Here is a 55,394-nt window from a genome sequence, read left to right as displayed (position 1 = left end):
GTTGGCATTGCCGGTGGTGGTGACGAGCAGGTCGATCTTGCCCAGCAGCGCGGCGTCGATGCTGGCGTCGGTGCCGTCGTTGAGGCCGTCCTTGTACGGCGAGACCAGCTCGAAGCCGTCCATGCAGGCCTGCATGGCGCAGATCGGGTCGACTTCCGAGATTTTGACGATCATGCCTTCCTGACGCAGCGACTGGGCCGAGCCCTTGCCGACGTCGCCATAGCCGATCACCAGCGCCTGCTTGCCCGACAGCAGGTGGTCGGTGGCGCGCTTGATGGCGTCGTTGAGGCTGTGACGGCACCCGTACTTGTTGTCGTTCTTGCTCTTGGTGACCGAGTCGTTGACGTTGATCGCCGGGATCTTCAGGGTGCCTTTGCGCAGCATGTCCTGCAGGCGGTGCACGCCGGTGGTGGTCTCCTCGGTCACACCGTGGACGCGCTCGAGCACCTGCGGGTACTTGTCGTGCAGGATCTGGGTCAGGTCACCGCCGTCGTCGAGCACCATGTTGGCGTCCCACGGCTGGCCGTCCTTGAGGATGGTCTGCTCGATGCACCACGCGTACTCTTCCTCGGTTTCGCCTTTCCAGGCGAATACCGGGATGCCGGCGGCGGCGATGGCGGCCGCGGCCTGATCCTGGGTGGAGAAGATGTTGCAGCTGGACCAGCGTACTTCGGCGCCGAGGGCGATCAGCGTTTCGATCAGCACGGCAGTCTGGATGGTCATGTGGATGCAGCCGAGGATCCTTGCGCCCTTGAGTGGTTGCTCGGCGGCGTATTTCTTGCGCAGGCCCATCAGGGCGGGCATTTCCGATTCGGCGATGATGATTTCGCGGCGGCCCCAGGCAGCCAGGGAAATGTCGGCGACCTTGAAATCGTTGGAGCCGGCAGGCGTCATGACAGCACTCATTGAAGAGTTCTCCATTCGTGTTGTGCGAATGGGCGCCGTTGATGCGTATGGTTAACGCCCTATCCGAGCCTGACAGGTGAAACCTGAGTTGGATCTGCTGCGGCGCGACAGATGGGCCGCGTGGCTTGGCAGATCCAAAACAGGCTTTCGCCCTGCTGCAGCGCCCCTCGGACAGGTGGCGGGCACGGCCGAGCAGTGTCGGCGGTGTGAAGCCCGGCGATTATAGCCGTGACCGCGAGCAATCCCAAGCCCGGCGCAGTGCTCTCGGTCAGTGACCGCCGCCGCCGTCGCGCGGGCAGATCCGGCGGACCAGCCGGCCGATGCTCAATCCCTGGACCAAAATCGAGAACAGCACGATCAAATAGGTGATGTTCAGCAGCAGGTTGCGTTCGGCGCTTGTCGGCAACGCCAGCGCCAGCGCGACGGAAATTCCCCCTCGCAGCCCGCCCCAGGTCAGGATGCGTACCGTGCCATCGGGCAGGGCGCGCCCCATCTTGCGCAGCAGCAGCGCGGGCGGCCCGACGGCCACCAGGCGCGTGCCCAGAATCAGCAGCGTGATGCACAGTGCGATCAGCAGGTATTGCGCGCTGAAGGGCAGCAGCACCAGTTCCATGCCGATCAGCATGAACAGCACCGCGTTGAGGATTTCATCGAGCAGCTCCCAGAAATTGTCGAGGTTCTCCCGGGTATGGTCCGACATCGCGTGGCGCCGCCCCTGGTTACCGATGATCAGGCCGGCCACCACCATGGCGATCGGGCCGGAAAGGTGCAGATGGGTTGCCAGGGTGTAACCCCCCAGGACCAGCGCCAGTGTCAGCAGGACTTCCACCTGGTATTGGTCGATGCTCTTGAGCAGGGTAAACGTCAATGCGCCGAGCAGCGCACCGAGTAGCATGCCGCCGCCGGCTTCCTCGACGAATAGCCATATGGCTTCGCCAGCGCCCGGAGCCGCCCCCCGCGCCAGCACACCCAGGAGCACCGTGAACACCACTACCGCGACCCCGTCATTGAACAGCGACTCGCCGACGATGGTGGTTTCCAGCGCTTTTGGCGCACCCGCCGAACGCATGATGCCGAGCACGGCGATCGGGTCGGTTGGGGAGATCAGTGCGCCGAACAGCAGGCAATAGATCAGCGGCGGCTGCAACCCGAACAGATCGAGGATCCACCAGCTACCGAAGCCGATCACGGCAGTGGCGAACAGGACGCCTACGGTGGCCAGCAGGCCGATCGCCCAACGGTGGGCGCGCAAATCGGCCAGGTTGATGTGCAGGGCGCCGGCAAACAGCAGAAACGACAACATCCCATCCATCAGCAGATGGTTGAAGTCGATCCGGCCGACCAGGGTTTCGATCTGCGCTTCCAGCAACGGCAGGCCCAGCAGGGTCAACCCATGCAGCAGCAGCGAAAACACCAGTGCCGTGGCCATTACGCCGATGGTGGGCGGCAAGCCGATGAAACGGTAGTTGAGGTAGGCGAGCAGTGCGGTGAGGCTGATGAAAACGGCCGAAAGTTCGAGCATGGGGTCCTCAGGTCAGCATCGATAGCGTATGCATAGTGGACTGGGTTTCGACGCAAATGGTGCCAGGCGAATCGCGAACTCAGCCAAGGACTGACGGGTCGGAGGATAAGGTTCGGTGAACCTCGCCGGGCGAGTGACCCTTCAGGAGCTGCCAACATGAACCTCTTGTTTCGTTCTGTTCTGCTAGCCGTTGCGGCCGGGTTGAGCCTGCCGGCTGCCGCCAATTCCTGCTACGTCAGCGCCGAAACCTCCGGCGCAGTGCCCTCGCCGGTAGTGACCGAGCAGTGTTTTCGCTACGAGGGCATGCAGGACAACAACATCGACTGGGTCTGTCAAAACAACGAGGCGGTGGAGAATTCTCGCCGGGAAATCCTCGACCGGTGCCCGTCCGGCCATTTCGGCGTCTGTACCGCCGCACTGACCCCGGAAACGCTGGCCAACGAGCGCGCAACCGGCAGCCAGGCGACCGACTCGCGTGGGCCGTCAACCGTGCCGGAGCAGGCGCGCATCGTCACCTACCACTACGAGGCTAGCGACCGCGCCCAGGCCAAGATCGACTGCGAGCGCGCAGGTGGTGAATGGTCGCAGTAGCCGCGAGGCGGTTGGTGAATCGGTCGCGTGGGTAGATAATCGCCGGCCATCGTTGTCCCGAGTGGTTGTGCCATGAAACTGATGCCGTTGTGCTTGTCGCTGATCGCCGCCCTTGTACTGGCCGGCTGCGACCGCATCGATCCCGATTCTCCGCTGGGCAAACGCAAGGCTATCTATCAGCAGATGCTCGATGTCAAGGAGGACCTGGGCGGCATGCTGCGCGGTCGCCTGGCGTTCGATCCGGAAGGCTTCACCAGCGGAGCGGCGAAGCTCGATCAGCTGTCCCGTCAGCCCTGGCAGCATTACCCAGAAGTGAAGGAAGCGCAGAGCGAGGCCCGTGACGAAGTCTGGCAACAGCAGGCGCGCTTCAACCAGATGGCCCGAGCATTAGAAGCCCGAACTGCCGCGCTGGTGGCGGCGACCACTCAGGTGCCGGTGACCTCCGAAAGCGTCGCGCCGGCGTTTCAGCAGGTAGAAGACGCCTGCGAAGCGTGCCACAAGGAATTCCGCGCTTATTGATCGAGGCGGCGCACCATCAGCGTTTGGCCGCTTCCAGCTCCTTGCGGGCCTGATCCAGGCGCCGTTGGCTCTCTTCGATGACCTGCGGATCGCCTGTTCCCAAGGCCTCGCGCAGCTGCGCTTCACGCGTCGCAGCCAGACGCTTTGCGCGTTCGATCTCGGCGCGGTTGGGTTGCAACGGGACCACGCCGCCGCAGCGTTCGGTCAGGTGCTGCAGTTGAGCCTCAAGTATCACGCGCCGACTGCTATCGCCCTTCAGGCGAGCGTCCTTGATTTGCTGGCTGATGCGCTCGCGTGGTTCGCTGCAGGTCGCGTCCGTCTCTGCCATGGCCATCGTTGGCACACTGCAACAGAGGTAGATCAGCAGATACGCGAGGAGATTGTGCCGGCCGGTCATGCACAGATCCTTTTTGTTGTTGATGTCATAAGACTGGAGTCGGGCTGTGAAGTGCCCTCAGAATCCGGCGATCCCGGCCTCGCGCAGTTGCTGACGCAGCCGGAGGATTTCCGGCGCCGTGAAGAAGGTCCGAAGCTGCTTGGCGCGTGTCGCCCCGATGCCGGGCTCGGCCTGCCATCGCGCCAGCGAGAGTGCCTCCAGGTCGTCCCAGCTGTCGGCCGGTATTGCGTCGGCACCGGGTGGTGCGCCGAGCGCCCGTAGCCAACTGGCGAGAGGGCGGCCGCGCGCCAGCTGGAAACTGGCGACCAGACTGCCGGCGCTGGCTTCGCCGATACCTGGCACTTGTTGCAAACGGCCCTGATCGAGGTACAGCCAGTCAAGCAGGTCATCGACCAACCTGGCATCCACCAATGCCTGCCAAGTCCCCGCGCCCAGGTGCGGCAGGTCGAGTCCGTTGTTACCGCTGAGCCAGACGAGGCGGGCGACGAATTGCTGATCGCAGCCGGGGCTGGCGTGCCAGCAACTCATCAAGTGGTAGGCGTCCGGCGTGGGCGCTTCGACTCGCCGCCGCCGCTGCTGCATGCGCCAGACGACACGCTCGAAGCGCGGAATGGTCAGGCCGGCCAGGACGATCGCGACCTGATCGTCGGGTTGTACGTCAGCCTGCTGCCAACGCCTCACGGAACCGAGGCTGACGCGGCTGACGAGGCGGTCATCGAGCTGTACCGGCTCCAGCTGCAGTACCGGTGTGATTTTACCGCTGCGACCAATGCTGAACGTCACCTCGCGCACCCGGGTGACGGCTGTGCGCAGCGGATATTTCCAGGCAATTGCCCAGTGCGGCGGCTGGGCCTGCCAGCGGGAGGCGTCCGGGCGTTCGCCCTGGCGCAGCACGACCCCATCGCTGGCGAATGGAAGACGATGGCGGAACCAGTGGTCACGCCAATGGCCAGCTTGTTCCGCAGTTTCCAGCGGCACGGTCAGCGCAGCGCTTTCACCGAAGCCCATCGCCACCAGGCCGGCGAGGCGAGACCGCATGCCGGCCGGGCCGTTCGGCCAGTCCCAGACGAACAGGCCGATCTGTGCGGCAGTCGTCTGATCCAGCACCAGCCTCGCCATCGCTGCGCTGACCTTGCCACGCGCGCCGACACTGCCGGCTTGCGCTTGCACGTGGTCCTGCAAACGCCAGTACAGTTCGCCCTGCAGGATCAGTTCTTCTTTGCTCGGCAGCTGCAGCGGTACGGCCGGCAGTTGCCGGGCGCGGTCGGTCCAGTCCTGGCCATGACTGCCGTTGCCGCGGCTCACCACCCGCACCAGGGAGCCCTGTTGGTAATGCAGCGTTACCGCGACGCCATCGACTTTGGGCTGGACCCACACATCCGAGCGGGCCGTGAGCCAGTCCTTGACCGCCTCGCTATCGGCAAGTTTGGCCAGGCCGGTCTGGGCGACGGGATGGGCAACGGCCCCGGCGCTGCCGTCGAGCGGGTCTGCGGCGGTTGCTGCGCTGTCAGTCGCAAAGCAGTCTTGCCATTGCTCCAGACGCCGCCGGGTCTGGTCGTAGATTTCGTCGTCGACCAGTGAGAGACCGCGCCGATGATAGGCGGCGTCCCATTGCGCCACCTGGGCAGCCAAGGCTGCGATCTCCGTTTCAGCGCGGCGGTTCGGCCAGTCAGGGCAATCGGCCATTGCCAGGCAGGAGAGGGTACAGAGTGCTGTCGCGATCAGGCGCTGCATAGAGAGCATCCGTGCTCGTTGAGGTCGCCCATTCTGCTCCGCAGGATCAGCCGGGACCGTGCGCCAGCGCATGTTGCACAATTCCTGATGGAAATCGCTGGCCGGCAGGCCGTGCTCGGTCAGATCGTGGCGCAGCTTGCTGCCGAAGCGGGCCGGTCCGCAAAACCTGGCGTCACGCTGCAGCCAGTCTGGATCCTCTTGGCGGAGCATGGTCAGGCGAGAGCCGATCATGCTCCCTGGCCACCTGATCGTTGAACGGGGATGGCATCTCATCGCAACGGCTAGAGACAGGTCAAGAGTCGCGGACCTGGCCGAAAAGGCCGGTGATCGAGTTCTTGCGCTCGATCTGAACGTTGGCCTTCCTCACCGAATCGAGGCTGTCTTCGCAGCCGCCAAGGAGCGCTTCGGCCGTATTGACGTACGCGCCAACAATGCCGGCTACGGTTACCGAAGTACCGCGGAAGAAGGCATCGAGTCTGAGATCCGCGCCCAGTTTGATGCCAATGTGTTCGGCCTGTTTGCAATGACCCGCGCCGTATTGCCTGTGATGCGGGACCAGCGCAGCGGCCACATCATCAACATCACCTCGGTAGACTTTTGGCTTGGCGCTTTGGCGGAAACAACAGCGTGTTGGCAGTGTCCCTGTACAGTGGTCTTGGTAACGCAAGTCAGCTGAGGAACGAGACTGTCGGAAGCCCTAGGTCCCATTAACTTGGCAACCCTTTTGGTGCTGGAGGAAATATGCAACTGGAAAATCTGCAAGGCAAAGTCGCTGTCATTACAGGCGCATCTAGTGGCATAGGCGAAGCCGCCGCGCGCCTTTTGGTCGATGAGGGGGTGAATGTCGTGATGTCAGCACGCCGCCTCGAAAAGATCTCGGTTTTGGCCGAAGAGTTGGGCCCGTTGGCTTCGGCGGTACAGCTAGACGTAACCGATGCGCTTCAAGTGAATGACCTGTTCGAATCGGTACGAGCCAAGCATGGCGGCCTTGACCTACTGTTCAATAATGCAGGTCTCGGAATCTATGCCAGTTTCGTAGAAAGCAGATCCGAAGACTGGCTGACCCAGATAAACACGAATATCGTGGGATTGCTGCATTGCACACACGCGGCTATTCCGCTTATGAAAAATCGTCCAGGCGCGATGATTTCTTCAGTGTCTAGTGTAGGGGGCCGGCACGGCGTGGCTGGATGGTCGGTCTACTCTGCAACCAAGTTCGCGGTGATCGGCTTTCACGATGCGTTGCGTAAGGAATTAGGGCCCGACGGCATCCGCGTGTCTGTTATTGAGCCAGGCGCCGTCTGGACAGAGTTCGGCCACAATATTGACCTGAGCGAGCGCCGCCAGAGCCTTGATGCTCTCGAATCTGTTGATGTGGCCCAGGCACTGGTGTATGCGTTTGCGCAACCACCCCGGGTGTTGGTACAAGAAATTCTCATACGTCCGGTAAGGCAGATCGCACCCTGACTGGCACAGCTCTCGTTCAAACATTGCCATGATCACTGCATCGAACCCCGCAAAGCGATCGCAGCCGCCACTCTGTTCCTTCGCCGCTTACGCGCTCGGAGTGGCGTAACCTTCGCCGCCGACAAGCCCACCGTGATCCTGGTACACGGTGCTTTTGCCGAATCCTCGAGCTGGAACGGCGTTGTCGCTCGATTGATCGATCAAGGCTTCACCCTGTCGTGGCCGCCGCTAATCCGCTGCGCGGCGTGGTGAAGGATGCCAAGTAGGTATCCGCCCTGCTAGAGCGCACCTCTGGGCCTATCGTGCTGGTCAGTCACTCCGAAGAGCGAAACCCGCGTGCGCCGGCGAAGCCTTGTTCAAAGCACCGGCATGCCTCGACCGTAGGAGCCAGCTTGCTGGCGATCGGCAAACGCTCGGTACCCATGATCGCGAGCAAACTCGCTCTGGCGGTAGCGCCATCACCATCGCGGTAAACGGCAGCGACAAGGTCAAAGCGCTGATCTACGTCGCCGCGTTCGCACCGACAGCCGGAGGAAGCGCTGCTACGCTGGCGGGCCGGTTCCCCGGCGGACTCCAGTCATGGTTCAGTCCGTTGGCAGACGAGCCCGCACTGAACTGCGGTTCGTCCCCCGCCACAAATCCTTCACGCCCGGGTAACGCCCACGTCACTGAATGCACCTAGCGTGATTGCAAAGCGTGATCCGAAAGCCGCTTTCATTACGAAGGACAATCGCATGAGTGAGCACGACCCGCATGAAACGATCCTGCAGGTTAGGAACCTGGGCGTGACCTACCCAAGGGGCGTCGTGGCGCTGAAGTCGACTTCGATCGACTTTCGGCGCGGGCAATTCACCGTTCTGCTCGGCCTCTCCGGGGCGGGAAAATCGACGCTCTTGCGCACCTTGAACCATCTGGTACGCCCGACCTCTGGTCAGGTCGTTTCCAAGCAGTTCGGCACTCTCAGCTCCCCGCGGGCACTTCAGAGCCACCGACGCCAGACGGCGATGGTCTTTCAGCAGCACCACCTCATCGAACGGCACAGCGCGCTGGCGAACGTGCTCACCGGCCGGCTGGCCCACCACGGCGCCTGGCGCACGCTGTTGCCGCTGCCCCGACGCGAGGTGGAACTGGCACTCCATTGCCTGGAGCGTGTCGGCCTGGCTGACAAGGCGTTGAGCCGGATCGATCAGCTCTCCGGCGGACAGCAGCAGCGTGTCGGCATAGCCCGTGCGCTGGCACAGGAGCCATCCGTGATCCTTGCCGATGAGCCGGTGGCGAGTCTCGATCCGGCGACCTCGGAGACGGTCCTGCAGCTGCTTCGAAACATCTGTCGGGAGGATGGCATCACCGCCGTGGTCTCGCTTCACCAACTCGGCTATGCACAGCGCTTCGCAGACCGAATCGTCGGCCTGGCGGACGCACAGGTGGTCTTCGACGGGCCGCCAGGCAGCCTGACCGACGATGACTATTCCCGCATCTATCGCACCCAGCCAGGCACCCGCCACAAGCAGGTCCTTGCCCCGATCGCCCAACAATCCCGCCGAGCAACTAACTTGGAGTTGACCCGATGAACCTGTTCAAACGTGCCCTGTTCACCCTATGCGTGGCGGTAGGTCTCAGCTCGCCCACCATGGCCGCCGATGCTGATGCCGATCCCGATACCCTCAAGGTCGCCTTGCTGCCGGATGAGAACGCGTCGGAACTGATCAAGCGAAACCAACCGCTCAAGGACTATCTGGAGCGGACGCTGGATCGCAAGGTCCAGCTGATCGTCACAACCGATTACTCGTCGATGATCGAGGCGATGCGCTTCGGCCGGATCGATTTGGCCTATTTCGGGCCGCTGTCCTACGTCCTGGCCAAGACCAAGAGCGACATCGAACCCTTTGCGGCGATGGTCACCGACGGCAAGCCCACCTACCGGTCGGTCGTCATTGCCAATGCCGAGTCCGGCATCGATACCTATGGCGATGTGCGTGGCAAGAAGGTCGCTTACGGTGACCGGGCCTCTACATCCAGTCACCTGATACCAAAGACGCTTCTGTTGAAGGCTGGCATGACCGCAGGCAGCGATTACGAGCAGCACTTCGTGGGAACCCATGATGCGGTAGCGGTGAACGTGGCCAATGGCAACGCCGACGCGGGTGGATTGTCGGAAGTCATCTTCAATCACGTGGTGAGCAAAGGCCTGATCGACCCGAAGAAGGTCAAGGTGCTCGGCTTTAGCAAGGAGTACCCACAGTACCCATGGGCGATGCGCTCTAACCTGGCGCCCGATCTGAAAGAGCGCGTGCGGGACGCTTTCGTTGAGCTCAAGGACCCAGAGGTGCTCAAGAACTTCAAGGCCGAAGGGTTCGTCGCCATCTCCGATGCGGACTATGACGTGATCCGCGAGATGGGCAAGCTGCTCGACCTCGACCTCGCGAAGATGTGAGCGGACGATCATGAGTACGCTCTCCGGAACATCGACCTCGCTGCAGCCTGTGCTCGACGCATACCGCCGGGCGTGGAGACGCACCCTCGTTCAACTCCTGTTCATCCTGACAGTCGTTGGGGTGGCCAGCTGGCACGTGGGCCTGCTCGACCTGACGACACTGCTCGAAGGCGTGCCTGCGATAGCTACCTTGCTGGGTGAATCGATGCCGCCGGATTTCGCCAATGCCGGCAACTGGATCAACCCGCTGGTGGATACCCTGGCGATGAGCATTGCCGGCACCGCGAGTGCAGTTGTGTTTTCCGTGCCGCTGGCTTTCCTGGCCGCGCGTAACACATCGCCCCACCCGTTCGTTTTCCACATCACGAGGGTGTTGCTCAATGGGTTGCGCTCGGTCCCCGAGCTGATCATGGGGATCATTTTCGTCGCGGCGGTGGGCTTCGGTGCGCTGCCAGGCGTGCTCGCGCTGGGCCTGCATTCGATCGGGATGGTGGGCAAGTTCTTCGCCGAAGCGATCGAACACGTCGATGAAGCGCCGGTGGAGGCCGCGCGTGCGAGTGGCGCCAGTCCCATGCAGGTGCTCGTCCACGCCGTGCTCCCTCAGGTCCTGCCGCAGTTCGCGGACACGGCGGTGTATCGCTGGGAGTACAACTTCCGGGCCTCGACCGTGATGGGCATGGTGGGTGCCGGCGGCATCGGCTTTGAACTCATGGGCTCGCTGCGAATCATGCAGTACCAGGAAGTGAGCGCGATCCTGCTGGTGATCCTGGTGATGGTAACGATCGTGGACGGCCTCAGCGGTCGCCTGCGCAAGTCTTTCAAGTAGGCATTTTGATGAAACCGACCGTCGTTCTGACCCACCGCGTGTATCCCGAAACGCTGGACCTGTTGCGGCCTCACTGCCATCTGGTTACCAACCAGGGCGATACCACCCTATCCCGCGAAACGGTGCTGGCACGGGCACGCGAGGCCGATGCCGTGATGGCATTCATGCCGGACAAGGTGGACGAGGCGTTCCTCCAGGCTTGCCCGCGGGTCAAGGTGATCGGAGGTGCGCTGAAGGGGTTCGACAACTTCGATGTGCAAGCCTGCACCAGGCATGGTGTCTGGCTAACCATCGTCCCAGATCTGCTGACCGTTCCGACCGCAGAGCTGGCAATCGGTCTGATGATCAGCCTGATCCGGAATGTCCCCGCTGCCTATGACCGCATGCGCCAAAGCGGCTATCAGGGATGGCGTCCGACGTTCTTTGGGCTGGGCATCGAGGGTGCGCGCATCGGTATTCTCGGCATGGGCGCGATCGGCCAGGCGATTGCGCAGCGGTTGGGTGGCTGGGGCGCAAGCCTGCTGTACACCGACCGGGTTGCCGTTGACCCGAGCGTGGAGCAGCGCCTGCGGTTGCAGTGGCGTTCGCTTGACGACCTTCTGGCCGAGTCCGACATCCTGCTGCTGGCCATCGCCCTGACCCCCGAAACACTTCACCTGATAGATGCGACACGCCTTGCTCAGCTCAAGCGTGGCGCCTATCTGGTCAACCCCTGCCGCGGTTCCGTCGTCTGTGAAGCGGACATACTCGCCTCCCTTCAATCAGGCCACCTGGGCGGATACGCAGCGGACGTGTTCGAGATGGAGGATTGGGCACGGACAGACCGTCCCAGACAGATCGACCCTGCCCTGTTGGCCTGCCCCAACACTTTGTTCACACCTCATCTGGGCTCAGCCGTCCATCAGGTGCGCAAGGCCATCGAATGCTGCGCGGCGCAGAACATCCTGCAAGCGTTGGCCGGGCAGCGGCCGTCTGATGCGGTAAACCAGATCCTCGGGCGGGGGCAGACGGTTTGCTGAATCTCGTTTGGGTCAAGACGTTTCTGATATTGGCGCAGGTGCGCAGCTTTCAACAGGCCGCCGACCAATTGGGCATTGCACAGCCGACCGTGACACAGCACATCCAAAAGCTCGAAGAAAAACTGCGTGTGCCGTTGTTCCACCGTGCCCGCCACGGCTGCAAAACCACGCGGGAGGCTCTGGTGTTCTTGCCCTATGCGCGCAGCCTGGTACGTATCAACGACCAAGCGCTTGCGGATCTCAGTGGCGAACACCTGCGTGTCGGCGCCAGCTCGAATATCGGAATCTATGTGCTGCCGCCCTTCATCAGGCAGTACCTGGGCGATCGCGCGCAGTCAGCGTTGGAGTTAACGATCGAGCCCAATCCGACGATTGCCGACAAACTGGACAACGGCGAACTGGATGTCGCGCTCATGGAATGGTGGGACGATCGGCCCGGGTTCGACGCCCGATGCTGGAGGCAGGAGCCCGTTGTGCTTATCGTCCACCCGGAGCATCCATGGGCTTCGCGCACGACGGTTACCCGCCAGGAACTCGAGGCGCTCGAGCTTCTGGGAGGTGAGCCAGGCACCGGAACCGGCCGCTTGCTCCGGGATTATTTCGGCGCCACCGGGACGATGCCGAAGGTGTCGTATCAGCTCGGTAGCACCGAAGCGGTGAAACAGAACGTCAAGGCGGGCCTCGGTATGTCGCTCGTCATGTGGTCGGCCGTCGAAGAAGAGGTCGCCTTCGGCAGTCTGCGAGCCATTCACCTGACCGAACCGGCATTGTGCAAACCGATATACATTGTCGCGCGGGCGGACCAGCCCCTGGATTCGAGCTCCTGGCGCTTCACCGACCACCTTCGAAACAGCGTGCTTGCGACCGGTGCCTAACCGTCGCCCGAGCCGTCAGTTATCCCGCTGACGGTACGTGCGACCGGATCGTCAGCGCCAACGGCATTACCGCTAAGGGCGCGCTCGATGGTTCCCAGCACCCGCGTGGAAGTCAGCCGCTGTCACCCCGGAAGCCGTAACGGTCGGGAAACAAGCGCAGGGGTAGTGATGGCTACCGCTTGAGCGCTTCGACAACCCCAGCGAAGAAATCATCGTCCTTGATCGGTGCCATGCCTTTGGGCTTGGGCAGCGCGCCCCAAACCACAATCACCGCGTTCGCTCGGGGGTTGACGTAGACATGCTGACCAAAGATGCCGCGTGTCTCGAAGGCGCTCTCGTTCGGCGTGCCTTTCGAGTCTGGAACGGGCCACAACATGTAGCCGTAGTCGACCTGCTCACCGTCGACAGTTTTTCGACGAACTCGCCTTCTCGACCCAGCCCTTGGGCAGGATTCGCTCGTCGCCCGCGACTCCATCGTTGAGTAAGAACAGGCCGAAGCGACCACAGTCACGTAGCATCGCAGAAAGACCGCTGCCGCCGACTTCGAGGCCATCTGGCGACTCCAGCCACCAGATCGCACCCGATTCCATGCCGACCTTGCGCCGGATCCGCTCCGACAGATAGTCAGCGTTGGGCATGATCGTTATCAATGGCTTGATTAGCGAGCTAATCAACTGCGTCGTACAATCGCCAGCCAATATTTTGCGGAGTGATTCATCAGTGCAACCCGTGATCACCATCGAGCACCTCACCAAGACCTACGCGTCGGGGCATCCAGCGCTCAAGCAGATCGATCTGGAGATCCACAAGGGCGAGATCTTTGCTCTGCTCGGGCCCAACGGTGCGGGCAAAACCACGCTGATCAGCATCATCTGCGGGATCGTCAATCCCGGCAGCGGTCGAGTGCGGGTCGATGGCTTCGATATCATCGACGACTACCGCGCCGCGCGCTCGAAGATCGGCCTGGTGCCGCAGGAGCTGTACAACGAGGGTTTCGAGAGTGTCTGGGCGACGGTGCGCTTTTCCCGCGGGCTGTTCGGCAAGGCGCCGGACGATGCCTACCTGGAGCAATTGCTGCGCGATCTGTCGCTTTGGGAGAAGAAGAGCGCGCGCATCATCGAATTGTCCGGCGGCATGAAACGCCGGGTGATGATTGCCAAGGCGCTGTCCCATGAGCCGAGCATCCTGTTTCTCGACGAGCCCACGGCAGGCGTTGACGTCGAACTGCGCCGCGACATGTGGGAAATGGTCCGCCGTCTGCGTGAGCGCGGGGTGACCATCATCCTCACCACCCATTACATCGAGGAAGCCGAGGAAATGGCCGATCGCATCGGCGTGATCAGCAAGGGCGAGATCATCCTGGTCGAGGACAAGAAAGCGCTGATGCAGAAGCTTGGCACCAAGCAGCTGACCCTGCATCTGCAACGGCCGCTGGCGGCGATCCCGGGCGAGCTGGCCGGCTATCCGCTGGAGCTGGCTGATGCCGGCAACCAGCTGGTGTTCACCTTCGATGCCCAGCACGAGGACACCGGCATCGCCGAGCTGCTCAGGCGCCTGGCCGAGCACGGCATCGACTTCAAGGACCTGCAGTCGAGCCAGAGCTCGCTGGAAGAAATCTTCGTCAACCTCGTTCACGGTCGCTGAAGGAAAGAACCATGAATTTCTACGCGATCCGCGCGATCTATCTGTTCGAACTGGCACGCACCTGGCGCACCCTGCTGCAGAGCATCGCCACCCCGGTTATCTCGACCTCGCTGTATTTCGTGGTGTTCGGCTCGGCCATCGGCGCGCGCATGGAGGCCATGCACGGCATTCCCTACGGCGCCTTCATCATCCCCGGCCTGATCATGATGGCGCTGCTCACCGAGAGCATCTCCAACGCCTCGTTCGGCATCTACATGCCGCGCTATTCCGGGACCATCTACGAGGTGCTGTCGGCACCGGTGTCCTATGTCGAGATCGTCATCGGCTATGTCGGTGCGGCGGCGACCAAGTCGCTGGTGCTCGGCGTGATCATTCTTGTCACCGCGCGGCTGTTCGTCGATTACCAGGTCCAGCACCCGCTGATGATGACGCTGTTCCTGGTACTGACGGCGATTACCTTCTGCCTGTTCGGCTTCATCATCGGCATCTGGGCCGATGGTTGGGAAAAGCTGCAGATCGTGCCGTCACTGATCGTCATGCCGCTGGCCTTTCTTGGTGGCAGCTTCTATTCCATCGAAATGCTGCCGCCGCTGTGGCAGAAGGTCACGCTGTTCAATCCCGTGGTGTACCTGATCAGCGGCTTCCGCTGGAGCTTCTATGGCGTCTCCGACGTCAATGTCGCGGTCAGCCTGGGCATGACGATGGGCTTTCTGGCGCTGTGTCTGGTACTGATCTGGTGGATATTCCGCACGGGTTACCGGCTCAAGAACTGATGACAGGCACCCCGCCATTGGCGGGGTGCCGTTTACAGACAGATATCGACGCTGACAGGTTGTGGGCCGTGCTGGGCTTCGACGAAGGCCACCACGCGCCGATCCAGGCGCTGAAAGGTCAGGTCGATCAGTTGCTTCCCCACCGCCAAGCGCCGCAACTGCAAGCGGTCGATGCCGGCTGGCAGGCGCGGCTGGCGGATCTGGATGCGCTGCCGGCGACCATCCGCTTCCAGGCCGAGGCAGGCCTGCAACAGCATGAACACCGAGCCGGCCGCCCAGGCCTGCGGCAGACAGGCCACCGGATAGGCGGTCGGCGCTTCGCCCGGACTGCGGCTGAAACCGCAGAACAGCTCCGGTAGGCGCATGCCGAAATGCGTGGCGGCCTCGAACAGTCCGCTCAACAGGCGCACCACGCCGTCCCGTTCGCCATACTGCGCGAGCCCAGCGGCGCACAGTGCGACATCGTGCGGCCAGATCGAGCCGTTGTGGTAGGACATCGGATTGAAGCGTGCGGCTTCCGGGGCCAGGGTCCGGATACCCCAGCCGGAGTTGAACGCGCCTGCCAGCAGCTGCTGCGCCAGAGCTCGGCCGCGTACCGCTTCCGGCAGGCCGCAATACAGCAGATGCCCGGCGTTTGAGGTGCGAATCCGGCACGGCTCTCCGGCGCCGTCGATGGCCAACGCGTAGAACTGCTGGTCGTCCAGCCAGAATTGCCGCTCCACCGCCGCGCGTAGCCGCTCGGCCTGCTGGCGCCAATGAGCGGCGCTGTCGGCGTCGCCGTGCCAGCCGGCCAGCTCTGCCATGGCCAGGTAGGCACGGAAGGCATAGCCCTGCACCTCGACCAGCGCAATGGGACCGTCCGGCGTCCGCCCGTCGGCGTGGAACACCGAATCGTGACTGTCTTTCCAGCCCTGATTGAGCAGGCCGCTGGCCTCGCCGCGGGCATAGGCGAGAAAGCCCTCGGCATGATTGGCGGCGTTCTGTTCCACCCAGCCGACTGCCGAGCGCAGTGCCGGCCAAATCGACTCGATGAACGGACGGTCGCCGCTGCGTCGGGCGTAGGCGCCCGCCAGCACCACGAACAGCGGCGTGGTGTCGACGCCGCCGTAGTAGCGCCCGAACGGCAGCTCATTGACCGCCGACATCTCGCCCTTGCGCGTCTCGTGCATGATCTTGCCGGGCTCGGCATCCCGGAAGCTGGAGGTCTCGCTGGCCTGATGCGAGGCCAGGTACGCAAGCACGCCGCGCGCCAGGCCCGGGTCGAGCCAGAGCGTCTGCAGCGCGGTGAAGATCGCGTCTCGTCCGAAGGGAGTGGAGAACCAGGGGATCCCGGCATAGGGATAAGGCCCGGTGGGCAGCTCGGTGGTGAGCAAGGCAACGTCGGCGCGTGACTTGTCCAACCAAGCCTGGAACAAACGCCCGGAACTCTGTAGCCGTGCGCCTCGCTGCTGGCGCCGACGCATGCCGCGGCGGGCCTGTGCCGCGGCCTGGCGAAAGCGCGCCTGCCCCGGCTCGGCTGGCTCGCTGCCGAATTCCAGATACAGCGTCCAGCGCTCGCCGGCTTCCAGATCGACACGGAAATCGGCCTGGCAGTCGGTGAGACGAATCGGCGTCAGCGAAAAGCTTAGCGCGCTGCAGCGCAGTTGGTCATCGAGACCGGCATAACGCAGCGTGACGTGGCGTTCGCCGAGTTCGGACGGATGATGCTCGCCCCGCTGAGCGCGGGTCTGTCCGCGCACCTCGAACATATCGTGAAAGTCCGCCGCAAACGCCAGCGAAAGCGGGATCGGGGTCGGCTGGTCGCTGTAGTTGACCAGGCTTAGCCGCTCATACAGGCGTCCCTGCCAGAGGAAACGCTTGCGCTCGATATGAATCACCCCTTGCGGGGTGCTGGTGTCGCCGAGCGGTGGCAAGGGATGGTTGCTCAGGTGCGCGGTGAAATAGACGTTGTCCTGGCTGACGGTTGCCGATAGCAGCGAAGCGGGTTGACCGGCCAGGCGCAACTGCAAGCGCGAAAGCACCCTGGTGTCGTTGCGGAACAAGCCGTCATCGGTGCCCTGAACGTCGCCAAAGGCATCGGCCACCAGGAAAGTGTCGCCATCCTTGAGCACGTAAAGCGTACGCGGGAGGTGCGCTTGGTGAGTGTCGTAGGGACTGTTCATCGTCATGCCAGCTTCTGTAACGGTTGATGAGGACCGGTGTCACCCAGCAGCTTCCAGTACAGCTCCAGATAGCGGCGCGCCATGGCGAGAGCGGAGAAGCGCTGTTCGAAAACCTCACGCACGCGGCGTCTGTCCAGCTGTTGCAGCTGATCAACGGCGGCAACCGCAGCGTCCTCGCTGGTGACAATGAAGCCGTTCACCCCATGCTCGACGATTTCCGGCACCGAACCGCAGCGCCAGGCGATCACTGGTGTGCCACAGGCCATTGCCTCGATCATCACCAGTCCGAAGGGCTCGGGCCAGTCGATCGGGAACAGCAGAGCGCGGGCGTTGCCGAGAAAATCGGATTTATCGGCGTCACCAATTTCACCGATGAACTCCACCAAGGGATGGTCCAGCAGGGGGCGGATGTCCTGTTCGAAATACTTGCGGTCGGCGCTGTCCACCTTGGCAGCGATCTTCAGCGGCAGGCCGACCCGGCGGGCGATCGCGATGGCGCGGTCGGGACGCTTTTCCGGAGATATACGCCCTAGGAAGGCCAGATAGCCGCCGTCGCCCTCGGCATGGAAGCGGTAAGCCGAGCTGTTCAGGCCGTGGTGAATGGTGTCGCACCAGTTGGCGAAAGCCAGCGGGCCACGTTGATCATGGGAGATCGACACCAGCGGGTAACGATGCCAGCGGCGGTACACCTCGCCAAGGTCGTTGAGGTCGAGGCGGCCATGCAGCGTGGTCAGAGTGCGCTCGGCGATGTCCTCGAAAAACGGGAAGTGCAACAGGTCGACGTGAAAATGGAGGATGTCGAATTCGTCGGCACGGGCGCGAACCTCATCCATCAATCGCAGGTGGCTGGCCAGGTCTGATTTCAGCGTTGCCGGATCCAGCCGTAGGGCGCGTTCGCGTACAGCAACCAGGTTGGCCGAGGTTTGGGCGTCGGCTGCCGCAAACAGCGTGACCTGATGACCCAGTTCCACCAGCGCTTCGGCCAGGTGCGCCACGACCCGTTCGGTACCACCGTAGAGTCGGGGCGGAACCGCTTCGTAAAGCGGTGCGATCTGCGCAATCTTCATCAATGGCCTCCTTGAACCGGATGAACAGAGCGAGAACGTTGTAGGCAAACGTCTCCAGGCTTAAGACGAACTATGGGATAGGGTCGGGTCTGGCATTTTCAAGCCTGCAGCTTGCTGCCGTTTGTCGGCAGGCGGGCTGGTGCCATGCCCCGTTTCGACGCGCTGGCTGCCAGGCTTTCGTCATGGCGTGACGAGTTCAGGCGGCTGCACAACGAAAAACCCGCGCAGCGGATGCTGGCGGGTTTCGTGAAGCTTGAGCGCGCCGCTGCTTTACAGTCCGGCAGCCGCGCGCAGGGCGTCGGCCTTGTCGGTCTTTTCCCAGGTGAAGGCGGTGAAGGTGTCGCCACCGACCGTCATCTCGTGGGGATCGCGACCGAAGTGGCCGTAGGCCGCGGTGGCCTTGTACATCGGGTGCAGCAGATCGAGCAGGGTGGTGATCGCGTAGGGGCGCAGATCGAAATGTTCGCGGACCAGGGCGACGATCTTCTCGTCGCCGAGCTTGCCGGTGCCGAAGGTATTGATGGCGATCGAGGTCGGCTGGGCCACGCCGATGGCGTAGGAGACCTGGATTTCGCAGCGCTCGGCCAGGCCGGCGGCGACGATGTTCTTCGCCACGTAGCGGCCGGCGTAGGCCGCCGAACGGTCGACCTTGGACGGGTCCTTGCCGGAGAACGCGCCGCCGCCGTGACGGGCCATGCCGCCGTAGGTGTCGACGATGATCTTGCGCCCGGTCAGGCCGCAGTCGCCCACCGGGCCGCCGATGATGAACTGGCCGGTCGGGTTGATATGGAACTGGGTGTCCTTGTGCAGCAGCTCGGCCGGGATCACGTGCTTGACGATCAGCTCCATCACCGCTTCCTTGAGGTCCGAATGCTTGACCTCAGGGTTGTGCTGGGTGGAGAGCACGATGGCGTCGATGCCGACCACCTTGCCGCCTTCGTAGCGGCAGGTGACCTGACTCTTGGCGTCCGGACGCAGCCACGGCAGCAGGCCGTTCTTGCGCGCTTCGGCCTGGCGCTGGACCAGCGCGTGGGAAAAACGGATCGGCGCCGGCATCAGCACGTCGGTTTCGTTGCTGGCGTAGCCGAACATCAGGCCCTGATCGCCGGCGCCCTGGTCTTCCGGCTTGCTGCGGTCGACGCCCTGGGCGATGTCCACCGACTGCTTGCCGATGATGTTGATGATGCCGCAGGTGGCGCCATCGAAGCCGACCTCCGAGCTGTTGTAACCGATGTCGATGATGACGTCGCGCACCAGCTGCTCGAGGTCGACCCAGGCGCTGGTGGTGACTTCGCCGGCGACGATCGCCACACCGGTCTTGACCAGCGTCTCGCAGGCCACGCGGGCGTGTTTGTCCTCGGCGATGATGGCGTCCAGCACCGCATCGGAGATCTGGTCGGCAATCTTGTCCGGGTGCCCTTCGGACACGGACTCGGAGGTGAAAATCGAGTATTCGCTCATCTATCGGTTCCTAAATTACCGGTGGGTGAGACGGCTGTCAGGGCGGGCCGGGAAAAGTACCGGGCCTGGATCTGAAAACCGTTCTTCAAGCCAATATAGAGGCTCTCGCCGGGCGTGAGCCCCGCGGCATCGGCCCAACGGGCCAGATCGTCCTGTTCGAAACCCAGCCAGAGATCGCCGCAGGCCTCCCTGGCCCAGCTCTGGTTGTGGCTGCACAGCTCGGTGACCAGCAGGCTGCCGCCCATGTTCACCAGCCGTGCCAGTTGTTTCAGCGCCTCGCCGGGCGCCGCCAGGTGATGCAGCACCATGTTCAGCACCACGCAGTCGGCCGGCGCGCAGTCGTCGTGCAGGGCATCGGCGAGCTTCAGCTCGACGTTTGTCAGCCCCGCCTCCTGGCAACGCGCCCGCGCCAGGTCAAGCATGGCGGGGCTGTTGTCCAGCGCCACTACGCGGGCGAAGCGCCGCGCCAGCTCCGGCAGGAAGCTGCCATCCCCGGGCCCGACTTCCAGCGCCGTGGCGCGGGCATCGAAGTTCAGTACATCGAGCAAGGCCAGCACGCTGTCGCGATACTGCGGCAGGCCGGCGATCAGGTCCTGGCGGGCCTGGAAGCTGCTCGCCATGCGCGCGAAGAAATCCTCGCTGGCGGCGCTGCGCTGGGCATGCACGGCGGCGATACGGGCCTCGATCTCGCGCGGCAGCTGCAGCCGGTCGGCTTCCTCGAGCAGCGCCGCGTGCAGCTTGCCGCCGAGACTGTCGAGCTGCGGCAGGCTGCGCCGGTAGAACACCGCGTTGCCTTCGCGGCGGGTGGCGAGCAGCCCGGCCTGGGTCAGCACCTTGAGGTGATGGCTGATGCCGGATTGCCCCGTGGCGAAGATCTGTGCCAGTTCGAGCACGCCGAACGAATCGTTGGCGAGCGCACGCAGCACCTTCAGCCGCAACGAATCGCCGCCGGCCTTGCACAGGGCGGCGAGTTGGTCGCTGTCGGCGAAAGACATCCGGGAAATGCGCAGGCTCATAGGCGACGCAGTCTAGTCGGTCGTTTTTCGCCCGGCAATGGCAATATCAAAAAGTGTTGATATTGGACGGGCCGAAATCCATCCGCCAGGCTGTCAATACCCATGCCACAGGACGCCAGGCCGAGGCCCGGCAGGAAGAAACTCGGCAGCAGATCGAGCACCCGTTGCAATCGCTCGTGGCTGGACAGGCGGCGCGAGACCAGGCTGTAGGTGAAATCGACACGTCGACCAAGGCCCAGATGGCGATCAGCGCCAGCGCCTGCGGCGCGAAGGGTTGCGCCGGCTGCATGAAGGACTATTTGCTGCAACATCTGCCGGCCATCGACAGCTGTGGCGTCAGGCTGCTCGACTAAATCAGGGGGCATTGGCGGCAGCGCGGCGCTTATTCAGTCATTGCCCCGCCCCCCGCGGTAGGGGAAAATGACCGCCTTTTCCGCCCCCTTCATTTCCGAAGCTACCCCGCAGGAGATTCAGCGATGCCCAGCCGTCGTGAGCGAGCCAATGCCATCCGCGCCCTCAGCATGGATGCCGTGCAGAAAGCCAACAGCGGCCACCCGGGCGCCCCCATGGGCATGGCTGACATCGCCGAGGTGCTCTGGCGCGACCATCTGAAGCACAGTCCGACCAACCCGCACTGGGCCGACCGCGACCGCTTCGTGCTGTCCAACGGCCACGGCTCGATGCTGATCTACTCGCTGCTGCACCTGACCGGTTACGACCTGTCCATCGACGACCTGAAGAACTTCCGCCAGCTGCACAGCAAGACGCCAGGTCACCCGGAGTTCGGCTACACCGCCGGCGTCGAGACCACCACCGGTCCGCTGGGCCAGGGTCTGGCCAACGCGGTCGGTTTCGCCCTGGCGGAAAAGGTCATGGCTGCGCAGTTCAACCGCGATGGCTACGACATCGTCGATCACCACACCTATGTGTTCATGGGCGATGGCTGTCTGATGGAAGGGATTTCCCACGAGGTCTGCTCGCTGGCCGGCACCCTCGGCTTGAACAAGCTGATCGGCTTCTATGACGACAACGGCATCTCCATCGATGGCGAAGTTCATGGCTGGTTCACCGATGACACGCCACGCCGCTTCGAGGCCTACGGCTGGCAGGTGATTCGTAACGTCGATGGTCATGACCCCGACGAAATCCAGATCGCCCTCGACACCGCAGGCAAGAGCGACCGCCCGACGCTGATCTGCTGCAAGACCATCATCGGCTTCGGCTCGCCGAACAAGCAGGGCAAGGAGCAATCCCATGGCGCCGCGCTGGGCGACGCCGAGATCGCCCTGACCCGCGAGGCGCTGGGCTGGCGATACGGTCCGTTCGAGATTCCCGCGGAGATCTATGCCGAGTGGGATGCCAAGCAGAAGGGCGCCGAGGCCGAGACCGTATGGAACCAGCGCTTCGCCGCCTACGAAACCGAATTCCCGGCCCTGGCCGCCGAGTTCAAGCGGCGCATGGCCGGCGAGCTGCCGGCCGATTTCGCCGAGAAGGCCAGCGAGTTCATCCGTGAAGTGGCCACCAAGGGCGAAACCATTGCCAGCCGCAAGGCCAGCCAGAACTGCCTGAACGCCTTCGGCCCGCTGCTGCCGGAACTGCTTGGTGGTTCGGCCGACCTGGCCGGCTCCAACCTGACGCTGTGGAAGGGCTGCAAGCCGGTGGTCGCCGAGGATGCCTCGGGCAACTACATGTACTACGGCGTGCGCGAATTCGGCATGGCGGCGATCATGAACGGCGTCGCCCTGCACGGCGGCCTGATCCCCTATGGCGCGACCTTCCTGATGTTCATGGAATACGCACGCAACGCGGTGCGCATGTCGGCACTGATGAAGCAGCGGGTGATCTACGTCTTCACCCATGATTCCATCGGCCTCGGCGAGGACGGCCCGACCCATCAGCCAGTCGAGCAGCTGACCAGCCTGCGCAGCACGCCGAACCTGGATACCTGGCGCCCGGCCGACACGGTCGAGTCGGCGGTGGCCTGGAAGCACGCCATCGAGCGCAAGGATGGCCCGAGCGCGCTGATCTTCTCGCGGCAGAACCTGCCGTACCACATCCGCGACAACGAGACCGAAGCGTCGATTTCCAAAGGTGGCTACATCCTCAAGAATTGCGTCGGCGAGCCGGAGCTGATCCTCATCGCCACCGGTTCGGAAGTCGGCCTGGCCGTTCAGGCCTATGACAAGCTCACCGAGCAGGGCCGCAACGTGCGTGTCGTCTCGATGCCGTGCACCAGCGTCTTCGATGCCCAGGAGGCTGGCTGGAAGCAGCAGGTGCTACCAGTGGAAGTCGGTGCACGGATCGCCATCGAGGCGGCGCATGCCGACTACTGGTACAAGTACGTCGGCCTCGACGGCCGCATCATCGGCATGACCACCTACGGCGAATCGGCTCCGGCCAATCAGCTGTTCGAGGCGTTCGGCTTTACGGTCGACAACATCCTTGCGGTGGCTGAAGAGCTTCTCGAAGATTAAAAGACGCTAGAGGTTGGCGGCTGGAGGCTGAACGACAGGCGGCACCGAGTTGCTTTTTCGTCCAGCCTCCAGCCTTTAGCCTCAAGCGGCTTGAAAACAGGCCGAATCTCAATGCCGCACAATCGCTCTCGCCCCTACCGCATTGCCCTCAACGGCTACGGCCGTATCGGACGCTGCGTGTTGCGTGCCTTCTACGAGCGCAACGCGGCCTTCGATTTCGAGATCGTTGCCCTCAACGACCTCGCCGACATGGCCAGTCTTGAGTACCTCACCCGTTTCGACTCCACCCATGGCCGCTTTCCCGGCGCCGTGGCGGTGGAAGGCGATTGTCTGTATCTGAACGGCCACTGCGTGAAGGTCTTGCGCGAGCCGACGCCCGAAGCGATTGACTGGCGCGATCTGGGCGTGGACCTGGTGCTCGAGTGTTCCGGTGCCTACAGCACGCGTGCCGGCGGGGAGCGCTTTCTCGCGGCAGGTGTTCCGCGCGTGTTGTTTTCGCAACCCATGAACGGGGCCGCTGACGTCGATGCGACGGTGGTCATGGGCATCAACCATGAACAGCTGACAGGCGCCGAACGACTGGTTTCCAACGCGTCCTGCACCACCAACTGCGGCGTACCGCTGCTCAAGCTGCTCAACGATGCCATCGGGCTCGATTACGTCTCGATCACCACGATTCACTCGGCGATGAACGATCAGCCGGTCATCGACGCCTATCACCACGATGATCTGCGCCGCACGCGCTCGGCCTTCCAGTCGGTGATCCCGGTGTCGACCGGCCTGGCAAAAGGCATCGAACGCCTGCTGCCGGAACTCTCGGGGCGGATTCAGGCCAAAGCCGTGCGGGTGCCGACGGTGAATGTGTCCTGTCTGGATATCACGCTGCAGACCGCCTGCGATACCGATGCGCATACGATCAACCGGGTGCTGCGCGAGGCCGCCGAAGACGGGCCCTTGCAGGGCTTGCTGGCGTATACCGAGCTGCCTCATGCCAGCTGCGATTTCAATCACGATCCGCATTCGGCGATCGTCGACGGCAGCCTGACGCGTGCCTCAGGGCCGCGGCTGGTGAACCTGCTGGCCTGGTTCGACAACGAGTGGGGTTTCGCCAACCGCATGCTCGACGTGGCCGATCATTATTTGCGCGTCGCCCACCGCGCCTAAGCGTCACTGTCTGGCGGGCTGTGCCTGGCCGGCCGCAGCTTACACATATCGCCGTTCTTGAACTTAAGGAAGATCACATGACCGTTTTGAAGATGACCGACCTCGACCTCCAGGGTAAGCGCGTGCTGATCCGTGAGGATCTCAACGTGCCGGTGAAGGATGGCGCGGTTAAAAGCGATGCGCGCATCCTCGCTTCCCTGCCAACCATCAAGCTGGCACTGGAAAAGGGCGCCGCGGTGATGGTCTGCTCGCATCTGGGCCGTCCGGAAGAGGGCGTCTACAGCGAGGAGGACAGCCTCAAGCCGGTCGCTGATTACCTGAGCAAGGCGCTTGGCCGCGAAGTGCCGCTGATCAAGGACTACCTCGGCGGCGTGCAGGTGCAGGCCGGTGAGCTGGTGCTGCTGGAGAACGTGCGTTTCAACAAGGGTGAAAAGAAGAACACCGACGAGCTGGCGCAGCAGTACGCGGCGCTGTGCGACGTGTTCGTCATGGACGCCTTCGGCACTGCGCACCGCGCCCAGGGCTCGACCCACGGCGTGGCCAAGTTCGCCAAGGTGGCCTGTGCCGGCCCGCTGCTGGCAGCCGAGCTGGATGCCCTGGGCAAAGCGCTGAAGCATCCGGCTCAGCCGATGGCAGCCATCGTCGCCGGCTCCAAAGTCTCCACCAAGCTGAACGTGCTCAACAGCCTGAGCCAGGTCTGCAACCAGCTGATCGTCGGCGGTGGTATCGCCAACACCTTCCTGGCTGCGGCCGGTTTCCCGGTGGGCAAGTCGTTGTACGAAGCCGATCTGGTCGACACCGCCAAGGCCATCGCCGCCAAGGTCAGCGTGCCGCTGCCGGTCGACGTGGTCGTGGCCAAGGCTTTCGCTGAAGATGCCGAAGCCACCGTCAAGGCGGTCGCGGACGTGGCCGAGGACGACATGATTCTGGACATCGGCCCGCAGACCGCAGCCAACTTTGCCGAACTGCTGAAGTCGTCGAAGACCATCCTCTGGAACGGCCCGGTCGGTGTGTTCGAGTTCGATCAGTTTGGCAACGGCACCCAGGTGCTGGCACAGGCCATCGCGCAAAGCCCGGCATTCTCCATCGCGGGTGGCGGCGACACCCTGGCGGCTATCGATAAGTATGGTGTCGGCGAACAGATTTCCTACATCTCCACCGGCGGCGGCGCCTTCCTCGAGTTCGTCGAAGGTAAGGTTCTGCCTGCCGTGGAAGTGCTGGAGCAGCGCGCAAAGTAAGACGGCCGCTGGCCTTTTGGTCGTTACAAGCGTAACGGCACAGGCAACCCCTGCGGTTGGTTGCTGTCTCTGTTCTGTCCAGACGAGGAATGGAGGCTCACCATGCGTTACGCCGCACTAGCTGTTTGCTGTCTTGGCCTGGCCGGTTGTGCCGGAGGTCCACCAGACTCGCTCTGTGAAGTGATCGACCCGCCACCGGTGCAAAGCCCGACCGCGCAGAACGATCAGCGCATCGAGATGCAGAGCACTGGCGACCCGACTGCAGGCACCGCTGCCGACGTCCAGGACTGTTCCTGAGCCCGCTAGGAGAACCGATGAAAGGCCTGCTCATTTCGATTGCTGCGTTACTGCTTGGCGGGTGCGGCCACTGGCAATCCGGCCCGGACGCACCCTTCATAGGCTGGAAGTGCCAGAGCACGCAGAACATTGCCTGGCGCTATGTGGATCAAAGCCGCCAGATGGTGGAGCTGAAAATCGGCGACAGCCAGCAAGTCCATAGGTTGCGCAAGGAACCCGTGGCCCATGGAGCTTTCTATAGCGATGGCGTTGTGGCCTTCCACGACAAGGGAACAGGCGCACTGGTCTATCGTCTGGCTGATGACAAGCTGCTCGCCCATGGTTGCAGCGCGTCGTTGATCAACATCTGATCGAAAAGGCAGGCGATTCTCCTGTTCTGCGGCGTTTTCCCCGGGCCTGATGGCTTTTGAGCCATCCGCCACTACAATGCCGCGCCATACTGCGTGGTGCTTGAACAGCGCCGGCCCCTGCGGCAGGCTTTACATGATTAAACGACCCTAACCGGGAGAAAGGAAAACATGGCACTCATCAGCATGCGTCAGATGCTCGACCACGCCGCCGAATTCGGCTACGGCGTGCCGGCCTTCAACGTCAACAACCTTGAGCAGATGCGAGCCATCATGGAAGCGGCCGACAAGACCGACTCCCCGGTGATCGTCCAGGCTTCGGCTGGTGCTCGTAAATACGCAGGCGCGCCGTTTCTGCGTCACCTGATTCTCGCGGCGATCGAAGAGTTCCCGCATATCCCGGTGGTCATGCACCAGGATCACGGCACCAGCCCTGACATCTGCCAGCGCTCCATCCAGCTGGGCTTCAGCTCAGTCATGATGGACGGCTCGCTGCGTGAAGACGGCAAGACGCCGTCCGATTACGAATACAACGTCCGCGTCACTCAGCAGGTCGTTGCCTTCGCCCACGCCTGTGGCGTGTCGGTAGAGGGAGAGCTGGGATGCCTGGGCTCGCTGGAAACCGGCATGGCCGGTGAAGAAGACGGCGTCGGCGCCGAAGGTGCGCTGGATCACAGCCAGCTGCTGACCGATCCGGAAGAAGCCGCTGACTTTGTCGCCAAGACCAAGGTCGATGCCCTGGCCATCGCCATCGGCACCAGCCACGGCGCCTACAAATTCACCAAGCCGCCAACCGGTGACACCCTGTCGATCCAGCGCATCAAGGAGATCCATCAGCGCATACCCGATACCCACCTGGTGATGCACGGCTCCTCCTCGGTTCCGCAGGAGTGGCTGAAGATCATCAACGAGTATGGTGGTGACATCAAGGAAACCTACGGCGTGCCGGTCGAGGAAATCGTCGAAGGCATCAAGTACGGCGTGCGCAAGGTCAACATCGACACCGACCTGCGTCTGGCGTCCACCGGTGCGATTCGCGAGTTCATGGCGAAGAACCCCAGCGAGTTCGATCCGCGCAAGTACCTGGCCAAGACCGTGACCGCCATGCGCGACATCTGCATTGCCCGTTACGAAGCCTTCGGCACCGCCGGCAACGCCTCGAAGATCAAGCCGATCTCCCTGGAAGGCATGTTCGAGCGCTACGCGCGCGGTGAGCTGGATCCCAAGGTCAACTGAGACGATGCGTGCATAAACGAGCCCGCCCAGTGCGGGCTCGTTGCATTATGAGGGGGCTAAATCAGCAGGGATCGCTAGGCCAACAACTGCTGGATCTGGCTGCGCAAGGTATCGAGCGAGAAAGGCTTGGCCAGAATCGGTGCGGAACGTGCGATATCGCTGCCCGACTCGTAGATTTCGATCGGGTAGCCGCTGATGAAGATGACCTTCAGGTCTGGCCGCAGCTTGAGCGCTGGCTCGGCAATCATCACGCCGGAAACGTCACCCGGTAATCGGAAATCAGTCACCAGCAGGTCAAGCTGTGGCTTGGTCGCCAATATGTCAAAAGCCTGAACGGAATCCGCTGCTTCAAGCACCTTATAGCCTTCGCCGGCGAGATAGTCAGATAACAGACAGAGAATGTGGGGTTCGTCCTCAACGAGCAGGACAACTTTGGCGGGTGCTTGGCTCATCGGAAGATTCTCGACGATTTTTATGAAAGTACTGTTTCGAACGGTATTAATTACCGCCAGACGAGCATGTTGGAGCGTTGTAGAGCTCTGCAAGTTCAGGGGTCCGCAGCGATCCGACAGGTCTTTGTTCCGTTACTACCGGGCCCCGATGCGCGTTGGCAGTCAGGCCATGCATCGCTAGGCTCGGAATTATTATCCATCTTTGGGAGCCCACCATGACTGACGAAAACGCCCATACCATCGCCGACCGGACGCTGGACGACTACCGCGCCAACGCCGAGGCCTTTCGCGACGGGACGCGCGATCATGATGTCAGCCAGAATATCGATGCCTTGCTGCGGCACATCCCCGGTGAGCCGCCATTTCGCATCCTCGACCTGGGCTGCGGGCCCGGGCGAGACCTCAAGACTTTCACGGCACGTGGCCATATCGCCGTTGGGCTGGACGGTGCCGAACCCTTCGTGAACATGGCACGCGCCGAGACCGGCTGTGAGGTTCTGCACCAAGACTTCCTGCAGCTGGATCTACCCGCCGAAGCGTTCGACGGCGTTTTCGCCAATGCAGTGCTGTTTCATCTTCCTAGCCGCGAAATCGCCTCGGTATTGCTGAAGCTGCATACGGCGCTTCGCGGTGGTGGGGTGCTGTTCAGCTCCAATCCCCGCGGCGACAATCAGGAAGGCTGGAGCGGTGCGCGTTATGGCACCTGGTATGACTGGCCGACGTGGCGCGGCTTGCTGCAATCGGTCGGCTTCATCGAGCTCGAACATTATTATCGCCCAGCCGGGTTGCCGCGCGAGCAGCAACCCTGGCTCGCCAGCGTCTGGCGCAAGGGGTGAGCCGGCGACAGCGGTAGTCGGCGGTTGTTCACTGGGCAGAGCAGAATGCATGCCAGGAACAGCGGGTTCATGCGTTTTGCATGCATACAAAACGCTATTATGTGACGTAAGTCACTGAATTTCGTGTACATATTGATCTCTACTGGGTTGGCACGAACGCTGCTCCTGCTATGGATGCTGGTCCATAACCGGAGTACACAATAATGATCGCCGCTGAAAAAACTCTCGCTGCCGCGTTTCCTGAGTTCGAAGTGCTCACTGCTCCTCGTCCGGATGGCGGGCTGCTACTGACGCTGCGTAACGATGATCGGGACATCATCAAGCGCGCGCTCTCGAAGGGACAGACCCAGGCCGACATTCAGCTGGAATGGGTCATCAGCTCCATTCGTCGTGACCTGGCGCTGGAGGCTGGCATGTCGCCTGCAATCGCCCGGTTGCAGAGCCAGAGTCGCACCGAGCTGCCCACCTACGAGTACGCCTGAACCGAGCGGTCGGCCCGCAGGCCGACCGCACTCGCTGCGCAATCCAGCGCAGGCGATCCGACCCGGCCGAAGCGCCTGGGTGCTTCGCGAAGCCTGACAGCGATGAGGAAACCCTATGAACGCCATCGACCTGCTGATCGACGACCACCAGAAAGTGAAGGATATCCTGACGCGCCTGACCGATAGCACTGAGCGCGCCGTCAAGACCCGCACCGAATTGCTGCAGAAACTGGAGATGGAAGTCACCATCCATACCCGGCTCGAAGAGCAGATCCTTTATCCCGCCTACAAGGAAGCCGGCAGCAAGGAAGAGCTGAAAATGTTTTATGAGGCCAAGGAAGAGCACCGCGCGGTGGATTCGCTGGTACTGCCCGACCTCAAGGCCACCGATCCATCCAGCGTCGAGTTCTCCGGGCGCGTCAAAGTGTGCAAGGAGTTGCTTGAGCATCACATCGAGGAAGAGGAATCGGAGATGTTTCCCAAGGCTCGCGAGCTGTTCGACAAGGCCCGGCTGGAAGAAATGGGCCAGCAGATGTCCGAATTGCGAAACCGCTTGAAGAAGGAACTCAGTGCCAGCCAGGCTGCCTGATTCGTTCCGTTGCCGGGGCGCAGCGCCCCGGCGCCGCAGGGTTTTGTGCAATTGCCTGAGCTGTTGGTTCAGGCGCTGCACCTGTTCACTTAGTGAACTGTCCGGCTCCGCCATACTCTTTTACCAACCGATTCCGGATTCGCGTGGGGTGGGCCGTCTTGGCTGTCTGGCAGCTGGCGTGCCCCTTAACCAGGCGCCGTTGAGCGGTCGACTTGGCCTCGCCCGTTCGCGGGGGGGCACTCTCGCCCCGCCGCAGGGTCAGTTTCAAGAAGGATTCGAATATTCGTTTTGCCGGCGCTGCCCGTCGGCTTCAACTCGTGGAGGTGACACCATGCGTCTTGCATATCTATCTGCCCCTATCCTGGGCCTGCTATTGGTCGGCTGTGGCCCGGACGAACCTGAACGTGAACAAACGCCGCCGCAGCCCACTACAGAGCAGCCAACGCCACCACAACCGAGCAGCACACCGCCGGCCAACACTGGCACTGGCACTGGCGCCGGAACGGGTGCAGGGCCGGGCACTACGGGCACCGGGACTGGTGCAGGTGCGGAGACCGGCACCGGAACCGGCATGACGACCGGCTCGGGCAATATGGACACGGCGCCCGCTGACAATGGTAGCGGTCTCGGTACCGAATCGGGTTCCGGCACCGCCCCCAACCCCACCGGTACCGGTACCGGTTCCTCGCAGTAAGAAGCTCAGTCAGCTCGTCAGGGCGTCTCGCGACTTGCGAGGCGCCTTCTGAAGGAGGTCTGCATGAAATCGAAATGTATCGCTGTCGCCACCGCGTTATCGCTTTCGCTGATGCTGGTCGCCTGTTCGCCAGATGACGAACCCTCGGCGCTGGACAACAACAGCGAGAACCAGCAGGAATACCAGAACACCGCGACCGACCCGGCCGGACCACGCGAGGTTTCGCCGCCGTCAAATCTGCCTGGCGAATGATCGAGCGTCCCGGGGTCGGAAATCACCGCCGTGGGCCATTATACGTATTGCGCCGCGGCATAGCCGGACGCCCAGGCCCACTGGAAATTGAAGCCGCCCAGATGGCCGGTGACATCCAGCACTTCGCCGACGAAGTACAGCCCCGCCGCTTTTTGCGACTCCATGGTCTTCGAAGACACCTCTCTGGTATCCACGCCGCCGAGGGTCACCTCCGCGGTGCGATACCCCTCGGTCCCGGCCGGAACCAGCTGCCAGCTGCCGAGTTTGGCGGCCACTTCCTGGAGCTCGGCTGGGCTGTACTGCTTCAGTGGTTTGGACACGAACCAATGCTCGGCCAGCAACCCTGCCATCTTACGAGTGAACAGCTCATTGAGCAGAGTCCTCAGCTCGGTGTTGGGCCGCTCGCAGCGCTGCTCGTCCAGCCATTCGGGTAGGTTCAGGTGTGGCAGCAGGTTGATCTCGATGACATCACCCGGCTGCCAGTACGAAGACACCTGCAGGATCGCCGGCCCGGAGAGTCCGCGATGGGTGAACAGGATGTTTTCTCGGAAGCTCTGGCCATTGCAACTGACCAGACAGTCCTCGACCGAAGTCCCCGACAGCGCCTCGCACATCGACTTCAATTGCGGCTCGGTGATGGTGAAGGGCACCAGGCCGGCGCGGGTCGGCAGCACGGTGTGGCCGAACTGCCGGGCAATCTGGTAGCCGAAGCCACTGGCGCCCAGCGTTGGGATTGACAGCCCTCCGGTGGCGATCACCAACGACTGGCAGGTGAGGTCGCCGATGCTACTGCGCAACAGATAGCCGTCTTCGGTTTTCTCAACGGACTGCACGGCGGTGTTCAGATGCAGGCCGACTCCGGCCTGCTGGCACTCGTCGAGCAGCATGTCGAGGATGTCGCTGGCCTTGTTGTCGCAGAACAGCTGACCGAGTTTCTTCTCGTGATAGGGCACGCCGTGGCGGCTGGTCATCTCGATGAAATCCCATTGGGTGTAACGTGCCAGAGCTGATTTGCAGAAATGAGCATTGGCGGACAGAAAGTTGGCGGGCTCGGTGTAAATATTGGTGAAGTTGCAGCGCCCGCCGCCCGACATGAGGATCTTCTTGCCGGCCTTGTTGGCATGGTCCAGCAGCAGTAGCTGACGGCCTCGCGCCGCCGCTGTGAAAGCGCACATCAAACCGGCTGCGCCTGCACCAATCACTACCACGTCCGTCTGCAACACTGCTCACCCCGGTCACGCCTGAAAACGCGGCATGGTACTCCCCCGGCTCGGTAGATGCAGTGCCCCTCGGCGATCGGAACGGCCAGCCTCGGATAAGCGGCCTGATTTGTACTTGGGGCCGACGGTACCTGGCCATTATCAAGAGCGGGACAGAACGTCGTGAAACGAACATGGACTCTGCTGTTGCTGGCGCTACTGACGATAAGCACGTTCACGGCTCAGGCTGAGGTGCTGCGTCTGGCTGGCAACGTCTGGCCGCCGTATACGGACCAGCGCTTGCCTGGCGGTGGCCTGTCGGTGGAGCTGGTTCGAACTGCCCTTGGTCGCGCGGGCTACCAGGTGGATTACATCGAGGTGCCCTGGGAGCGCGCCCTGCTGGGCCTTCGGTATGGCCGATACGACCTGGTCAATGCCTGGCCCGCCTCGGGCCGGATGGAATACGGCAGCTACTCGCGGCCCTTTCTGACCAATCGCGTGCGCTGGATTCGGCGGCGCGACCAGCACATCGCATACAGCGGCCGGGACAGCCTGATTCCGTATCGAATCGGGCTGGTTCGGGGTTACGCCTACAGTGAGGCGTTAGAGCACGATGCCCGGCTGAACAAGGGCTACGCTGCCAACTTCGTTCAACTGGCCAAGATGCTCGGCGCGGGACGCATCGACCTGACGCTGGAAGATGAGCGCACGGTGTTGTTTCATCTGCACCGAGAACTCAGGGATCTGCAGGACGCCTATCGGTTTGTGCCTGGGGCGTTCAGCTTGCTGGACCTCTCGCTGGTGGTGCGTACTGACCATCCGCAGCGGGAGGAGATCCTCGCCACGTTCAATCGTGAGATCGAAGCGATGCTGGCGGATGGCAGCTATGCCGAAATCTTCCATCGCCATGGGCTGCCGGCCCCAGTGTCGCTGCCTCAGCCCTGAGGTGTCGGTAGCTGGCGAACCAGGTGGCTGGCCATGCTACGCAGCGGCGCCAGCTGCCGGCAGATCAGACCCAGCTGGGTCTGTAGCAGGCGGTGTGCATCGTCCATGTCATCAGGCGCCTGCTCGAGCTGCTGGGCAAGGGCCTCTTCGTCTTCGCTGTATACGGCCACCGGCTGATTGCACTGCAAGGATACAGCCAGTTCGTCGAGGCTATCGGCCAGCCGCTTGGCGGCGCTTTCCAGCATTTCGTCACGCGCATCGTCGGGCAGACTCTCGCGGTGGGCGCCCAAGCCCGACAGGTAGTTGAGCAACGTGTGCGAGAGGATCAGAAAGCGGAATCCGGTCTCGGCGTCCTTGCGAAAGTGCCCCGGTTCCAGAAGCATGTTGGACAGCGTCGTGGACAGCGCCGCGTCTGCGTTATGTGCATTGCGCCGCGCCAGTCGGTACGCCAGATCGTCTCGTTTACCGCTCTCGTACTGGCGCATGATCTGGCGCAGGTAGTCGGCACTGCGACTGAGAGTATTGGCGACGACCTGATTAAGGCGTCGGCCCTGCCAGTCGGGAAGGATCAGAAATACCGCGGCCGCGGCGATCAGGCTGCCTAGCAGTGTATCGACCAGGCGCGGCCAGATCAGCCCATAGCCGTCACCGACCTGGTTGAAGCAGAACAGCACCAGCAGCGTGATCGCCGCGGTCGCCAAGGTGTAGCGGCTGCTACGCGTGGCGAAGAACACCACGCCGGCAACCACGGCAAATAGCGCCTGCACCTGCTGGCTCGGGAACAGATCGAACAGCGCCCAGCCCACAACCAGCCCCGCCACGGTGCCGGTCACGCGTTGCACCAGTTTGATTCTTGTTGCACCGTAGTTCGGCTGGCAGACGAAGACCGTGGTCAGCAATACCCAGTAGCCTTGCTCCGGGTGGATCGCATGGAGCACCGCATAGCCACACACCAGCGCCAGGCTCATGCGCAGGGCATGGCGGAAGAGCAGAGACGTGGGAGTCAGTTGCAGGCGAATCCGAGACAGGGCGTCACGCACCGATTGCGGTTCGCGGTCCAGCAGGCTGCTGTCCTGTTCCCCTTCCAGGGCGTCGGGGTTGGTCGCCATGGATAGCTGGCGCTGGATGGTCGCCAGATTGCCGGACAATGCCCGCAGTGAGCGCAACAGCCCGCGCCACGCCGGGTTGCTCTGCAGCCGCAGGTGTTCGAGCGAAGACTCCAGATCCGCCAGTGCCTGTGCATTGGCTTCGCTGTAGCGAAACGGCTGACGCAGCTGGACGGCATTCGCCAGGTCCGCGCAAGCCACGCCCTGCAAGCGCAGCAGTCTGCCGCAACGAAACAGTACGTCGCTGTGGAAAAACGCCTCGGCCAGCTCCTGGTAAGGATAGTGCGAGGAGCTGACGCGCTCGTGCAGGTCCTGTGCAAGGAAGTAGAGCTTGAGGGAGTGGCTGATCTTCGCTCCGGGCCGGCCATTGCCCAGGCGATGCAGCAGGGTTTCCTTGGTGGCATTCAGCGCGCTGACCACCCGGCCGTTCTGCTGCGCCAGTTGCAGGCGACGTTCTTCCACGTCCAACTGGCGCACCGGCTCGAACAGGGCGGCCTTGAGTTTGTAGTACTGCCCCAGCTCCCGGTACAGGCGAGCCAGACTTTGCTGTACGGGCTGGTGCGCAAAGAGCGCATTCCAGACAACGGAAAGCAGGCCGTACCAGGTCGCGCCCGCCACTAACAGCAGCGGGTCGCGCCAGGGATACAGCGCCTCGCCGCCACGCTGGTCGGCTGCGATCATGCTGTAGATCGACAGAATCAATGTCGCCTGGGCGATGGTCGCGTAGCGTTCGCCCAGCGCACCGAGCATCACCAGGCCGAACGCTGCTGCCGCCATGCCGAGCGCGAAGAGCAGAGGGAAGGGGAACAGCAGCTGCACCGAAGCCGCGGCAATGCTGAAGCACAGCAGTGTGACCAGCAGCGCCGATAACCGCCCTAGCCAGCTGTCGTCGGTTTCCGCCAAGGCGCTGGCAATGACGCCGAGGAACAAGGGAATCATCATCGATGGCTGGGAGAGGTACCAGCTCAATCCCATGCTGCCGGCCAGTGCGATCAGTACGCGAAGGCTGTAGCCGAACTTGTCCAGCGCCCAGAGCTGGCGCAGGGAATGGCTGAGCGAGGGTGAGCGCATAAAAACGAGTCGGACCTGGCTGGGATAAGAGGAAGGTAGGACGTCGGCCGTGGGCTGATGTCACGGCAATCGAAGCAAAGCTTATACCGTCCATCCGTCTCGCATCGTCGGAACGAAACCGCACGGTCATCGTTTAGCTGCATTCGTCAGGCTTCATTCATGCCGCCCCCTCCCATTCCTGTAAAGAGGACACCGCAAGAACCGTGAACACGATGCCAGCCGCCGCCGTCCTCGTCAGCACGCCGTTTCTCGGCACGCTCGAAGCCTTCGCCGTGGGTAACGCACAAGGTCGCGGCGCCGGCCTGGTCGCAGCAGCTACGGCCCGACCAAGGACCTGAGCACCGGCCTGGAATTGCTCCAGCTGCCCGATGGGTTCCAGTACAAGAGCTTGTTGCCATCTGGGGTCCCTGGGCTCGCGGGTCGTTGTAAGCGATAAAGACGATAAAAGCGCTGCAGGCCGGAAGGCGGGACGATCAGAAGCAGCTTGAAGCTTGAGGCTGGAAGAAAAATCTTGACAGGATTGGCAAGACCTGAACATGCGCCTCCAGCCTCCAGCCTCCAGCCTCCAGCCTCCAGCCTCCAGCCTCCAGCCTCCAGCTTATAGCTGCCTAACCTTCAACGACCGTCCTTTGATCTTTCCGGCATTCAAGCGGTTGAGCGCCTGCCTGGCGACATCGCGCTCGACTGCAACGAATGCCTGGAAATCGAAGATCGCGATCTTGCCCACCTGCTTGCCCGCAATTCCCGCATCGCCTGTCAGCGCGCCGAGGATGTCGCCGGGGCGCAGCTTGTCCTTGCGGCCTGCGCCGATGCACAGCGTCACCATCGGCGGTTGCAGCGGTTCGCCTGGCTGCCCTTTCAGATCACTCAGGGGCTGCCAATTGAGCGGCGCTTTCTGCCGGTCCTCGATGGCCTGGGCGCGGTGGCCTTCGGCTGGGGCGACCAGGCTGATGGCGATGCCTTTCTTGCCGGCGCGACCGGTACGTCCAACCCGGTGAATGTGGATTTCGGAATCACGCGCCAGCTCGACGTTGATCACCATGTCCAGCGCATCGATATCCAGACCGCGGGCCGCGACGTCGGTCGCGACCAGCACCGACAGGCTGCGGTTGGCGAACATGGCCAGCACCTGGTCGCGGTCGCGCTGCTCCAGATCGCCGTTCAGCGCCATGGCAGAGATACCCTTCTCGGTGAGAGCGTCGACCAGTTCCTGGCACTGCTGTTTGGTAAAGCAGAAGGCCACGCAGGTCTCGGGTCGGAAGCTGGCGAGGATGCGAATAACCGCCTGCATGCGCTCTTCCGGATCGATCTCGTAGAAGCGCTGCTCGATTTGGCTGTCGTCATGCAGGGCTTCGACCTTGACCTGCTGCGGATCGCGCATGAAGGCCGACGCCAGTTGCTTGATGCCGCTGGGGTAGGTCGCCGAGAACAGCAGGGTTTGCCGCTTGCTCGGGGTCTGCCCGATGATCTCGGCAATCGCATCGTAGAAACCCATATCGAGCATGCGGTCGGCTTCGTCGAGGATCAGCTTGTTGAGGCCGTCGAGTTTCAGCGTGCCCTTTTTCAGGTGTTCCTGAACGCGCCCAGGCGTGCCGACGATGATATGGGCGCCGTGCTCCAGCGAGCCGATCTGCGGGCCGATGGAGACGCCGCCGCAAAGCGTCAGGATCTTGATGTTGTCTGCCGAGCGCGCCAGCCGGCGCAGTTCCTTGGCGACCTGATCGGCCAGCTCGCGGGTGGGGCAAAGCACCAGCGCCTGACAGCCGAAATAGCGCGGATTGATTGGCTCCAGCAGGGCAATACCGAAGGCGGCGGTCTTGCCACTGCCGGTCTTCGCCTGCGCGATAAGGTCCATACCTTTAAGCATGACCGGCAGGCTTTGCGCCTGAATCGGTGTCATTTCGGCATAGCCGAGCGCGTCGAGGTTGGCCAGCGTTGCAGGGCTGAGGGGCAGGGTGGCGAAGGCTGAACTGGGCACGGTATTGGTCTGCTGGAAAAAGTGAGGCGCAGTCTAACAGGCGGCCCGCACCCACGCGTGCTGCCGATGGCCCGACACAACGGGCGGAACGGATCGCGGCGACAGCCGGTCCCACTGAAGTCGATATCAAGAGTCAGGAGGCCGTTTTGTCCCGTTTGTTGTTGTTACTGAGCGCTTTAACCCTTCCCGCCGTTGCCGCTGAGCCAACCCTGTTCGGCCGCTATGAGCAGATCAAGATCGAAGACTTGGGCAAGACCCTCAAGGCGAAGATGGACACCGGTGCCATGACAGCTTCACTGTCGGCGCGCGATATCGAACGCTTCGAACGAGACGGCGAAGACTGGGTGAGATTCCGCCTGGCAGTCGAAGGCGCCGACGACACGCTGTATGAGCATCGGCTGGCGCGTATCGCCGAAATCAAGACCCGCAAAGAAGAGGCGGTCGACCCGGACGACGACAGCGATGTGGAGCGTGGGCCGGATGTAGCCGAGCGGCCGGTTGTCGAGATGCGGTTATGCATCGGTGACCAGCTACGCGAAACCGAGGTCAACCTGACCGACCGTAGCCACTTCCGCTATCCGCTATTGATAGGTGCGACGGCAATTCGCGACCTGGAGGCGGCAATTGACCCTGCCCAGAAATATACGGCTGGGCGTCCCACCTGCTAGTTCGGCTCGCTTCCTGCGAGCCAGGCGGGCGCGGATGCTAATAGCCTCACGCGCCCGACGCACCCATTTGCCCCTATGGTTTGTCGCAGCCCCATTCGTACATGGCGATGCGCACTAACGATCATTGGCGTTGACAAGCCTGGCACGGCTTGTAATCAAAGCCTGATCTCGGTCTGTTATTCAAGTCGCGCATCTTTATTATCACTTGTCTTGGTTTGTGCCCTATGCGAAGGATAAATAGAAGTTGTCTTGCGCCTTTACTACTTCCGGCTCATGTGTCGGATTAATAAACACGTATTCGACGACTGAAACCCTTGGTTCAACGTTTGTTTCGTTTTCGTGACCGACGAGTCAGGTAAATATGATCGTTTTTGCGCGCGGCAAGCGGCTCGAAAGAGCGAGCTCCATTTCCCTGAGGGGCTGGCAGAATCGCTCAGCGTATGGCTTGAGGATCGCGTGGCCTCGCCACTACCAGGATGCTGGCATGTCCTGCAGGGACAGGAGGGGCCGGTCAGGTGACGGTGACGGTTGGGGTGTCGTTTTAGCGCGTGTTGCAGAGCCCTTCAGACTAAAGTCGGGGCTATCTTTTCACGACCCAACCTTGCTAGATTCACGATGTGGTTCCCTTCACCCGTAATAAAAAAATAAGGCGGAGAACGTCATGGCCGACGACGACGACAAAAAAAATGCTGATGCGTACTGGAAGGCGAATGTTCGCCTCATAACATGGAGCTTGGTAGTTTGGGCTCTTGTCTCATATGGTTTCGCCATTCTTCTGCGCCCTTTGCTGGCGGGTATCCCGGTCGGGGGAACTGACCTGGGATTCTGGTTCGCTCAACAGGGTTCCATCATTGCGTTCATTTTGATCATCTTCCACTACGCGTGGCGGCTGAACAAAATGGACAAGGAATTCGGGGTCGAGGAATAAGCCATGAGCCAATATTGGATTAACATGTTGTTCGTGGGCGCATCTTTTGCGCTCTATATCGGGATCGCGATCTGGGCCCGCGCCGGTTCGACTAAAGAATTCTATGTCGCCGGTGGTGGTGTTCACCCGGTCACCAACGGGATGGCGACTGCAGCTGACTGGATGTCTGCGGCATCCTTCATTTCCATGGCTGGCATCATCGCGGCCGGTGGGTATGGCACCTCGGTCTACCTGATGGGCTGGACCGGTGGCTACGTGCTGCTGGCGATGCTGCTGGCACCCTACCTGCGCAAGTTCGGCAAGTTTACGGTACCGGATTTCATCGGTGACCGGTTCTACAGCCGTACCGCGCGTCTGGTAGCTGTGGTCTGTCTGATCCTCATCTCCGTCACCTACGTGATCGGTCAGATGTCCGGTGCGGGCGTGGCCTTCTCCCGCTTCCTCGAAGTGAGCAATGACGTTGGCATCTGGCTGGCCGCTGCGATCGTGTTCGCCTACGCGGTGTTCGGTGGCATGAAGGGCATCACCTACACCCAGGTGGCGCAGTACGTGGTACTGATCATTGCCTACACCATTCCGGCCGTGTTCATCGCCTTCCAGTTGACTGGCAACCCGATCCCGATGTTCGGTCTGTTCGGCACCCACGTCGAGACGGGCATGCCGCTGCTTGATCGCTTGGACACCGTCGTCCGTGAGCTGGGCTTTGCCGAGTACACTGCTGACGTCGACAACAAGCTGAACATGTTCCTGTTCACCCTGTCGCTGATGATCGGTACTGCGGGTCTGCCGCACGTCATCATCCGCTTCTTCACCGTACCGAAAGTGGCTGATGCCCGCTGGTCCGCTGGCTGGACTCTGGTCTTCATCGCCATGCTGTACCTGACTGCTCCGGCTGTTGCGGCCATGGCTCGTCTGAACCTGGTGAACACCATCTATCCCGAAGGTACTGCTCAAGCCGAAGCAATTCTCTATGAAGAGCGTCCGGCCTGGATCCAGACCTGGGAAGAAACCGGTCTGATCACGTTTGAAGACAAGAACAACGATGGCCGTATCCAGATGTACAGCGACACGAACGCTGCGTTCGCCCCCATTGCGCAGGAGCGTGGCTGGAATGGCAACGAGCTGGTCGTCAACAACGACATCATCGTGCTGGCCAACCCGGAAATTGCCAATCTTCCTGGCTGGGTTATCGGCTTGATCGCAGCGGGCGGTATTGCGGCGGCGCTGTCGACAGCTGCGGGCCTGCTGTTGGCTATCTCCTCGGCCATCAGCCATGACCTGATCAAGACGATCATCAATCCCAAGATCAGCGAGAAGAGCGAAATGCTGGCAGCCCGCTTGTCCATGACGGGTGCGATTCTCGTAGCAACCTGGCTGGGGCTGAATCCGCCGGGCTTCGCGGCTCAGGTGGTAGCACTGGCGTTCGGTCTTGCGGCAGCGAGCCTGTTCCCGGCGCTGATGATGGGGATCTTCTCCAAGCGTGTGAACAGCAAGGGTGCAGTAGCTGGCATGCTGGTTGGGCTGATTAGCACCTCGGTGTACATCTTCATGTACCTGGGCTGGTTCTTCATTCCTGGCACGGCGAGCTTTGCCAATACGCCTGACAGTTGGATGTTCGGCATCTCGCCGCAGGCCTTCGGTGCCATCGGTGCGGTGCTGAACTTCGCAGTGGCCTACGCGGTTTCGATGTCCACTGAGGCGCCTCCGCAGGCCATTCAGGATCTGGTCGAAAGCGTTCGTACCCCGAAAGGTGCCGGCGTTGCGCTCGATCACTAACTGATAATGCAGCCGGACGTCAGACTCGCTCTGGCACAAGGTTGAGGTAGAAGTCGGGCTTCCATCTGGAAGCCCGATTTTTTTTAAGGAAGCTGTATATGATCTGGCATCTATTTGCCGCAATTGCCGCCGCGCTGGCAGGTGCGGGGATTGCGCTGCTGCTGCGCAATCTGACCCGTAATCGCCTGCCGAAATGGATCATTCCGGTATTCGCCGGCCTCGGAATGCTCGCCTATACCATCCATTACGAATACACCTGGTTCGAGACCAAGGAAGCGCGTTTGCCGGAAGGCTCCGTGATCGTGGCCAGTGAAGAGGGCGAGATGCTGTGGCGTCCCTGGACCATGATGTTCCCCATGCCGCTGGCCTATACGGTCCTCGATGGCGCGAATGCGCAGATCGAAGACATCAGCCAAGGGCGTATTGCCCGTTTCGTGCTGTACCGTTTTGAAAAGCACCACCTGATCTCCACTGTGAAAAGCGCCTCCTATCAGTTGCTCTGCAACGAGAAGGTGATGTTCAGGCTGAACGACGCAGGCGAAGCGAAAGCCGAAACCCTGACCGAGACGGACGTGAAGTCACCGCTTTACCAGAATATCTGTGGTTTCGACCGCTAGCAGATTGCTCTCGGACCAGTGAAAGGCACTGCCAGAGCCGGTGGCCGGAATTGGCAGTGAAGGTGCGCATAAATTCATCAGGCCGGATGAGAATTGAAAAAGTGATTAGGGGCAGTGGGAAAGTTTTACCAGCACCTTGCCGCTGTGCAGAAACAGTCGGCGCTCTTGCTGATCGAAGTGAACATCCGGTGCGCTGCGGCTATTCAGCTGAATGCGGCTATTGTCCGCCAGCGTAAGGCTGTTGCGCCGTTCGATCCGGAACCCTGAAAGCCCCATTACATGAACTGAGCCTGCTGCCGTTTGCGCCAGTTGGCCAATCGTTGGCTCATCGCCTCAAGGCTGTCCACGCCCTGTCGACGCGCCTTGCTGAACAGGATCAATGCCAGCTCGGCAGTCACCAGCGCATCGGCGCTGGCGTGATGGCGTTGCAGAACCTGCAAGCCGAAATGGCTACACCAGTCGTCTAGACCGTTTTGTCTCGGTCGGTTGTCGGGGCAGAGCATGGGTGCAAGTTCGGCGACGTCGATGAATGGATGGCGCAGCTTGTAGCCTAGCGTCTGTTTCAACGCGCGGGTGAGCATGCGCTGGTCGAAACCGGCGTGGAACGCCAGAAACGGGCTGTCGCCAACGAACTCCAGCAAATCCAGAAACGCATCGGCCGGGTCTTCGCCCGCTTCGAGTTCGCTTGGCGCAATCCCGTGGATCAGCACGCTTTCGCTGACCTTTTGCGCCGGGCGCAACAGCGTCGACTCGTACTGGTCTCCCAGTTGGATGCCGCCTCGTTCGATAACCACCGCGCCGATCGAAAGGACGATATCGCGACGCATGTCGAGACCGCTGGTTTCAAGATCAAGCACCACCATGCGCTGTACGTCGAGCGGACAAAGATCCAGCGCGGCAGGCGGCACGAGCCGATCACGCCGTTGCAGTTGTTCGAGTCCGAGGATAGGGCCGCGACGTTTGAACCAGGGCATATTCATAACTGATAGCGGACCGCCAGACTGCTCTGCAGACGCTGGGCCTGGCGAAAGGATTCGCGCAGGATACGCCGATTCAGGTGATTGAGGCTGTCGGGGTCGAGTCGGTTGGAATATGGCTGCCCCTCGCGTGCCTGCTGCTGGTGCTGCTGCATGCGGGTCTGCTGGATGAAATGGTAGGCCTCTTCATAGGCCGCACCATCCTTTTCGTCGATGACATCCTTTTCGATCAGTTGGCGCAGTCGATCCAAGGTATTGCACGCTGCGATGCCGTGGCCCAGCGCGAGCAGCCGCGCCCCGTCTACGAAGGGTGTCAGGCCCTGCACTTTGAGATCCAGGGTCGCCTTGCCGTCGCCTTTGCGGGTCACCACGAAATCGCGAAAACGGCCTACAGGCGGGCGATGACGTAGGGCATTTTCCGCCATCATGCGCTGGAACAAGCGACTGTCGCCGACCTCCTCAAGCATGTTGCTGCGCAGCTGCTCGCACCCCTCGCTGGGACCCCAGATCGCGCGCAGGTCGAAATAAATGGTGCTGCTGAGCAGGTTTTCCGGTGTCGATTCCCGAATGAAGGCGCTGAAGCGCCGCCGCCATTCGAGTCGTGAAAGGCACAGTTGCGGGTTGCTGGCCATGATGTTGCCCTTGCACAGGGTGAAGCCACAGGTGTCCAGATCGTGGTTGATGCGCTCTGCAAGCGGCAGCAGGCGGCCCCGGATAGAGGCGGCTTCGACTGCGTCAGCGGCCTCGAAGAGCATGCCGTTGTCCTGATCGGTATGCAGGGTCTGCTCGCGGCGCCCTTCACTGCCGAAGCACAGCCAGGTGAAGGGGATGCCGGGATCGCCGAGCACTTCGATGGTCAGTTCGATCACGCGACGCACCGTATGGTCGTTGAGCAGCGTGATGATGTGTGTGATCTGCGTAGAAGAGGCGCCGTGCGCCAGCATGTTGTCGACCAGATGAAAGATCCGGCTGCGGATGATCACCAGCGTCTCGACGCTGTCGGCGTGCGAAATCGCCTGCGCCAGATGAACCAGGTCGACGCGCTGCAGCGAGAACAGATCGCGCTCGGAAATCACCCCGCTCAGCAGGCCTTTATCGACAACGCAGACGTGCGCGATATGTCGCTCGGCCATGGCGATTGCGGCATCGAAGGCCGTTGCATCCGGCGGGAGATGGAATGGATCCTGAGTCATGAACTCGGCAATCGGGGCCGACAGGTCGGTCGTGCCGGTGCCGATCACGCGGCGCAGATCGCGCAAGGTGAAGATGCCTTGCGGGTGAAATTCGAGGTCGGTGATTACCACGCTGCCAATATTGTTCTCATGCATCAGGGCCACCGCATCGGCCAGTGGCATTGATGGCAGGCAAGAGACCGGATGGTGCAAAGCGAGCTCGCCGATGCGCGTCTCCAACGAGTATTGCTCGCCCAGGCTCTTCACCGCGCGCATCTGCGCCTGCTGATTGACCAGGTCGAGCAGGCTGCTGACGCCGCGCATGGCGAAGTCACGAAATGCCGCGGATGTGGAGACCAGTTTGACGAAGGCCGGTTTGTTCAGCAGGTAGCAGAAGGTGTCTTCCGCGGCGAAGTGCCCGGTTCGAGTGGCACGCTCGCCCATCAACGCGGCCATCGGAAAGCATTCGCCGACGATCACCTCGAAGGTGGTGTCGGTGCCGCGCTTGCTGGTATGCGGGCGCTGACCATGAACCCGGCCCTGCTTGATGATGTAGAAGTATTCGACAACGCCGTCCTCAGGCGAAATGATGCAATCGCCTTCGCTGTAAAAGCGTAGCTGGCAGTTCTCGACCAGATAAGCCAGATGGCCCGGCTCCATCTGGTTGAACGGCGGGTACTTGCGCAGAAACTCCATGGTTCCATGGATATTCTGCAGCACGGCGGTTTTGCCTGCCTCGGCGAAAGCATCGGCTTTGCTCATGGTTCGGTTCCATTTTTGCGCCCAATGGTGGGCTGTGGGTCCGGTGCGGCACATTCGACGTAAGTCTAGTCGCCGGCAGGGCGAATTGGGCTGACGCGGGTCAGCTGAGCGGGCAGGGTTGTAGCAGGATTTTGCGCGCATTAAAAAACCGCCCGTAGGGCGGTTTTTTCGCAGCGGCAGTGCGGGTTACAGACCGTTCTTGGCCTTGAACTCGCGGCGGCGGCGGTGCAGCACCGGCTCGGTGTAGCCGTTGGGCTGCTTGGTGCCTTCGAGGACCAGCTCCAGGGCAGCCTGGAAGGCCACGCTGTTGTCGAAGTCCGGCGCCATCGGGCGGTACAGCGGGTCGCCCTGGTTCTGGCGATCGACCACCGGCGCCATGCGCTTGAGGCTTTCGACCACCTGATCCTTGGTGACCACGCCGTGGCGCATCCAGTTGGCCACGTGCTGGCTGGAGATACGCAGGGTGGCGCGGTCTTCCATCAGTGCGATGTCGTTGATGTCCGGCACCTTGGAGCAACCGACGCCCTGTTCGACCCAGCGAACCATGTAGCCGAGGATGCCCTGCGAGTTGTTGTCCAGCTCGTTGCGCTTCTCTTCCTCGCTCCAGTTGGTGTCTTGCGCCAACGGGATGGTGAGGATGTCGTCGATGGACGCCTTCTCGCGCTTGGCCAGTTCGACCTGACGCGCCTGCACGTCGATCTTGTGGTAGTGCATGGCGTGCAGGGTTGCAGCAGTCGGCGACGGTACCCAGGCAGTGTTGGCGCCGGCCATGGGGTGGCCGACCTTCTGCTCGAGCATCGCAGCCATCAGGTCAGGCATGGCCCACATGCCCTTGCCGATCTGCGCCTTGCCCTGCAGGCCGCAGGCCAGACCCACGTCGACGTTGTTGTTCTCGTAGGCGCTGATCCACTTCTCGGCTTTCATGGCCGCCTTGCGCACCATCGGGCCGGCTTCCATGGAGGTGTGGATCTCGTCGCCGGTGCGGTCGAGGAAGCCGGTGTTGATGAACACCACGCGCTCGCGCGCTTCCTTGATGCAGGCCTTGAGGTTGATCGTGGTACGACGCTCCTCGTCCATGATGCCGACCTTGAGGGTGTTACGCGGCAGGCCGAGAACGTCCTCGACGCGGCCGAACAGTTCGGTGGCGAAGGCCACTTCTTCCGGGCCGTGCATCTTCGGCTTGACGATGTACATTGAGCCGGTGCGGGTGTTCTTGCGGGTAGTGTTGCCGTTGAGGTTGTGCACCGCGATCAGGCTGGTGAACAGGCCGTCCATGATGCCTTCCGGCACCTCGTTGCCTTCCTTGTCGAGGATGGCATCGTTGGTCATCAGGTGACCGACGTTACGGATGAACAGCAGCGAGCGGCCATGCAGGGTCAGCTCGCCACTGCCGTCGGCCTTGGTGTAGACGCGGTCCGGGTTCATCGCGCGGGTGATGCGCTTGCCGCCCTTTTCCAGCTCCTCGACCAGGTCGCCCTTCATCAGGCCGAGCCAGTTGCGGTAGACGATGGTCTTGTCGTCGGCGTCGACGGCGGCGATGGAGTCTTCGCAGTCCATGATGGTGGTCAGCGCCGATTCCATCAGGATGTCCTTCACCCCGGCCGCGTCGGTCTGACCGATCGGGCTGGCCGGATCGATCTGGATCTCGAAGTGAATGCCGTTGTTCTTCAGCAGCACGGCGATCGGTGCGCTGGCTTCGCCCTGGAAGCCTTGCAGCTGGGCCGGGTTCTTCAGGCCGGTGGTGCTGCCGTCCTTGAGCGAAACGACCAGCTTGCCGCCTTCGATGCGGTAGCCGGTGGAATCGACGTGGGAACCGGTTTCCAGCGGTGCGGCTTCATTGAGGAAGTTACGCGCGTAGGCGATGACCTTGTTGCCGCGGATCTCGTTGTAGCCCGGGCCCTTGGTGGCGCCGTCTTCTTCGGAGATCGCGTCGGTGCCGTAGAGCGCGTCGTACAGCGAGCCCCAGCGCGCGTTGGCGGCGTTCAGCGCAAAGCGCGCGTTCATGATCGGCACCACCAGCTGCGGGCCGGCCATGCGGGCGATTTCTTCGTCGACGTTTTCGGTGGTGGCCTGGAAGTCTTCGGCTTCCGGCAGCAGGTAGCCGATTTCCTGCAGGAAGGCCTTGTAGGCTACGGCATCGTGGGCCTGGCCGGCGCGGGCCTGGTGCCAGGCGTCGATCTGCGCCTGCAGCTCGTCACGCTTGGCCAGCAGCACGCGGTTCTTCGGCGCCAGGTCGTGGATCACGCTGTCGGCGCCAGCCCAGAAGGCGGCGGCATCGACGCCGGTACCGGGAATCGCTTCGTTGTTCACGAAGTCGTACAGGACTTTGGCGACCTGCAGGCCACCGACTTGAACGCGCTCAGTCATTACTCGCCTCACTTGGTTCTTCTTCAAATCCGTCGCAAATCCGTCGGACAGGTTCTTCTTGTAGTCCGGGTCGCCGGATACTACATGAAGCCGTTCGGAAAATCAGTCCGCCACATGGCGCAAGCTCAAGGCCCGTGATTGTCTCTTCATCGGGCCGCTGGGACGCCGTGGAATGGACACTTTGGCGCGGCATCGACGGTGTTTGTTCTATACCTATGGAGTCGCACGCCATGGGCGCGGTCCATTACTCTCAGCAGTCGCACGGCCAACGCCGCTTGCCGTATTTCTCTATTGAAGGAGCCACAGATGGATCATCTCGTTCTCACCGTCATTGCCGAAGACCAGCCGGGGCTGGTCGAATGCCTGGCCAAGTGCATCGCCGATCACGGCGGCAACTGGCTGGAGAGCCGCATGTCGCGCATGGCCGGACAGTTCGCCGGAATTCTGCGGGTCGCGGTGCCGGCTCAGGCTCACGCCGATCTCAGCGAGGCCCTGCAGCAGCTTGAGCAACAGGGTATCCGGGTCCTCGTTGCGCACAGCGGCGCGGAGCCAGAACGGCGTTGGCAGATGATTCAGCTGCAGCTGGTGGGCAACGACCGCGCGGGCATCGTCCGTGATATCACCCAGTTGCTTGCCCGCCACGGCGTCAATCTGGAAAGCCTGGACACCGACGTTCTGCCGGCGCCGATGACCAACGAGTTGCTGTTCCGGGCTGATGCGCGGTTGGCCGTGCCCAGTGAACTGTCCCTGGACGAGCTGCAGGAGCACCTGGAAACCCTGGCCGACGATCTGATGGTGGAGTTGAAACTGCAGCCTGCCGATTGACTTGCCGTTAGCACATGGCGTCTTTACGCATCACGTGCCAGGCGTCGTAGCTGTACACGGCGAGTCCCGCCCATATGCAGACAAAGGCCAGCTGGCGATCGGCCGGGAAGGGCTCATCGAACACCCATACCGCGAGCAGCAGCAGCAACGTGGGCGTGATGTACTGCAGGAAGCCCAGGGTCGAGTAGGGCAGATGCCTGGCCGCTGAGTTGAAGCACAGCAGCGGCAGCAGCGTGACCGGCCCGGCAGCCACCAGCCACAGCGCCTGCGGCTCGGTCCAGAACGACCATTCAGTGCTTGGGCCAGTGCCGAAGAAAAACAGCCAGCCCAGCGCGATCGGCAACAGCAGCCAGGTTTCCACCACCAGGCCCGGCAAGGCGGCGACCGGCGCCTGCTTGCGCAACAGGCCATAGCTGCCAAAGCTCAGCGCCAGCGCAATCGACACCCAGGGAAAGTCGCCGAGGGTGATCAACTGCAGCAGCACGCCGACAGCCGCCATCGCCACGGCCAACCATTGCAGCGGGCGCAGGCGCTCGCGCAACACGATCAGCCCCAGCAGCACATTGACCAGCGGATTGATGTAGTAACCCAGGCTCGCCTCGAGCATGTGGTCGTGGTTCACCGCCCAGACGTAGAGCAGCCAGTTGCTGGCGATCAGCACGCTGGAAATCATCAGCACACCGATCCGCCGCGGATGGGCAAGCAACTCCTGCCACCAGCCTGCGTGGCGCCAGAGGCTCAGCACCAGCGTGCCGAACAGCGCTGACCAGATGGCCCGCTGAGTGACGATTTCCAGCGCCGCGTACTGCTCGATGGACTTGAAGTAGAGCGGGAACAGGCCCCAGATGGAAAAGGTCATCAGACCCAGTAGGTAACCCTTGCGCAGATCGGCGATGGCCATGGCTGTCCTGAAAGCGGGGCGGAGGAGAGCCGGCCATTTTGCGCTCTGGTGCAGGTATTTGTCTGCTGCGCAGAGCCGCCGGCGCGTTCCGGAAGCATTCGCAAACACCCGAGGTTGAACGCGCCCGCCTGCAGCACGTCTGAAAATGGACGACTCGGGGTCGCCGCTGCGACTCGACAGCCATACGAGGTGTTCGATGAAACTGCAGAACAAGGTCGCCCTGGTTACCGGCAGCACCCAGGGCATCGGCCGCGGCATCGCCATGCGCCTGGCCAAGGAAGGCGCCGACGTGGTTATCAACGGGCGACATGACGACGGCCAGGCGCGTGAAACACTCGAGCAGGTGCGGGCCCAAGGGCATCGGGTCTGCTTTATCGCCGCGGATGTTGCAGAGCCCGCCAATTGCCATCGGCTGGTCGAGCAGACCGTCGAGCAGATGGGCCGCCTGGACATTCTGGTCAATAACGCCGGGGTGCAGAAACACGACGCCTTTCTCGATGTGAGCGAGGCGGACTACAATCAGGTGCTGAACGTCAATCTGCGCGGTCCGTTCTTCCTGTCGCAGGCCTTTGCCCGCCACCTGCGCGAAACCGGACGAGGCGGACGGATCATCAACAACAGCTCGGTTCACGAGGAGCTGCCGTTCCCCAATTTCAGTGCCTACTGCTCCAGCAAGGGCGGTCTGAAAATGCTGACGCGCAACCTGGCGATCGAACTGGCACCGCTGGGGATCACCGTCAACAACGTCGCGCCCGGCGCGATCGAGACGCCAATCAATCAGGCGCTGATGAATGAACCGGGAAAACTCGCCGGGCTGCTTGAGAACATCCCGGCCAAGCGTTTGGGGCAGCCGCACGATGTGGCGGGTGCAGTGGCCTTTCTCGCCTCGGACGACGCCGACTACGTCACCGGCACTACACTGGTGATAGATGGTGGACTGCTATGGAATTACAGCGAGCAATGACCGATACCCCTTCGAGCGACTTCGATTACGACACTCGTGCGGTCTCGGCCGCAGATACCCTGACCCCCGCGGACCGTTACCAGGAACTGTTCGTGGCGGTGCAGATGCAACGGGTGTTTGCTGACAGCAAGACCTTCGTCGACTGCGCCCCGCGACAGCATCCGGAGCGCATTCTCGAAGCCTATCGGGCGCAGAATAGCGAGCCCGGCTTCGATCTGCGTGGATTTGTGCTGGAGCACTTCGAGGTCTACCAGCGACAGCCAACCGAGTTCGTCGCCAACCCCGACGATACCCTGGCTGAGCATATCGATCGGCTCTGGCCAGTGCTGACCCGCCACCCGCGGCAACACCCGGAATTCTCCTCGCTGCTGCAGCTGCCCCACGACTACGTGGTGCCGGGCGGTCGTTTTACCGAGCTGTACTACTGGGATTCCTACTTCACCATGCTCGGCCTCGACGAGAGCGGCCGCTGCGATCTGTTGCGCTCGATGGCGGATAACTTCGCCTACCTGATCGACACCTATGGCCATGTGCCCAATGGCAACCGCACCTATTACCTGGGGCGCTCGCAGCCGCCGGTTTTCGCGTTGATGACCGATCTGTTCGAGGAGTCCGGCATGCATCGCGCCAGCGATTACCTGCCGCAGTTGCGCAAGGAGCACGCGTTCTGGACCGATGGGGACGATCAGTTGCGGCCCGGAGAAGCCCATCGTCGCTGCGTCTGTCTGGCCGATGGCAGCGTACTCAATCGTTATTGGGATGAGCGGGATACGCCGCGCGAGGAGGCTTATCTGGAGGACGTCGAGACGGCGCGTTCATCCAGCCGGCCCGCGCATGAGGTCTATCGCGACCTGCGCGCCGGTGCCGAGTCCGGCTGGGATTTCAGTTCCCGATGGCTGGGTGACCCTCAGCGGCTGTCGAGCATTCGCACCACCCGGATCATTCCGGTGGACCTGAACAGCTTTCTCTACAACCTTGAGCGACAGATCGCTCGCCTCAGCCACGCCAAGGGTCAGCATGGCTGTGCCGAGGCGTTCCGTCAGCGTGCCGAAAAGCGTCTGGCTGCGATCGATCATTACTTGTGGAGCGAGCAGCACGGTGCCTATTTCGACTACGACTGGTGCCTGGCACAGCCGCGGGAGAACCTGACCGCCGCGACTCTGACGCCGCTGTTCGTCAAGCTTGCCAGTGCCGAGCAGGCGGCGCGGGTGGCTGAGGTGGTGCGTGAACGGCTGCTGGCCCCCGGCGGACTTTCCACCACGGAAATCAGTGGCAGCGGTGAGCAGTGGGACCGCCCGAACGGCTGGGCGCCGCTGCAATGGATGGGCATCCGCGGGCTGCAACACTACGGTCACGATGCACTGGCACTGCAGATCGAAGCGCGCTGGCTGAAGATCGTCTCACTGCTGTTTGAAAGCGAGAGCAAGCTGGTGGAGAAGTATGTGCTGCGGCCGTGCACCGAGCACGCCGGCGGTGGCGAGTATCCATTGCAGGATGGCTTCGGCTGGACCAATGGCGTGACCCGCAAACTGATGCAGACAGACCCGTCTCATGAAGCCCACCGTTGCCGAGCCGGCCGCTGCCGGGTGGAATGAACGTCCAATCGGCCAGCGGGGTTGTTTACCCCCGGCCAGGCTGCATATGCCGGCCGTACAACCGCCCCGGAAGTAGCGCACCGTCGGGGGGTTACGGTATCTGCCGACTATCCTGTGGAGCTCAGGGCGCGCGGCGGTACGGACTGCCCATCGCACCCGTCAGGTCCAACGTGCCTTTCTCCACGAATCGTTGAGTGCCGAACGTCCTCCCGCCCGCCAGTTTCCCGCGCAGCACATAGGGCACTTCATCCATGCCGATATGCTCAGCCAGGCCCAGCGCTTGCCGTGCGGCAGAGAATGCCGAGATGGTCATCGGCACGCTCAATACGGTTTCGCCGAAGCGTGGGATGGTGCCGCTTGCGTCGCTGACGCCGCTGGCCAGGTTGCGCCCGTTGATTTCCAGCTCCAGCGCTACGCCGTCGTAATCCAGCGGCCGGTCGTTGGGATTCTGCACCCGCAGTTTCACCGCCATGCGCAGCTCCAGTCCTTCGCCGGGCAGCGGTTGAATGCCGGCCACCTGTACGTTGAGCGGGTCGTGGTCGAAGAAAGTCGCGCAGGCAGCGAGGGTCAGCATCAACAGGCAGGCCGCCAGCAGGCGAACAACGGGTACGGCTGAGCGCAGCGGCATATAAGGTCTCTATTCATTTTTCTTGGTGAGGTTGCCCAGGCCTTGGAGCAGCTCCATGGGCAGCGGGAAGACGATGGTCGAATTCTTGTCGCCAGCGATGTTGCTCAGCGTCTGCATGTAGCGCAGTTGCATGGCGCCGGGTTGACGCCCGAGCATTTCTGCGGCCTGCATGAGTTTTTCCGAGGCCTGCAGTTCACCTTCTGCATGAATGACCTTGGCACGCCGCTCGCGTTCCGCCTCGGCCTGCCGGGCAATGGCGCGGATCATCGATTCGTCGAGGTCCACATGCTTGATTTCGACGTTGGCGACCTTGATGCCCCAGGCGTCGGTCTGCGCGTCGAGCACCTGCTGAATGTCGTTGTTGAGCTGTTCGCGTTCGGCCAGCATGTCGTCCAGATCGTGCTTGCCGAGCACCGCCCGCAGCGTCGTCTGCGCCAGCTGGCTGGTGGCCGAGTGGTAATCCTCGACCTGGATGATCGCCTTTTCAGCATCCAGCACCCGGTAGTAGATCACCGCGTTGACCTTCACCGAGACGTTGTCGCGGGAGATTACGTCCTGGGTCGGAACGTCCAGCACCAAGGTGCGCAGGTCGACCCGCACCATCTGCTGGATGCCGGGAATGATCAGGATCAGCCCCGGCCCCTTGACCTTCCAGAAGCGGCCCAGCTGAAACACCACGCCGCGCTCGTACTCGCGCAAGATGCGGAACGTCGAGGCCGCCAGTGCAATCAGCAGCACCGCGACGGCGACAAAACTCATTTCAAGACCCATGTTTCACCTCTTCTCGGTTGACGGCTCGTCGGCCGCAGTCACATCCAGTTGCAAACCATGCCGCGCCACCACGCGGACCTGCTGGCCCACCTGCAGTGGCCCGGCCCCGTGCACCTGCCAATGCTCACCGTGCAGCTGCACCCAGCCGGTGTCCGGCTCACCCGCCTTGATGCCGGTAATCGGGGCCAGTGTGCCGATCAGTTCGGCATCGCCGCTGACCGTCGGTCGCCGCCGGGCTTTCAGCGCCATGCTGACGATGGCAAAGACCAGCAGCGCGCTGATGACGGCAAGCGTGCCGATCAGCGCCAGCGGGATGCCGAAGCCCGGCACTTCGGTGTCGATCAGAATCACCGCGCCGGTGACGAAGGCGGCCACGCCGCCGAGGCCGAGCACGCCGAAGCTGGGAACGAAGGCCTCGGCGATCATGAACGCCAGGCCCAGCAGGATCAGCGCGACGCCCGCATAGTTGATCGGCAGCAACTGCAGCGAAAACATCGCCAGCAGCAGGCAGATCCCGCCGATGACGCCGCCACCACCGGTGCCCGGGTTGGAAAATTCGAAGACCAGTCCATAGATGCCGATCATCATCAGGATCAGCGCGACGCTGGGGTTGGTGATCACCGCCAGCAGGCGCACCCGCCAGTCCGGGTCATGGCGCTCGAGCGCGGCGTCGGCAGTCTGCAGCGTGCGCGGGCCAGCGCGGGTCTCGACGGCCTTGCCATTCAGCTGGGTCAGCAGGTCATCGAGATCGCTGGCCAGGTAGTCGACCACGTTCTGCTCCAGCGCCTCGGCTGCCGAGAGGCTGACGGCCTCTCGTACCGCCCGCTCGGCCCATTCGGCATTGCGCTCGCGCAGTTGCGCCAGGCCGCGAATGTATGCTGCTGCGTCGTTGACCTGTTTGCGGCTCATGGCGTCGCCGCTGTTGTCATTTTCCTTTTCGGCATCCGGTGAAGGCGCCGGTGGGCCCCCGCCGCCTCCGATCTGCACCGGAGTCGCGGCGCCGAGGTTGGTGCCGGGGGTCATGGCGGCGATGTGGCTGGCGTAGAGCAGGTAGGTGCCGGCGCTGGCCGCCCGCGAGCCGCTGGGCGTGACATAGGTGGCTATCGGCACCGGGCTGGCGAGGATCTCCTTGATCATGGCGCGCATCGAGCTATCCAGCCCGCCGGGCGTGTCCAGCTCCAGTATCAGCAGCTGCGCATCAGCTTCCTGCGCCCTTTGGATGCCGCGGATGACGTAGTCGGCGCTGGCCGGGCCGATAACCCCGTCTACTCGCAGCACCATGACCGGGTCGGCCGCATGTGCAGCACTGGCGAAGGCCAGCAACACGCCGAGCAGCCAGGCGAGTCGATGAGTGAAGCAACGGTGCATCAGCTGTGACTCCCAGGTCGACGGCAAGCCGGTGATTGATCGAGGCAGTCCTCAGAGGATAGTCCAGCCGGCCGTATGTTCCTCTCCATCGTGCCGGGCCTTGATTCATATCATCGGTCAATGGCGCCGACACCTGAACTCTGCGCGGTAGGCGAGCCTCACACATACGAGGCTGAACAAGGGGCTCGACGGCGCAGCGTTCCGTTGCGTGATGCTCCGCTCCTGAGGAGATTCCCATGCGCGTTCATCATCTCAATTGCGGCTGTATGTGCCCGGTCGGCGGCAAGCTGTTAGACGGCTTCAGCAGCGGGCTCACCGCCAGCCTGGTGTGCCACTGTCTGTTGATCGAGACCGATGGGCATGGGCTGGTGCTGGTCGATACCGGCTTTGGCAGCTGCGATGTGCTGGAGCCCCGCAAGCGACTCAGTTCGGTCTTCATTGCCTTCAACAACATCAAGTTCGAGCGCCGTTTCACGGCGCTGGAGCAGGTTCGGCAGTTGGGCTTCAGTCCGGATGACGTGCAGCACATCGTGCTCACGCATCTGGATTTCGACCACGCCGGTGGGCTCGCGGACTTTTCCAATGCCCAGGTGCACGTGCTTCAGCGCGAGATGGACGCGGCGCGCTCGACCCACAGCTTCCTCGGCCATCGCCGTTATCGCCACCAGCAATGGGACGAGGTGCGCCACTGGCAGTTCTACGAGCCGGGCGGGGACACCTGGTTCGGGTTTCAGGCGGTACGGGAACTACGTGGCCTGCCGCCGGAGATCCTGCTGATCCCGCTCACCGGGCACACCCATGGCCACGCCGGTGTCGCCCTGGATAGCGGCCACGGTTGGCTGCTGCACGCCGGTGACGCCTATTTCTACCGCGATGAAGTCGGTCAGACCGAACGTCATTGCACACCGGGGCTGCGCTTCTATCAGCGCATGATGGAGGCCGATCGCACGGCACGCCTGGCAAACCAGCATCGGCTCTGGACCCTGTCGCTGGAGCACAAGGACGAGGTGACGCTGTTCTGCAGTCACGATGCCAAGGAGCTTGAGCGCATGCGGGCGAGGTCGGTTTGATGGGGCAGCCAGAGGATGATCGCGTGGGCGGCGCGGTGCGCACCATGATGGGCTACGTGAGGTGGGTCGGTTTCGTAGCCTGTTCGCTGGCGGCGTTGGGCTACGCAGTGATCGGCAACTTCAGCATGACCGGGCTGATGCTGGCGCTGGCCGTGCTGTCGTGGACCAACATCCGGCGCCAGCGCAACAGGCCTGAACCGCCAAGGCCCCGGTAGCGGCACTGGCTCGGGAATCGGCTGTCATGCTCGGCCTTTCGCCTATGGCGACGGGCCTGATCGATCTGCGACAGTCCGCTGGCTGAAGCGATACTGCTTGACGGTGCGCGCGGCTCACAAGGCAGGCGGCATCTGCGCATTCAACTGACCCGATTCCACGGCCAGCCGCGTGCTCTCTCTCCCGCACCCGTCGGGTGCCCCTGGCGACTCAACCGGTCGCTCCCGGATGCTTGAAATCGCTGCCGTCTCGGTTGTGATTGTTTCATCGAACGCCCGGATCAGGTGGCCCTGCCGGCACCCTGATTCCCGCCGGAAAGGAACCCCTCCCCGGCGATCCGGTCGATTCACAGTAAGCCAATTTGGCCAAAACCAGACTGAGGGTGAACCACAATGGACCTGATCCGCATCATCATCGCGATATTGCTGCCGCCGCTAGGAGTGTTCCTGCAAGTGGGCCTGGGTGGTGCCTTCTGGCTGAATATCCTGCTGACGCTGTTGGGCTACATTCCCGGCATCATTCACGCAGTCTGGATCATCGCCCGTCGCTGAGGGTTGCTCAGCGAGCAACAGGGCCCGGCCATTCGGTCGGGCTTTTTTGTGCTTGCAAGCGAGGCGGTGTACAGTCCGCGGTCGACTGCGCGCGTTGTGGCATCTCGCGCGAATCACCAAGAACTTGTCGGGATCGGAGGCGTTCGCTGGCGGCGACGCAGCCGCCCGCATGGCCGTGGGTCACTGTTGCTTGCACAGGACCCGGGAAGGAACCAGATGGGCGACTCTTTCATCGATCAGAACCACTTCAAGCGAATCCTCAACCGCAACGTGGCGGTGCCCCTCGGTTTCGGTTTCCTCAGCGCGTTTTTCTTCAGCGCCATTGTTTACTTCCTGCTCAACGTCAGTCACTGGGTCGAGCGCTCCGTGGTGGGGGTTGCTTACGCGCACGACATGCTGAAGGTGATGGGTGACCTGGAAGCCTCGATGCGTGGCTACCTGATTGCCGGGGACGATGCTTTTCTCGGG

56 protein-coding genes, 2 pseudogenes and 1 riboswitch (1 of these 59 running past the window's edge) are annotated in these 55,394 nt (G+C 62.4%); of the genes and pseudogenes, 36 read left to right on the top strand and 22 right to left on the bottom strand.

The features are described 5' to 3' along the window. Positions 1-906: the 5' portion of an adenosylhomocysteinase gene (gene ahcY, locus NA637_RS00880; RefSeq protein ID WP_256070515.1), read on the bottom strand. 504 nt of this gene lie to the left of the window's left edge; 906 of the gene's 1,410 nt are visible here — the first part of the coding sequence; the start codon lies at positions 904-906; its stop codon lies off the left edge, out of view. Positions 907-929: 23 nt separating this feature from the next. Continuing rightward, a riboswitch (S-adenosyl-L-homocysteine riboswitch) is annotated at positions 930-1,081 on the bottom strand. 93 nt (positions 1,082-1,174) lie between these two features. Next, the gene (locus NA637_RS00875; RefSeq protein ID WP_256070514.1) at positions 1,175-2,428 is read right to left on the bottom strand and encodes a cation:proton antiporter; all 1,254 of its coding nucleotides are present in this window, start codon (positions 2,426-2,428) and stop codon (positions 1,175-1,177) included. 156 nt (positions 2,429-2,584) lie between these two features. On the opposite strand from NA637_RS00875, the gene NA637_RS00870 reads away from it, so the two are divergent. Further along, positions 2,585-3,019 (top strand): hypothetical protein, encoded by a 435-nt coding sequence (locus tag NA637_RS00870; protein ID WP_256070513.1) that lies wholly within the window; start codon positions 2,585-2,587, stop codon positions 3,017-3,019. 72 nt (positions 3,020-3,091) lie between these two features. Further along, positions 3,092-3,538: a c-type cytochrome gene (locus NA637_RS00865; protein ID WP_256070512.1), complete on the top strand. Its 447-nt coding sequence runs from the start codon at positions 3,092-3,094 to the stop codon at positions 3,536-3,538. A 16-nt stretch (positions 3,539-3,554) separates the two neighbouring features. Here the strand turns inward: NA637_RS00865 and NA637_RS00860 are convergent, their stop codons facing one another. Further along, positions 3,555-3,935 carry a DUF1090 family protein gene (locus tag NA637_RS00860; protein WP_256070511.1) on the bottom strand — a complete coding sequence of 127 codons (381 nt, stop codon included), beginning with the start codon at positions 3,933-3,935 and terminating at the stop codon, positions 3,555-3,557. A gap of 57 nt (positions 3,936-3,992) precedes the next feature. Beyond that, a complete protein-coding gene (gene ligB, locus NA637_RS00855; protein ID WP_256070574.1) occupies positions 3,993-5,669 on the bottom strand; it encodes an NAD-dependent DNA ligase LigB in 1,677 nt (558 codons plus the stop codon). Positions 5,670-5,898: 229 nt separating this feature from the next. Between ligB and NA637_RS00850 the strand changes: the two genes are divergently transcribed. The 8 genes and pseudogenes from NA637_RS00850 (at position 5,899) to NA637_RS00810 (ending at position 12,290) form a co-directional block, all read left to right on the top strand. Next, positions 5,899-6,345, top strand: coding sequence for an SDR family NAD(P)-dependent oxidoreductase (locus NA637_RS00850; protein WP_256070509.1), 447 nt, complete (start codon positions 5,899-5,901; stop codon positions 6,343-6,345). A 65-nt stretch (positions 6,346-6,410) separates the two neighbouring features. After that, complete coding sequence (locus NA637_RS00845) at positions 6,411-7,136, top strand: SDR family oxidoreductase (RefSeq protein ID WP_256070508.1); 726 nt, start codon at positions 6,411-6,413, stop codon at positions 7,134-7,136. Positions 7,137-7,581: 445 nt separating this feature from the next. Then, positions 7,582-7,704, top strand: a pseudogene (locus tag NA637_RS00835) (alpha/beta hydrolase); the annotation flags it as partial. A gap of 166 nt (positions 7,705-7,870) precedes the next feature. Beyond that, positions 7,871-8,707, top strand: coding sequence for a phosphonate ABC transporter ATP-binding protein (gene phnC / locus NA637_RS00830; protein ID WP_256070507.1), 837 nt, complete (start codon positions 7,871-7,873; stop codon positions 8,705-8,707). Next, a complete protein-coding gene (phnD, locus tag NA637_RS00825) occupies positions 8,704-9,570 on the top strand; it encodes a phosphate/phosphite/phosphonate ABC transporter substrate-binding protein (RefSeq protein ID WP_256070505.1) in 867 nt (288 codons plus the stop codon). The genes phnC and phnD overlap by 4 nt, the downstream gene beginning before the upstream one ends. A gap of 10 nt (positions 9,571-9,580) precedes the next feature. After that, on the top strand, positions 9,581-10,396 hold the full coding sequence (gene phnE, locus NA637_RS00820; protein ID WP_256070503.1) for a phosphonate ABC transporter, permease protein PhnE: 816 nt from the start codon (positions 9,581-9,583) through the stop codon (positions 10,394-10,396). Positions 10,397-10,404: 8 nt separating this feature from the next. After that, positions 10,405-11,415, top strand: a complete 1,011-nt coding sequence (locus NA637_RS00815) for a phosphonate dehydrogenase (RefSeq protein ID WP_256070502.1) — start codon at positions 10,405-10,407, stop codon at positions 11,413-11,415. Further along, complete coding sequence (locus tag NA637_RS00810) at positions 11,409-12,290, top strand: LysR family transcriptional regulator (RefSeq protein ID WP_256070501.1); 882 nt, start codon at positions 11,409-11,411, stop codon at positions 12,288-12,290. Before NA637_RS00815 ends, NA637_RS00810 begins: the two co-directional genes overlap by 7 nt. 172 nt (positions 12,291-12,462) lie before the next feature. Here NA637_RS00810 and NA637_RS00805 read toward each other — a convergent pair whose 3' ends face one another. Both NA637_RS00805 and NA637_RS00800 read right to left on the bottom strand, forming a co-directional pair. Beyond that, positions 12,463-12,666 (bottom strand): hypothetical protein, encoded by a 204-nt coding sequence (locus NA637_RS00805; RefSeq protein WP_256070500.1) that lies wholly within the window; start codon positions 12,664-12,666, stop codon positions 12,463-12,465. A gap of 19 nt (positions 12,667-12,685) precedes the next feature. Next, positions 12,686-12,928, bottom strand: coding sequence for a hypothetical protein (locus NA637_RS00800; protein WP_256070499.1), 243 nt, complete (start codon positions 12,926-12,928; stop codon positions 12,686-12,688). Between the two features lie 82 nt (positions 12,929-13,010). Here NA637_RS00800 and NA637_RS00795 point away from each other — a divergent pair, with 82 nt between their 5' ends. Together NA637_RS00795 and NA637_RS00790 are read left to right on the top strand one after the other, a co-directional pair. Beyond that, positions 13,011-13,934, top strand: a complete 924-nt coding sequence (locus NA637_RS00795; RefSeq protein ID WP_256070498.1) for an ABC transporter ATP-binding protein — start codon at positions 13,011-13,013, stop codon at positions 13,932-13,934. A gap of 11 nt (positions 13,935-13,945) precedes the next feature. Further along, a complete protein-coding gene (locus NA637_RS00790) occupies positions 13,946-14,707 on the top strand; it encodes an ABC transporter permease (protein ID WP_256070497.1) in 762 nt (253 codons plus the stop codon). 32 nt (positions 14,708-14,739) lie between these two features. On the opposite strand, the gene NA637_RS00785 is transcribed toward NA637_RS00790, so the two are convergent. From NA637_RS00785 to NA637_RS00770, 4 genes and pseudogenes are all read right to left on the bottom strand, one after another. Next, complete coding sequence (locus NA637_RS00785; RefSeq protein ID WP_256070496.1) at positions 14,740-16,875, bottom strand: amylo-alpha-1,6-glucosidase; 2,136 nt, start codon at positions 16,873-16,875, stop codon at positions 14,740-14,742. Beyond that, positions 16,872-17,936 carry a glycosyltransferase family 4 protein gene (locus NA637_RS00780; protein WP_256070495.1) on the bottom strand — a complete coding sequence of 355 codons (1,065 nt, stop codon included), beginning with the start codon at positions 17,934-17,936 and terminating at the stop codon, positions 16,872-16,874. Before NA637_RS00780 ends, NA637_RS00785 begins: the two co-directional genes overlap by 4 nt. Positions 17,937-18,206: 270 nt before the next feature. Next, on the bottom strand, positions 18,207-19,397 hold the full coding sequence (gene metK / locus NA637_RS00775) for a methionine adenosyltransferase (RefSeq protein WP_256070494.1): 1,191 nt from the start codon (positions 19,395-19,397) through the stop codon (positions 18,207-18,209). A 15-nt stretch (positions 19,398-19,412) separates the two neighbouring features. Next, positions 19,413-20,413: pseudogene (locus tag NA637_RS00770) on the bottom strand (ArsR/SmtB family transcription factor). A gap of 53 nt (positions 20,414-20,466) precedes the next feature. Between NA637_RS00770 and NA637_RS00765 the strand changes: the two are divergent. The 7 genes from NA637_RS00765 (at position 20,467) to fba (ending at position 27,169) form a co-directional block, all read left to right on the top strand. Then, positions 20,467-20,766: a hypothetical protein gene (locus NA637_RS00765; RefSeq protein ID WP_256070493.1), complete on the top strand. Its 300-nt coding sequence runs from the start codon at positions 20,467-20,469 to the stop codon at positions 20,764-20,766. Between the two features lie 123 nt (positions 20,767-20,889). After that, a complete protein-coding gene (gene tkt, locus NA637_RS00760) occupies positions 20,890-22,887 on the top strand; it encodes a transketolase (RefSeq protein ID WP_256070492.1) in 1,998 nt (665 codons plus the stop codon). A gap of 111 nt (positions 22,888-22,998) precedes the next feature. After that, on the top strand, positions 22,999-24,051 hold the full coding sequence (epd, locus tag NA637_RS00755) for an erythrose-4-phosphate dehydrogenase (RefSeq protein ID WP_256070491.1): 1,053 nt from the start codon (positions 22,999-23,001) through the stop codon (positions 24,049-24,051). Positions 24,052-24,128: 77 nt separating this feature from the next. Continuing rightward, complete coding sequence (locus tag NA637_RS00750; protein ID WP_256070490.1) at positions 24,129-25,289, top strand: phosphoglycerate kinase; 1,161 nt, start codon at positions 24,129-24,131, stop codon at positions 25,287-25,289. 102 nt (positions 25,290-25,391) lie between these two features. Continuing rightward, a complete protein-coding gene (locus NA637_RS00745; protein ID WP_256070489.1) occupies positions 25,392-25,586 on the top strand; it encodes a hypothetical protein in 195 nt (64 codons plus the stop codon). A 17-nt stretch (positions 25,587-25,603) separates the two neighbouring features. Continuing rightward, a complete protein-coding gene (locus NA637_RS00740) occupies positions 25,604-25,936 on the top strand; it encodes an MliC family protein (protein WP_256070488.1) in 333 nt (110 codons plus the stop codon). Between the two features lie 168 nt (positions 25,937-26,104). Then, complete coding sequence (fba, locus tag NA637_RS00735; RefSeq protein ID WP_256070487.1) at positions 26,105-27,169, top strand: class II fructose-bisphosphate aldolase; 1,065 nt, start codon at positions 26,105-26,107, stop codon at positions 27,167-27,169. Positions 27,170-27,243: 74 nt separating this feature from the next. On the opposite strand, the gene NA637_RS00730 is transcribed toward fba, so the two are convergent. Beyond that, on the bottom strand, positions 27,244-27,621 hold the full coding sequence (locus NA637_RS00730) for a response regulator (protein ID WP_256070573.1): 378 nt from the start codon (positions 27,619-27,621) through the stop codon (positions 27,244-27,246). A 215-nt stretch (positions 27,622-27,836) separates the two neighbouring features. Here NA637_RS00730 and NA637_RS00725 point away from each other — a divergent pair, with 215 nt between their 5' ends. The 5 genes from NA637_RS00725 to NA637_RS00705 all read left to right on the top strand — a co-directional run bounded on the left by NA637_RS00725 (position 27,837) and on the right by NA637_RS00705 (position 30,474). Further along, complete coding sequence (locus NA637_RS00725) at positions 27,837-28,457, top strand: class I SAM-dependent methyltransferase (RefSeq protein ID WP_256070486.1); 621 nt, start codon at positions 27,837-27,839, stop codon at positions 28,455-28,457. Positions 28,458-28,660: 203 nt separating this feature from the next. Further along, positions 28,661-28,939, top strand: a complete 279-nt coding sequence (locus NA637_RS00720; protein ID WP_256070485.1) for a DUF3509 domain-containing protein — start codon at positions 28,661-28,663, stop codon at positions 28,937-28,939. 115 nt (positions 28,940-29,054) lie between these two features. Beyond that, positions 29,055-29,528 carry a hemerythrin domain-containing protein gene (locus tag NA637_RS00715; RefSeq protein ID WP_256070484.1) on the top strand — a complete coding sequence of 158 codons (474 nt, stop codon included), beginning with the start codon at positions 29,055-29,057 and terminating at the stop codon, positions 29,526-29,528. A gap of 331 nt (positions 29,529-29,859) precedes the next feature. Further along, positions 29,860-30,222: a hypothetical protein gene (locus NA637_RS00710; RefSeq protein WP_256070483.1), complete on the top strand. Its 363-nt coding sequence runs from the start codon at positions 29,860-29,862 to the stop codon at positions 30,220-30,222. Positions 30,223-30,285: 63 nt separating this feature from the next. Continuing rightward, positions 30,286-30,474: a hypothetical protein gene (locus NA637_RS00705; protein ID WP_256070482.1), complete on the top strand. Its 189-nt coding sequence runs from the start codon at positions 30,286-30,288 to the stop codon at positions 30,472-30,474. 38 nt (positions 30,475-30,512) lie between these two features. Here NA637_RS00705 and NA637_RS00700 read toward each other — a convergent pair whose 3' ends face one another. Further along, on the bottom strand, positions 30,513-31,697 hold the full coding sequence (locus NA637_RS00700; RefSeq protein ID WP_256070481.1) for an NAD(P)/FAD-dependent oxidoreductase: 1,185 nt from the start codon (positions 31,695-31,697) through the stop codon (positions 30,513-30,515). 159 nt (positions 31,698-31,856) lie between these two features. On the opposite strand from NA637_RS00700, the gene NA637_RS00695 reads away from it, so the two are divergent. Continuing rightward, positions 31,857-32,618 carry a substrate-binding periplasmic protein gene (locus tag NA637_RS00695; RefSeq protein ID WP_256070480.1) on the top strand — a complete coding sequence of 254 codons (762 nt, stop codon included), beginning with the start codon at positions 31,857-31,859 and terminating at the stop codon, positions 32,616-32,618. On the opposite strand, the gene yccS is transcribed toward NA637_RS00695, so the two are convergent. Then, a complete protein-coding gene (yccS, locus tag NA637_RS00690) occupies positions 32,609-34,795 on the bottom strand; it encodes a YccS family putative transporter (RefSeq protein WP_256070479.1) in 2,187 nt (728 codons plus the stop codon). The two genes, NA637_RS00695 and yccS, sit on opposite strands and share 10 nt — an antisense overlap. 598 nt (positions 34,796-35,393) lie before the next feature. Then, on the bottom strand, positions 35,394-36,773 hold the full coding sequence (dbpA, locus tag NA637_RS00685; RefSeq protein WP_256070478.1) for an ATP-dependent RNA helicase DbpA: 1,380 nt from the start codon (positions 36,771-36,773) through the stop codon (positions 35,394-35,396). A gap of 146 nt (positions 36,774-36,919) precedes the next feature. On the opposite strand from dbpA, the gene NA637_RS00680 reads away from it, so the two are divergent. From NA637_RS00680 to NA637_RS00665, 4 genes are all read left to right on the top strand, one after another. After that, entirely contained in the window at positions 36,920-37,441 is a 522-nt protein-coding gene (locus NA637_RS00680; protein ID WP_256070477.1) for an ATP-dependent zinc protease, read from the top strand. A gap of 661 nt (positions 37,442-38,102) precedes the next feature. Next, a complete protein-coding gene (locus NA637_RS00675) occupies positions 38,103-38,369 on the top strand; it encodes a DUF4212 domain-containing protein (protein WP_256070476.1) in 267 nt (88 codons plus the stop codon). A gap of 3 nt (positions 38,370-38,372) precedes the next feature. Further along, positions 38,373-40,145, top strand: a complete 1,773-nt coding sequence (locus NA637_RS00670; RefSeq protein ID WP_256070474.1) for a sodium:solute symporter family protein — start codon at positions 38,373-38,375, stop codon at positions 40,143-40,145. 98 nt (positions 40,146-40,243) lie between these two features. After that, the gene (locus tag NA637_RS00665; RefSeq protein ID WP_256070472.1) at positions 40,244-40,762 is read left to right on the top strand and encodes a hypothetical protein; all 519 of its coding nucleotides are present in this window, start codon (positions 40,244-40,246) and stop codon (positions 40,760-40,762) included. Between the two features lie 105 nt (positions 40,763-40,867). Here NA637_RS00665 and NA637_RS00660 read toward each other — a convergent pair whose 3' ends face one another. The 4 genes from NA637_RS00660 to NA637_RS00645 form a co-directional block, all read right to left on the bottom strand. After that, positions 40,868-41,038: a FecR domain-containing protein gene (locus tag NA637_RS00660; RefSeq protein WP_256070471.1), complete on the bottom strand. Its 171-nt coding sequence runs from the start codon at positions 41,036-41,038 to the stop codon at positions 40,868-40,870. After that, the gene (locus NA637_RS00655) at positions 41,038-41,742 is read right to left on the bottom strand and encodes a 3'-5' exonuclease (protein WP_256070470.1); all 705 of its coding nucleotides are present in this window, start codon (positions 41,740-41,742) and stop codon (positions 41,038-41,040) included. Before NA637_RS00655 ends, NA637_RS00660 begins: the two co-directional genes overlap by 1 nt. Next, complete coding sequence (locus tag NA637_RS00650; protein WP_256070469.1) at positions 41,739-43,673, bottom strand: putative nucleotidyltransferase substrate binding domain-containing protein; 1,935 nt, start codon at positions 43,671-43,673, stop codon at positions 41,739-41,741. Before NA637_RS00650 ends, NA637_RS00655 begins: the two co-directional genes overlap by 4 nt. A gap of 186 nt (positions 43,674-43,859) precedes the next feature. After that, complete coding sequence (locus tag NA637_RS00645; RefSeq protein WP_256070468.1) at positions 43,860-46,040, bottom strand: malate synthase G; 2,181 nt, start codon at positions 46,038-46,040, stop codon at positions 43,860-43,862. Positions 46,041-46,346: 306 nt separating this feature from the next. On the opposite strand from NA637_RS00645, the gene NA637_RS00640 reads away from it, so the two are divergent. Continuing rightward, entirely contained in the window at positions 46,347-46,865 is a 519-nt protein-coding gene (locus NA637_RS00640) for a glycine cleavage system protein R (RefSeq protein WP_256070467.1), read from the top strand. Between the two features lie 7 nt (positions 46,866-46,872). On the opposite strand, the gene rarD is transcribed toward NA637_RS00640, so the two are convergent. Continuing rightward, positions 46,873-47,766: an EamA family transporter RarD gene (gene rarD, locus NA637_RS00635; protein WP_256070466.1), complete on the bottom strand. Its 894-nt coding sequence runs from the start codon at positions 47,764-47,766 to the stop codon at positions 46,873-46,875. 196 nt (positions 47,767-47,962) lie between these two features. Between rarD and NA637_RS00630 the strand changes: the two genes are divergently transcribed. Both NA637_RS00630 and treF read left to right on the top strand, forming a co-directional pair. After that, positions 47,963-48,730 carry an SDR family oxidoreductase gene (locus NA637_RS00630; protein ID WP_256070465.1) on the top strand — a complete coding sequence of 256 codons (768 nt, stop codon included), beginning with the start codon at positions 47,963-47,965 and terminating at the stop codon, positions 48,728-48,730. Beyond that, positions 48,727-50,325 carry an alpha,alpha-trehalase TreF gene (gene treF, locus NA637_RS00625; RefSeq protein ID WP_256070464.1) on the top strand — a complete coding sequence of 533 codons (1,599 nt, stop codon included), beginning with the start codon at positions 48,727-48,729 and terminating at the stop codon, positions 50,323-50,325. The genes NA637_RS00630 and treF overlap by 4 nt, the downstream gene beginning before the upstream one ends. 121 nt (positions 50,326-50,446) lie before the next feature. Here treF and NA637_RS00620 read toward each other — a convergent pair whose 3' ends face one another. Genes NA637_RS00620 through NA637_RS00610 form a run of 3 tightly spaced genes read right to left on the bottom strand, consistent with a single transcriptional unit; the run spans position 50,447 to position 53,092 of the window. Further along, positions 50,447-50,953: an LEA type 2 family protein gene (locus NA637_RS00620; protein WP_256070462.1), complete on the bottom strand. Its 507-nt coding sequence runs from the start codon at positions 50,951-50,953 to the stop codon at positions 50,447-50,449. 9 nt (positions 50,954-50,962) lie between these two features. Beyond that, positions 50,963-51,724 (bottom strand): slipin family protein, encoded by a 762-nt coding sequence (locus NA637_RS00615; protein WP_272888876.1) that lies wholly within the window; start codon positions 51,722-51,724, stop codon positions 50,963-50,965. A 3-nt stretch (positions 51,725-51,727) separates the two neighbouring features. Beyond that, entirely contained in the window at positions 51,728-53,092 is a 1,365-nt protein-coding gene (locus tag NA637_RS00610; protein WP_256070460.1) for an NfeD family protein, read from the bottom strand. A gap of 236 nt (positions 53,093-53,328) precedes the next feature. On the opposite strand from NA637_RS00610, the gene NA637_RS00605 reads away from it, so the two are divergent. The 4 genes from NA637_RS00605 to NA637_RS00590 form a co-directional block, all read left to right on the top strand. Beyond that, complete coding sequence (locus tag NA637_RS00605) at positions 53,329-54,162, top strand: MBL fold metallo-hydrolase (RefSeq protein ID WP_256070459.1); 834 nt, start codon at positions 53,329-53,331, stop codon at positions 54,160-54,162. Beyond that, complete coding sequence (locus NA637_RS00600; protein WP_256070457.1) at positions 54,162-54,377, top strand: hypothetical protein; 216 nt, start codon at positions 54,162-54,164, stop codon at positions 54,375-54,377. The genes NA637_RS00605 and NA637_RS00600 overlap by 1 nt, the downstream gene beginning before the upstream one ends. 390 nt (positions 54,378-54,767) lie before the next feature. Next, entirely contained in the window at positions 54,768-54,926 is a 159-nt protein-coding gene (locus NA637_RS00595) for a YqaE/Pmp3 family membrane protein (RefSeq protein ID WP_045423855.1), read from the top strand. 216 nt (positions 54,927-55,142) lie between these two features. Then, on the top strand, positions 55,143-55,394 hold a 252-nt coding region (locus tag NA637_RS00590; RefSeq protein ID WP_256070455.1), incomplete at its 3' end, for a CHASE3 domain-containing protein.

It is taken from the genome of Stutzerimonas stutzeri, assembly GCF_024448935.1.
Taxonomy (GTDB): Bacteria; Pseudomonadota; Gammaproteobacteria; order Pseudomonadales; family Pseudomonadaceae; genus Stutzerimonas; species Stutzerimonas stutzeri_AO.
Note: the sequence above shows the minus strand (reverse complement) of the source record. Positions and strands in the feature narration are given on the sequence as shown.

Excerpts from the sequence above, each read along its gene's own strand:
- NA637_RS00815 (WP_256070502.1), top strand. The coding sequence starts at position 10,405 with ATGAAACCGACCGTCGTTCTGACCCACCGCGTGTATCCCGAAACGCTG.
- NA637_RS00740 (WP_256070488.1), top strand. The coding sequence starts at position 25,604 with ATGAAAGGCCTGCTCATTTCGATTGCTGCGTTACTGCTTGGCGGGTGC.
- NA637_RS00800 (WP_256070499.1), bottom strand. The coding sequence starts at position 12,928 with ATGCCCAACGCTGACTATCTGTCGGAGCGGATCCGGCGCAAGGTCGGC.
- NA637_RS00610 (WP_256070460.1), bottom strand. The coding sequence starts at position 53,092 with ATGCACCGTTGCTTCACTCATCGACTCGCCTGGCTGCTCGGCGTGTTG.
- NA637_RS00655 (WP_256070470.1), bottom strand. The coding sequence starts at position 41,742 with ATGAATATGCCCTGGTTCAAACGTCGCGGCCCTATCCTCGGACTCGAA.
- NA637_RS00865 (WP_256070512.1), top strand. The coding sequence starts at position 3,092 with ATGAAACTGATGCCGTTGTGCTTGTCGCTGATCGCCGCCCTTGTACTG.
- NA637_RS00660 (WP_256070471.1), bottom strand. The coding sequence starts at position 41,038 with ATGGGGCTTTCAGGGTTCCGGATCGAACGGCGCAACAGCCTTACGCTG.
- metK (WP_256070494.1), bottom strand. The coding sequence starts at position 19,397 with ATGAGCGAATACTCGATTTTCACCTCCGAGTCCGTGTCCGAAGGGCAC.
- NA637_RS00715 (WP_256070484.1), top strand. The coding sequence starts at position 29,055 with ATGAACGCCATCGACCTGCTGATCGACGACCACCAGAAAGTGAAGGAT.
- rarD (WP_256070466.1), bottom strand. The coding sequence starts at position 47,766 with ATGGCCATCGCCGATCTGCGCAAGGGTTACCTACTGGGTCTGATGACC.
- NA637_RS00600 (WP_256070457.1), top strand. The coding sequence starts at position 54,162 with ATGGGGCAGCCAGAGGATGATCGCGTGGGCGGCGCGGTGCGCACCATG.
- NA637_RS00595 (WP_045423855.1), top strand. The coding sequence starts at position 54,768 with ATGGACCTGATCCGCATCATCATCGCGATATTGCTGCCGCCGCTAGGA.
- NA637_RS00630 (WP_256070465.1), top strand. The coding sequence starts at position 47,963 with ATGAAACTGCAGAACAAGGTCGCCCTGGTTACCGGCAGCACCCAGGGC.
- phnE (WP_256070503.1), top strand. The coding sequence starts at position 9,581 with ATGAGTACGCTCTCCGGAACATCGACCTCGCTGCAGCCTGTGCTCGAC.
- fba (WP_256070487.1), top strand. The coding sequence starts at position 26,105 with ATGGCACTCATCAGCATGCGTCAGATGCTCGACCACGCCGCCGAATTC.
- NA637_RS00870 (WP_256070513.1), top strand. The coding sequence starts at position 2,585 with ATGAACCTCTTGTTTCGTTCTGTTCTGCTAGCCGTTGCGGCCGGGTTG.
- NA637_RS00720 (WP_256070485.1), top strand. The coding sequence starts at position 28,661 with ATGATCGCCGCTGAAAAAACTCTCGCTGCCGCGTTTCCTGAGTTCGAA.
- NA637_RS00845 (WP_256070508.1), top strand. The coding sequence starts at position 6,411 with ATGCAACTGGAAAATCTGCAAGGCAAAGTCGCTGTCATTACAGGCGCA.
- phnC (WP_256070507.1), top strand. The coding sequence starts at position 7,871 with ATGAGTGAGCACGACCCGCATGAAACGATCCTGCAGGTTAGGAACCTG.
- treF (WP_256070464.1), top strand. The coding sequence starts at position 48,727 with ATGACCGATACCCCTTCGAGCGACTTCGATTACGACACTCGTGCGGTC.
- NA637_RS00620 (WP_256070462.1), bottom strand. The coding sequence starts at position 50,953 with ATGCCGCTGCGCTCAGCCGTACCCGTTGTTCGCCTGCTGGCGGCCTGC.
- NA637_RS00710 (WP_256070483.1), top strand. The coding sequence starts at position 29,860 with ATGCGTCTTGCATATCTATCTGCCCCTATCCTGGGCCTGCTATTGGTC.
- NA637_RS00780 (WP_256070495.1), bottom strand. The coding sequence starts at position 17,936 with ATGAAGATTGCGCAGATCGCACCGCTTTACGAAGCGGTTCCGCCCCGA.
- NA637_RS00605 (WP_256070459.1), top strand. The coding sequence starts at position 53,329 with ATGCGCGTTCATCATCTCAATTGCGGCTGTATGTGCCCGGTCGGCGGC.
- NA637_RS00805 (WP_256070500.1), bottom strand. The coding sequence starts at position 12,666 with ATGTTGTGGCCCGTTCCAGACTCGAAAGGCACGCCGAACGAGAGCGCC.
- NA637_RS00665 (WP_256070472.1), top strand. The coding sequence starts at position 40,244 with ATGATCTGGCATCTATTTGCCGCAATTGCCGCCGCGCTGGCAGGTGCG.
- yccS (WP_256070479.1), bottom strand. The coding sequence starts at position 34,795 with ATGCGCTCACCCTCGCTCAGCCATTCCCTGCGCCAGCTCTGGGCGCTG.
- NA637_RS00790 (WP_256070497.1), top strand. The coding sequence starts at position 13,946 with ATGAATTTCTACGCGATCCGCGCGATCTATCTGTTCGAACTGGCACGC.
- NA637_RS00785 (WP_256070496.1), bottom strand. The coding sequence starts at position 16,875 with ATGACGATGAACAGTCCCTACGACACTCACCAAGCGCACCTCCCGCGT.
- NA637_RS00615 (WP_272888876.1), bottom strand. The coding sequence starts at position 51,724 with ATGGGTCTTGAAATGAGTTTTGTCGCCGTCGCGGTGCTGCTGATTGCA.
- NA637_RS00675 (WP_256070476.1), top strand. The coding sequence starts at position 38,103 with ATGGCCGACGACGACGACAAAAAAAATGCTGATGCGTACTGGAAGGCG.
- tkt (WP_256070492.1), top strand. The coding sequence starts at position 20,890 with ATGCCCAGCCGTCGTGAGCGAGCCAATGCCATCCGCGCCCTCAGCATG.
- NA637_RS00670 (WP_256070474.1), top strand. The coding sequence starts at position 38,373 with ATGAGCCAATATTGGATTAACATGTTGTTCGTGGGCGCATCTTTTGCG.
- NA637_RS00875 (WP_256070514.1), bottom strand. The coding sequence starts at position 2,428 with ATGCTCGAACTTTCGGCCGTTTTCATCAGCCTCACCGCACTGCTCGCC.
- ligB (WP_256070574.1), bottom strand. The coding sequence starts at position 5,669 with ATGCAGCGCCTGATCGCGACAGCACTCTGTACCCTCTCCTGCCTGGCA.
- NA637_RS00730 (WP_256070573.1), bottom strand. The coding sequence starts at position 27,621 with ATGAGCCAAGCACCCGCCAAAGTTGTCCTGCTCGTTGAGGACGAACCC.
- NA637_RS00640 (WP_256070467.1), top strand. The coding sequence starts at position 46,347 with ATGGATCATCTCGTTCTCACCGTCATTGCCGAAGACCAGCCGGGGCTG.
- NA637_RS00860 (WP_256070511.1), bottom strand. The coding sequence starts at position 3,935 with ATGACCGGCCGGCACAATCTCCTCGCGTATCTGCTGATCTACCTCTGT.
- phnD (WP_256070505.1), top strand. The coding sequence starts at position 8,704 with ATGAACCTGTTCAAACGTGCCCTGTTCACCCTATGCGTGGCGGTAGGT.
- NA637_RS00850 (WP_256070509.1), top strand. The coding sequence starts at position 5,899 with ATGCTCCCTGGCCACCTGATCGTTGAACGGGGATGGCATCTCATCGCA.
- NA637_RS00750 (WP_256070490.1), top strand. The coding sequence starts at position 24,129 with ATGACCGTTTTGAAGATGACCGACCTCGACCTCCAGGGTAAGCGCGTG.
- epd (WP_256070491.1), top strand. The coding sequence starts at position 22,999 with ATGCCGCACAATCGCTCTCGCCCCTACCGCATTGCCCTCAACGGCTAC.
- NA637_RS00645 (WP_256070468.1), bottom strand. The coding sequence starts at position 46,040 with ATGACTGAGCGCGTTCAAGTCGGTGGCCTGCAGGTCGCCAAAGTCCTG.
- NA637_RS00705 (WP_256070482.1), top strand. The coding sequence starts at position 30,286 with ATGAAATCGAAATGTATCGCTGTCGCCACCGCGTTATCGCTTTCGCTG.
- NA637_RS00650 (WP_256070469.1), bottom strand. The coding sequence starts at position 43,673 with ATGAGCAAAGCCGATGCTTTCGCCGAGGCAGGCAAAACCGCCGTGCTG.
- NA637_RS00745 (WP_256070489.1), top strand. The coding sequence starts at position 25,392 with ATGCGTTACGCCGCACTAGCTGTTTGCTGTCTTGGCCTGGCCGGTTGT.
- NA637_RS00725 (WP_256070486.1), top strand. The coding sequence starts at position 27,837 with ATGACTGACGAAAACGCCCATACCATCGCCGACCGGACGCTGGACGAC.